This window comes from Streptomyces sp. NPDC028722 (assembly GCF_040637655.1).
Lineage (GTDB): Bacteria > Actinomycetota > Actinomycetes > Streptomycetales > Streptomycetaceae > Streptomyces.
The window spans coordinates 56,516-113,844 of the sequence record NZ_JBEZWU010000017.1 but is presented as its reverse complement, the minus strand read 5'-3'; the positions used below and the strand labels follow the sequence as shown (position 1 = coordinate 113,844).

Sequence of the window (57,329 nt, the reverse complement as noted above, 5' to 3'; positions counted from 1 at the left end):
GAACGCCTGGTGGAGCAGGCACGCGCGCGTGGCGGCAACGGCGTGCTGGCCTTCCGGTTCGACGTGACGGAGGCCGCGGACATGGGCACCGAGGTGTGCGCGTACGGCACGGCGGTGGTGCTGGCCCGGGAGTGAATCCCGGGCCGGCGTGTCAGGACGTGCGGTGCCGGGCCGTGTTCGCCACGATCGCGTCCCGCAGGTACCCGGCGAGGCCGGGCCGGATGTCCTCGTAGGTGGCGGTGAAGCGCTCGTCGGCGACGTACATCTCGCCGAGGCACGCGTGCATCGCGTGGCCGCAGTCGTAGTACGCGCGCGTGATGAACCGGCGGTGTTCCTCGGCGACGTCCATGGCCGCCTCCGAGTCCGCGGGCGTGCCCTCGGCTAGCAGGCCGGCCATCCGGCGGTGGATCGCGTCCATCTCCCCGTTGATCCGCTGCCAGTCCTCCTTGGTATACGAGGCGGTCCGGCGCTGTGACTGCCGGTAGGCCTCGGTGTCGCCCCAGCGCTCCTCCACCTCGCCGGCGTACCGGTCCGGGTCGAAGTCTCCGAAGACCTCGAACTTCTCCTCCGGTGTCAGGCTGATGCCCATACTGCGTGCCTCCATCGCGTGCTCCACGGCCGCGGCCATCCTCTGCAACGTCTCGATCCGGGCGGTCAGCAGGTCGTGCTGCCGGCGCAGGTGCGCGCGCGGGTCCGCGTCCGGGTCGTCGAGCAGGGCCGCGACCTCGTCGAGGGGAAAGCCCAGCTCCCGGTAGAACAGGATCTGCTGGAGCCGGTCGAGGTCGGCGTCGTCGTAACGCCGGTGGCCGGCGTACGTCCGGTCGCCGGGTACGAGCAGACCGATCTCGTCGTAGTGGTGCAGGGTGCGCACCGTGACCCCGGCGAACCCCGCGACCTGTCCCACGGAGTAGCTCACTTTCCGCTCCTTGTCGTCGGTACGCCATCACGTTGAGGCATCACGTCACGTGAGGTGCAAGCCGGTTCACGCTCGGGATGTTGGGTGCGTTTTGTCCGCTTATGGTGAGCGCGTGGCCCAGGAGACGACGCAGCAGGCGCCCTTGAGCGCCCCCACGGCCCCGGCACGGGCCCTGCTGCCGTTCATCCTGCCCGCCGCCGCCGTCGGCGTGGCCGCGAGCCTGGTCTTCGTCGGTGTGAGCACGGCGGCGGAGAAGCTCCAGCACGTGCTGTGGGGCCCCCTGCCGGACGCCCTCGGAGTGGGCCGCTATTCGGTGCTGTGGATGTTCGTCATGCTCGTGGCGTCCGGCATCGCCGTCGGGCTGGTGGTCTGGAAGGTGCCCGGGCACGCCGGACCCGACCCGGCCACCCTCGGCCTCGACGCCACCGTCATGCGGCCGGGGGTGCTGCCCGGACTGGTGCTGGCGACCGCGCTGATGCTGGCCGGCGGCCCCAGCCTCGGCCCGGAGAACCCGATCATCGCCGTGAACGTGGGTCTCGCGGCCTGGCTCGGCGGGCGCCTGCTGCCCCGGGCGCCGGACGCCCTGTGGCCGGTGCTCGCGGAGTCGGCGACGATCGGCGCGCTGTTCGGCACGCCCGTGGCGGCGGCGCTGGTGATCTCGGAAGCGCTGGCGGGGCGGCCGATGCGGGGGCGGCTGTGGGACAACCTGTTCGCGCCGCTGACGGCCGGCGCGTGCGGAGCCATGACGACCACCCTGGTGGCCCGGCCGACCTTCGATCTCGGGCTCCCGCCGATGGGCCACCCGCACGCCGGGGACCTGCTGGCGGCCCTCGTGATCGCGCCCGTGTCCGCACTGCTCGGCATGTGCGCCGTGTACGCCTTCCCGTACGTCCACGCGGGCTTCCGGCGGCTGCGGCACCCGATGCTGATGCTGCCGGCCGGCGGGGCCGTGCTCGGGGCGCTGGCGGCCGTGGGCGGCCATCTGACGCTGTTCAAGGGGCTGTCGGAGGTCGGGCAGCTGGCCCGTGACCCCGAGGGCTGGTCGGCCGGGCAGTTCGCGACGATGACCGTGGTCAAGCTGGCCGCGCTGCTGGTCGCCGCGTCCTGCGGCTTCCGTGGCGGCCGCATCTTCCCCGCCGTCTTCGTGGGCACCGCCCTGGGCCTGTGCGCCCACGCGCTCGTACCGGCCGTTCATCTCTCGCTGGGCGTGGCGACCGGTGTCCTCGGCATGCTGCTGGCCGTCACCCGGCAGGGCTGGGTGAGCCTGTTCACCGCCGCCGTCCTGGTCGCGTCGCCCGCGATCATCGCCCTGCTGACCATCGCCTCACTGCCGGCCTGGCTGCTGGTGACGGGCCGCCCGCAGATGCAGCTGCGCCAGGACGGCACCCCGCTCCGTTGACCCCCTTCCCTCTCCCATCCCCCCGGAGGCACACCCATGGCTCTGCACAAAGGTCCCCAGACACCTGAGGAACGGCCGATGTCGGTCAACCCGTTCTTCGGGGAGGCCAATCCGGTCGGCGGCATGACCGCGGCCCCGCCCACGCACCGGCTCCCGGACGCCCCCCTGCCGCCGGCGACGGCGTACCAGCTGGTGCACGACGAGCTGATGCTGGACGGCAACTCCCGGCTGAACCTGGCGACCTTCGTCACCACCTGGATGGAGCCGCAGGCCGGGGTGCTGATGGCGGAGTGCCGCGACAAGAACATGATCGACAAGGACGAGTACCCGCGCACGGCCGAGCTGGAGCGGCGCTGCGTGGCGATGCTCGCCGACCTGTGGCACGCCCCGGACCCGGCGGCCGTCATCGGGTGTTCGACGACCGGTTCCAGCGAGGCGTGCATGCTCGCCGGGATGGCGCTGAAGCGGCGCTGGATGAAGCGGAACGCCGACCGGTATCCGGGCGCGCGGCCCAATCTGGTGATGGGCGTCAACGTCCAGGTGTGCTGGGACAAGTTCTGCGCCTTCTGGGAGGTGGAGGCCCGGCAGGTGCCCATGGAGGGCGACCGGTTCCACCTGGACCCGCAGGCCGCCGCCGAGCTGTGCGACGAGAACACCATCGGGGTCGTCGGCATCCTCGGCTCGACCTTCGACGGCTCCTACGAGCCGATCGCCGAGCTGTGCGCCGCCCTGGACGCCCTCCAGGAGCGCACCGGGCTGGACGTGCCGGTGCACGTGGACGGGGCCTCGGGTGCCATGGTCGCGCCGTTCCTGGACGAGGACCTGGTGTGGGACTTCCGCCTCCCGCGCGTGGCCTCCGTCAACGCCTCGGGCCACAAGTACGGGCTGGTGTACCCCGGGGTCGGCTGGGCGCTGTGGCGGGACAAGGAGGCCCTGCCCGAGGAACTCGTCTTCCGGGTGAACTACCTGGGCGGCGAGATGCCGACCTTCGCACTGAACTTCTCCCGGCCCGGCGCCCAGGTGGCCGCGCAGTACTACACGTTCCTGCGGCTGGGCCGCGAGGGCTACCGCGTGGTGCAGCAGACGACGCGGGACGTGGCGCGGTCGCTCTCCGGTCGGATCGAGGCGCTGGGCGACTTCCGACTGCTCACGCGCGGGGACGAGTTGCCGGTGTTCGCGTTCACCACGACCGGCGACGTCACGGCGTACGACGTCTTCGACGTCTCCCGGCGGCTGCGCGAGAGCGGCTGGCTGGTGCCCGCGTACACCTTCCCGGCCAACCGGGAGGATCTGTCCGTGCTGCGGATCGTGTGCCGCAACGGCTTCTCCCACGACCTGGCCGACCTGTTCGTGGCCGACCTGACCCGCCTGCTCCCCGGACTCCGCGGGCAGCATGCTCCCCTGACCCGGGACAAGCAGGCGGCCACCGGGTTCCACCACTAGGGTCTTCCGTTCGGATCAGGGCGGATCAGGGAGCGGGCTCCGGTGCCGCTCCCTGATCGTTGCGGACCTGGTGACCGTGGGGCCGCCCGTGCCGGCGGACCGCACCCAGCAGGAGAAGACGGATCGCTGACACGCGGTCCAGGTTGTGGCCCTACGGCCGTGCGCCCGCCCGCGGGCCGCGGCGGTCAGGCCTCCTGTGCCAGGGCCACCAGCTCGAACGCGGTCTTCCCGTCCAGCGACTCGCGGATGACGTCGGCGTGGCCGGCGTGCCGGGCCGTCTCGCGGATCAGATGCAGGCACAGCCAGCGCAGCGAGACCCGGCCCTGAGGCGGGAACCAGGGGTCGGGCGGCAGCGGAAAGGTGTCGTCCAGGCTCGGCGCGGAGCGGATGAACGCCTCCGTCTCGGCGGCGACCCGTTCCCAGTACGCCAGCTGCGTGGCGACCGTCTCGTCCCCGACCAACCGGAAGGTCTCGTTCCAGTTGGACGCGTCGCGCCGCACCGCCGGCGGTTCCTGGCGGGCCAGGGCGATCCAGGACTGCTCGACCTCGACGACGTGCTTGAGCAGGCCGCCGAGGGACAGCTCGCTGGCGCTGGGGCGGGAGCGGGCCTGCTCCTCCGTCAGCCCCAGCAGGGACCGGCGGATGCCGCCACGCTGTTCCTCGACGAACGCGAGCAGTGCCCCGCGCTCGTCGCCCTTCGCCTCCGCCGCCACGTGCGTGACCATGACCGACCGCCTCTCATCGGGTCCTTCCGACTGACACCGCTGACGCTACGGGCGATTGAGGTCAGGTCCTGTCCTACAGGCCCCCCAGGCCGTGGAATCGAGTGGCCTAGAACGGGAAGCCGCTGCGCCCGTGCTGCACCGAGATCCACTTGACCGTGGTGAACGCCTCCAGCGTGGTCTCGCCGTTGAGGCGGCCGATGCCGGAGTGCTTCTCACCGCCGAAGGGCACGAGCGGCTCGTCGTGGACGGTGCCGTCGTTCACGTGGAACATGCCGGTGTCGATCCGCTTGGCGAAGGCCACGCCCCGCTCGATGTCACCCGTGTGCACGGCGCCGCTGAGGCCGTACGGGGTGTCGTTGACGATCCGGACCGCCTCCTCCTCGCCGTCGAAGGGGATGAGGAAGACGACCGGGCCGAAGACCTCCTGCTGGAGCAGGGCGGAGTCGGCGGGAACGCCGGTGAGCACACTGGGCTCGACCAGGTTGCCGGTCGTGGTGCCGTGCACCAGGGCGGTGGCACCCTCGGCGAGCGCCTGCTCGACGGTGCCCGAGAGGGCGCCCGCCTGAGCGGAGTTGATCACCGGGCCGATGACGGTCCGCGGGTCACGCGGGTCACCGACCTTGAGGGTCCTGACCTTGGCGACGAACTTCTCGGTGAACTCGTCGGCGACGGAACGGTCCACGAGCACCCGGTTGGCGGCCATGCAGACCTGGCCCTGGTGCACGAACCGGCTGAAGACCGCCGCGTCCACCGCGTAGTCGAGGTCGGCGTCGTCCAGCACCACCAGCGCGCTGTTGCCGCCCAGTTCCAGGACGGAGCGCTTGAAGTTCGCGGCGCAGACGGTGGCGACGTGCCGGCCGACCTTGTCCGAGCCGGTGAAGGAGATCACCTTCGGGACCGGGTGTTCGATGAACGCGTCACCGATCTCGGCGATGTCGGTGACGACCACGTTGAGCAGGCCACCGGGCAGCCCGGCCTCCTCGAAGATCTTCGCGAGGAGGGTGCCGCCGGCGATGGGAGTGTTCTGGTGCGGCTTGAGCACCACGCCGTTGCCGAGCGCGAGGGCCGGGGCGACCGACTTCAGCGACAGCAGGAAGGGGAAGTTGAACGGGCTGATCACACCGACGACGCCTACCGGCACGCGGTAGACGCGGTTCTCCTTGCCGTCGGCCGGCGAGGGCAGGATCTTGCCCTCGGGGCGCAGCGCGAGGTGGACCGACTCCCGCAGGAACTCCTTGGCGAGGTGCAGTTCGAAACCGGCCTTCACACGCGTGCCGCCCAGCTCCGCGATGATCAGGTCGGCTATCTCCTGCTCGCGGTCCTCTATCAGCCTCAGCGCCCGCTCGAACACCGAGCGCCGGGTGTAGGGGTTGGTCGCGGCCCACTCCTTCTGGGCGCGGGCGGCGGCCCGGTAGGCCTCGTCCACCTCGTCGACCGTGGCCACCGTGATCGAGGCCAGCTTCTCGTCGTCGTAGGGATTGAAGTCGATGACGTCCCAGGAGCCGGTACCCGGGCGCCACTCGCCGCCGATGTACTGCTGGGCCAGGTCGGTGAAGTAGGACGACATGTGATCCCTCAATCGCTAGCGGACACCAGATCAACGCCATGTCTGATCAGTCGTCATCGTACTGGCGATACAGGGGAGTTGGACCGAGTCAGGACAGCTGGAGGAGGCCACGGAGCAGGTCCCGGCTCTCGGCCGGTCCGGGGCTGTCCTGCTGTAGCTCCTTCAGCGCCTGCTCGTACTGGCCGACGTCCTCACGCTTGTCCAGGTAGAGGGCACTGGTCAGCTGCTCGAGGTACACCACGTCGGACAGGTCCGCGTCGGGGAAGCTGAGGATGGTGAAGGCACCGCTCTCGCCGGAGTGGCCGCCGAAGCCGAACGGCATGACCTGGAGCCGTACGTTGGGGCGTGCGGAGATGTCGATCAGGTGCTGGAGCTGGCCGCGCATCACCTCGCGGTCGCCGTAGGGACGGCGCAGGGCGGCCTCGTCCAGGACGATGTGGAACTCGGGGGCGTTGTCGGAGAGCAGGTACTTCTGCCGCTCCAGGCGCAGCGCGACCCGCCGCTCCACGTCGGCGGCGCTCGCGCCCTTCATGCCGCGCCGGACCACCGCGCGGGCGTACTCCTCGGTCTGGAGCAGGCCGTGCACGAACTGCACCTCGTAGACGCGGATCAGCGAGGCGGCACCCTCCAGGCCCACATAGGTGGGGAACCAGGTCGGCAGGACGTCGGTGTAACTGTGCCACCAGCCCGCCACGTTGGCCTCCCGGGCGAGGGAGAGCAGTGACTCGCGCTCCGACTCGTCCGTGATGCCGTAGAGCGTCAGCAGGTCCTCCACGTCCCGGGTCTTGAAGCTCACCCGGCCCAGCTCCATCCGGCTGATCTTCGACTCGGAGGCGCGGATCGAGTATCCCGCCGCCTCGCGCGTGATCCCCCGTGCTTCCCGCAGTCGCCTGAGTTGCGAGCCGAGCAGCATCCGCCGCACCACCGATCCGGGCTCTCCCGCGCTCACGTTCGCCAGCCTCCCCAACCGTCTCCAGGGGCCGAAGTCTGCCACTAAAACACTTCGAGCAGTACTCGTCCGGTTACGGAAACGGAAAGAGCTCGGCCGTCGTGGCGGGGTCCGGAGGGGGAGAGGTCGGGACCTCTGACGGAAACCGCAGGGAACCGTCGGGTAGATGGCAGAAAAAATGGCCAAGAAGCGGTACGGGAGGCCTCATTTCGGTCACGTGCACGTGCATCTGCCCTTGCATCTGCTCTACGCATCCGAAACCATGGGTGCCGCGCCACCGCTGCATCGCAACGACCGCGAACAACCGGGAGTGCCTCGCATGGGGACGAATGGATCGACCATGCTCAAGCCGTTACGGCAGGGCCTTCCGCCGTTGGACCCCGCGGCCGTGTCCGATGCCGCCTCCTGCGTCCTGCCCGCCCGGTACGAGGCGGTGCGCGAGGCCCGGCGTTTCACCCGTGACACCCTCGACCCGTGGGACGTCGGCGACCGCTTCGACGACATCTGCCTCGTCGTCTCCGAACTCGTCACCAACGCCCTGCGCCACGCGCTGCCGGCCGACCAGCGCCGCGGCGACGGGTGCGGCCCGTCCGTGCGGCTGCACCTGCTGCGCTGGACCGAGCGGCTCGTGTGCGCGGTGCGCGACCCCAGCCACGAGACGCCGGTCCCGCGCGACTCGGAGGACTTCTCCGCCGAGTCGGGCCGCGGGCTGTTCCTGGTCGACTCCTTCGCCGACAGCTGGGGCTGGCACCCGCTCGCGGGCACTCTCGACGGCAAGGTGGTCTGGGCGATGTTCCGCCTCGGAGCGGCCGGCTGATCCGGTACGGCACCGACGGACGCCCACTGTCTACGCGCGTCAGCGCATCAGCTGCGCGCGCCTGTACCTCCGACATCGTTGCCAACGGGCCGTCCCGCGGGGGCGGTGTCAACTGCCCACCAGATGGTCGAACTCGCCGTCCTTGACGCCGAGGAGCATCGCCTCGATCTCCGCACGCGTGTAGACGAGCGCCGGCCCGTCAGGGAAGCGCGAGTTACGGACGGCGACCTCGCCGCCCGGCAGTCTCGCGAACTCCACGCAGGAGCCCTGCGAATTACTGTGCCTGCTCTTCTGCCAGGCCACTCCGTCCAGCTGCGTGGCAGCCATGCCGTTGTACACGTCGTACCCCCCGTACACGTTGTCAACGTCGCGGTCCACAGGTCGCTCCCCGGTGGTGCACTGGCTGATGTGGCCATAGATGCTGTGGTCAACTGACCCGGATCATAACTCTGTTCACGTGCAAACGCATGAGCAGATGCACGTGCACGGGGAGTGGTCCCGCGATTACGGTTTTGACGCCTGCTTTACCGAAGCCGGCCCACCACCTGCCCAGGAGCAGGCAGGCCGGGTCCGGCCCTGTCATGATCGCGCGTGCCTCCTCCGGGCCGTGCCGTCCGGATCCGGCCCCCGTGCACTAGGAAGAGACGCGTAGTGAGCCCTTACTGTTCCAGGGTCCAGGTGACGGTCCGACCGGCGGGGTGCCGCTTACGGATCCCGGCGGTTGAGGAGGGTCGCGCGAACCGGGCCCGCGCTCAGGGGCCATGATGCAGAGGCACCGTCACCACCACGTGGACAGGGACCTGCTCATGCGCGTCATTCCGCTCACCGTCACCGCCCTCACCGCCGCCCTCCTGCTCACCGCCTGCGACGGCGGCGGCGGGAACGACACCGGGGGCAGCGCCGGTTCGGCCTGCGCGATCGGCGGGGTCTCCGTGCAGATCGGATCGGCGAGCGTGGCCCCCGCGGCCGGAGACAGCGGCGAGGTCCCCGTCAGCATCACCAACCACAGCGCCCCCTGCACGCTGGACCACTTCGCGGGTGCCGTGCTGAAAACCGGCACCGCGCAGGCCACCGTGCCCCCGCTCAAGGGCGCGAAGGCGCAGAAGCTGAAGCTCGCCAAGGGCGACTCCGCGTCCTTCTCGATCAGTTACGTGCGCGGCAAGGACGGCGACAAGAACACCCTGGCGGCCAGGACGGTGCGGATCAGCCTGCCCGGATCCGACACCGCCCGGTCCTTCCCCTGGTCGTACGGCCCCGTCGCCGGCCGGGGCAGCGGCGGCGGCCCGGACGCCTCCGTCAGCGCTTTCCAGCAGGTCGGCGACTGATGCTCAGCCGAGCCGGCGGCGGGCTCTGACCTGCGCCCGATCCGCCGCGCGGGCGCCCTCGGTCCAGCCCGCGGCGTCGTTCACCCCGCGCAGCCGGGTGGTCGTCGTCTGCGGGAACATGCGCTCCAGCCGGCCGGTGACGGCTATCTCGCGCGTGGCCAGCACCGGCAGCAGGTCCCGGGTCACCTGGGTCTCGGCCGCGGCCGCGAGCCGGTCGCCCACACGGTGCGCGTAGGCCGCGAGGAACGACTGCCGGAACGACTTGGTCCGCTTGCGGCCGCCGGCCCGCTGCGCCGCCTCGGCCTCGGTCATGGCGTGCGTGGCCTGCACCAGCAGCGAGGTGTGGAGCAGCTCGACCGCCTCCAGGTCCGCCTCGAAACCGACGACCGTGGAGAAGCCGAGTGGTTCGTTCCACACCGCGCGGCAGTGGTTCGCGGTGGCCACCGCGTCCAGCAGGATCGCCTTGGCCTGCTCGTACGGCGGGTCGACGCCGATGCGGCAGGCGCCGGGCGCGTCCGGGGCGGGCGCCTCGGCCGCGAGCAGCGCCTCGTCGACGCTGTGCCGGGCCATCAGCTCCTGCGCCTTGGCGCTGAGCGCCTCCGCCTCCTCCGGGAAGCCGGTCGCCTCGGCCTTGGCGAGGAGCGCGCGGATGCGGCTCAGCATGCGAGAGGCACCGGGACCGGGGGCCCGGCGGGAGTCGTCCTCCAGGGGCTCCAGCGAGGGCAGGCGCAGCAGCAGGCGGTACAGCTCCAGGACGGCGGTGGCCTGCGAGAACCGGTCGGCGCCGGACACGGAACCCTCGGGCAGGGCCTCCAGCTGGGCGGCCCAGCGGCGCCCGCGCCGCCGGTCCCGCCCGGCCTGGGCCCGGATCAGCGTCGCGGCCAGGCGCACATGTACGTCGTCCAGCTCGCGCCGCACCAGCCGTACGACGTCGGCGGGCTGCCAGCCGCGCTGCCAGGCCGCCGCCACGAAGTCCTCGCCGCGCCGCGCGACTTCGGCGTCCGCGGCGGGGTCGGCGGCGAGCAGGGAGGCGGCCGTGTCGAGTCCGGCGTCGGTGTCGTCGTAGAGGGCGGCACGGAAGGCCCGTTCGACGGTGCTGGCGGTGCTGGTCACACTGCCGATCGTGCCATGCGGCACCGACAGCCGGGGCCGACCGTCCACAGCCTGTGGACAACTTTCCGCGCGGACCGGCACGAGTGGCCGGCGCCGGAACCGGAGCGGGGGCCGGGACCGGAGCGGGGGCCAGCACCGGAGCGGGGGCCGGGATCATGGTGACCGTCGGCGTCCCACTCGGTGAACTTCCGCCACGCGCGCCACGCGGCACGTCGCAGGTGACTGTCAACCATCCGTTGACAACTTCAGGGTGACAACCTACGGTTGACACATGGCGACCAACCCGAAGTTCACGGCATCCGTGCGCCTCGACGACCTCATCGAGGCCATCAAGAAGGTGCACACCGAGCCCCTCGACCAGCTCCAGGACGCGATGCTCGCCGCCGATCACCTCGGTGACGTGGCCGACCATCTGATCGGGCATTTCGTCGACCAGGCCCGCCGCTCCGGAGCGTCCTGGGCCGACATCGGCCAGAGCATGGGTGTGACCCGGCAGGCGGCACAGAAGCGGTTCGTGTCGAAGGAGTCCGCCACCCTCGACCTCAGCCAGGGCTTCAGCCGCTACACCCCGCGCGCGCGGAACGTCGTCATGGCCGCCCACAGCGAGGCGGTGGCCGCACGCAACGCCGAGGGCCGCCCCGAACACCTCGTCCTGGGGCTGCTCGCCGAGCCGGAAGGCCTGGGCGCGAAGGCGATCACCGCACAGGGCGTCCAGCTGGACTCCGTACGCCGGGCCGCGACCGCCGCGCTGCCGCCCGCCGCGGACGACGTCCCGGACCTGATCCCCTACGGCCCCGAGGCCAAGAAGGCCCTGGAACTCACCTTCCGTGAGGCGCTGCGGCTCGGCCACAACTACATCGGCACCGAACACATCCTGCTGGCACTGCTGGAGCAGGAGAACGGCCGGGGCGTTCTCAGCGGCCTCGGCATCACCAAGGCCGGGACCGAGGAGCACGTCGGCGAGGTGCTGGCCCTGCTGCTGGAGCAGCGGGAGGAGGAGGGGAAGGGCGAGCGGGAGGAGTAGGCGACGGATGCGGAGGGTGCCACGGAGGCTGAACCCGCAGCTCAGGGCCATTGTCAGACCCTCCTGCCAGACTCGCAGTCATGACCGACCGGTGGGCGCTCGCACCGGCCGAGGACGGTGGCGTGGACGTCGCCCCCCTCGGCCCGGACGGGCTGCCCGCCGGGCCGGTGCGGCGGGAGAGCGATCTCGCCGGGGCGGTGCGGAGCCGCCCGGAGGTGACGCGCTGGGTGTGGCGGTCGACCGCCGAGGTCTACCCGCGTCTGCTCGCCACGGGGGTGCGAGTGGAGCGGTGCTACGACGTCGAGGACGCCGAGACACTCCTGCTGGGCCACGAGGGCCGGTCCGGCGAGCCACGCTCGGCCGCCGCCGCCCTGGCCCGCCTCCGCGGCGGACCCGTACCGCCCGATCCGCCGCAGCGCGCGGCCGTACCGGGCGCCCAGTCCCCCCTGTTCGAGCCCGCCGGCACCCGCCTGCCCCTGCCGGACCTGCTCGCCGTCCACGCCGAGCAGCTGCGGCGGCACGGCAGGACGGCCCACCCCGACCGGATGCTGCTGCTGACCGCCGCGGAATCGGCCGGGATGCTGGTGGCCGCCGAGATGAACCACGCCGGTCTGCCCTGGAGCGCCGACGTCCACCGCGAACTGCTGCACTCCCTGCTCGGCGAGCGGTACGCGGGCGGCGGCGAGCCGCGCCGCCTCGCCGAACTCGCCGACGAGGTGTCCGCCGCCTTCGGCCGCCGGGTACGGCCGGACCTGCCCGCCGACGTGGTCAAGGCCTTCGCGCAGGCCGGGATCAAGGTGAGGTCCACCCGCCGCTGGGAGATCCGGTCCGTCGACCACCCGGCCGTCGACCCCCTGCTGGAGTACAAGAAGCTGTACCGCATCTGGGTGGCGCACGGCTGGTCCTGGCTCCAGGACTGGGTGCGCGACGGCCGCTTCCGCCCAGAGTTCCTCGCCGGCGGCACGGTCACCGGACGCTGGGTGACCAACGGCGGGGGTGCCCTCCAGATCCCCAAGGTGATCCGCCGGGCCGTGGTCGCCGACCCCGGCTGGCGGCTGGTGGTGGCCGACGCCGACCAGATGGAGCCGCGCGTGCTGGCCGCGATCTCCCGCGATCCCGGCCTGATGGAGGTGGCCGGCCGGGCGAGCGACCTCTACCAGGCCGTCTCCGACCGCGCCTTCTCCGGCGACCGGAACCAGGCCAAGCTCGCCGTCCTCGGCGCGGTCTACGGCCAGACCTCCGGTGACGGACTGAAGAACCTGGCCGCGCTGCGCCGCCGCTTCCCGAAGGCCGTCGCCTACGTCGACGACGCCGCCCGCGCGGGCGAGGAGGGCCGGCTGGTGCGCACCTGGCTGGGCCGCACCTGCCCGCCGGCCGCCGGGTCGGGCGAGGACGCGGCGGAGGAGGCGGGCATCCCGGCGGGCGAGGACGACACCGAGGCGCAGCCCGACGGCCGTACCGGCTGGGCTCCCGGCCACGCCTCCGGCAACTCCCGCGCGCGGGGCCGCTTCGCGCGCAACTTCGTCGTCCAGGGCAGCGCCGCCGACTGGGCCCTGCTGCTGCTCGCCGCGCTGCGCCGCGCCTGCGCGCCGCTCCGGGCCGAGCTGGTCTTCTTCCAGCACGACGAGGTGATCGTGCACTGCCCCGCCGAGGAGGCCGACACCGTCGTCCGGGCCATCCGCGACTCCGCCGACCTCGCCGGCCGGCTGACCTTCGGCGAGACACCGGTGCGATTCCCGTTCACGACGGCGGTGGTGGAGTGCTATGCCGACGCCAAGTGAAAGGGGCCACGGAGCGGGGGGCTGTCACCGCGGGGCGGGTGGCCCGTCGTTCAGCAGGGCCGTCAGTTCGGCCAGGACCGCATGCTCGTCCGTGCCGTCCAGCGCGTCGAGTGCCGCGCGCCAGGCATCGCACGCCTCCGGCCGCCGCCCTTCCCCGCACAGCAGCAGCCCGTGCTGGTGCAGAGCCAGGCCGCCCGTGTAGCGGTCGGCGCGCGCGTCGGCGCGGCGCAGCAGCTCGGCGCACTCACCGGCCGCCCGCCCGGTCTCCCCCAGCTGCCGCAGCGCCCGGACCAGACCGAGCCGGGTCTGCGACTCCCCGTGCCAGTCGCCGTGACCGCCCAGGATACGCAGGCTCTCCTCGAAGTGCCGGGCGGCGGCGGCCGGTTCACCGAGAGTGAGGTGGGCGTAGCCGATGTTGCAGTGCGCCGAGTGCTGCACGATGACCGCGCCGATCGCGTCCCCGATGGCCAGCGAGCGCCGGTGCTGCTCGATGGCGGCGCGCGGGTCGGTGTGCTCGTAGAGGTTGCCCAGGTGGCTGTGGGTGACGGCCTCGCCGTAGGAGTCGTTCAGCAGCCGGGAGTACCCGAGGCTCTGCCGCAGCGCCTCCCCCGACTCCTCGAACCGGCCGAGCCCCTCCAGCAGCAGTCCGCGGTTGTTGAGGCAGCGCCGGATGCGGGAGGCGGTGCCGAGCCGCCGCCAGATCTCCAGGGCCTGGTCGGTGAGAGTAAGGGCGTCGTTCTGCCGGCCGATCAGGAAGTGCAGGCCCGCGAGGTCGCCGAGCGCGTACGCCTCGGCCGCCGGGTCCGCGAGCCGCCGCGCGGCGGCGAGCGCTGCCCGCCCCAGCACCTCCATCTCGGCGACCCGGCCGCTGCGCTGCACATAGGGGAAGAGCAGCCGTACGAGCACCGAGAGCGCGGCGGCCGTGGGCGCATCCTGCGTTGCGGCGTTCCGCTCCACCAGCGCGACGACGTTCTCCAGCTCCATCTCGCCCCAGGCGTAGGCCTCTTCGGCCGACTCGAAGGACGCCAGGGCCGCCACGTCCGCCGCGTGCCCCACCGGCTGCGCACCGGTCGGCCGCCGCCGGTCGTCCTGGTCGAGCCCCGGTTCCACGACGGCCGTCAGCACCCGCTCCGCCACGGCGGCGTACCACCGCAGTGCGGTGCGATCGGGACCGGCGGCGTCCTGAGGGGCGGCCCCGGCGAGCGCGGGGCGCGTACTGGCGCGCGGCCCGGCGGCGGGGACGCCTGGGCCGGCCCGGCCGGGGGCGGGTCGGGCCGGAGCCGGTCGGCCTGGACCGGGGGCCGTTCCCCCGTCGGTACCCGCGCCGCCGGTGCCGGCCGTATCCACAGGGGCCGCCATGTCGGCCGGGTCGGCCGGGTCGCGCACGGAGTCCTCGGACACCTCGGCACCTGCGGCGGCCGTATCGGGGGCGGAGTCCTCGGGCACGTCGGCAGCCGCGGCCGGGGCGGGATTCTCGGCCGCGTCCGGAGTCCCGGCAGGGCGAGCGGCCGGGGGCGGGGCGAGGCCGGCGGGTGTGGCCGCGTCGGCCAGTTCGCGGGCGAAGTCGCGGACCAGGTCGTGGGGGGTGTAGCGACCGTACGCCGTCTCCTCCAGGAGGGCGACGTCGACCAGGCGGTCCAGGGCCGCCTCGGCGCGGCGCTCGTCGGTACCGGTCAGACGGGCGACGAGCGGGGCGCCGTAGGTGGGCAGGTCGAGGGCACCGATGTGGCGCAGGGCGAGGGCCGCGTCCCGGTCGGCCTCGCGCTCGGCGGCGGCGAGCGCGTCGTGGGCGACGGCCAGGGAGCGCCGGACGCTCAGGTCGTCGTACTCCAGATGGTGCAATCGCCCGCCCGTGTCGGCCAGTTGGCTCGCCAGGACGTCGGGGGTGAGGGCGCGCCGGGCGGCGAGCCGGGCCGCGACCACGCGCAGCGCCAGCGGTAGCCGGCCGGTCAGTTCGACCAGGGCGTGCCCGGCGTCCAGCCCCTCCCGTCCGCTCACGGCGCGCAGCAGGGCCGCGCTGTCCTCGCCGGTCAGCGGGGTGAGCGGGAAGCGCCGGGCGCCGTCGAGCGCGGTCAGCGGCGAGCGGCTGGTGACGATCACCGCGCAGCCGGACCCGGCCGGGAGGAGGGGCCGGACCTGGGCCGCGTTGGCCGCGTCGTCCAGTACCAGCAGGAGGTGCGCCGGCGCGAGCAGCGAGCGGAGCAGGGCGGCTGCGGCGTCCGGGTGTTCGGGGATGTTCCGCGACTCAGCACCGAGGTCCCGCAGCAGCGCCGCGAGCGCCTGCGCGGTGGTCAACGGGGCCACCCCGGGGGTGGCGCCGTGCAGATTGACGTAGAGCTGACCGTCGGCGAAACGTTCCCTCAGCTCGTGGGCGACATGCAGCGCCAGCGCGCTCTTGCCGACGCCCGCCATACCGCTGATCACGGCGACGGCGGGTGCCGGGGCGGGCGGCTCGGTCAGCGCGTGGCGCAACGCGCGGCACACGTCGGCACGCCCGGTGAAATGCGCCGGAGGGGCCGGGAGCTGCGCCGGACGCGGGGTCTGCCGCGCATCCGGCTGGTCACCGTCGCACGGTGCGGCGGAAGCCGAAGGGGCCGCCTCCCCCTTGCCGACGGCGCTCACCCGGCCGTCTTCGCCCGGCCGGCGCCCGTCACCACCGTTCGGGCCGGGACCGCCGTGCTCGCCGTCCTGTCGCCGCCGCCCCTCGTCGCTTCCCCGCAGCACCTCGACATGCGCCTCGCGGACCGCCTGACCGGGTTCGATCCCGAGTTCCTCCACCAGGCGGGCGCGCAGGTCACGGTGGACGGCGAGGGCCTCCGCCTGCCGGCCGGTGCGGTGCAGGGCGAGCATCAGCTGACGGTGGTAGGCCTCGCGCAGCGGATGCTCCGCGACCAGGGCCGCCAACTCCGGCACGAGGGCCGCCAACCGCGTCCCGCCGACGGTGAGTTCGGCGTCGTACCGCCACTCCAGCAGGAACAGCCGGGCTTCTTCGAGGCGCTGCACGAGGGCGTAGCCGCCGAGGTCGGCGGGGAGTCCGCTGAGCGGCGTGCCGCGCCACAGCGCGAGCCCGGTGGTGCAGGCGCGGACGACGTCCGGCCAGTCACACCGGGCGTGCGCGGCCCGTGCCTCGGCGACCAGGGCGTCGAAGACGTGTACGTCCAGCTCGCCGTGATCGACCCGCAGCAGGTACCCCGGTGGTACGGCCCTGAGCCGCTCGGGGTCGTCCAGGAGGCGGCGCAGCCGGGTGACGTGGTTGTGCAGGGAGGCCTTCGCGGAGACGGGCGGCGCGCCGCCCCACAGCGCGTCCTTCAGCGACTGGACCGAGACGACCCGCCCGGGCTCCAGCAGCAACGCGGCGAGCAGGGCGCGGACTTTGGGACTGCCGATGGCGCGGACACCGTGGTCGGCGTCGTCGGGGAACGCCGGGTGCGCGGGCGCGTCCGCCGGGCCGGATTCCCGGAACCCCGAGGAGGCGGCGTCCGGCATCCCGTCCGGCGGCCGGTCGTAGAGGACCGGCGGCCCCAGCAGCCCGAAGCGCAGCTCGCACCGCCGCATCACGCCGCTTCACTGCCTTTCCGCGCGGTCGGGGCCGACCGTGCACCGCGGCGGACGTGTGCCCGCCGTTGTCTGGCGAATTTCCGCCCTGTCCACAACGGTTTCCCGCCGCCTTCCGTCCGCCGGTCCGGTTCCGGAACGCCCGTGGATGCGGGCCGCGTCCGTTGCCGCCGGGCGGCTTCCGGCCAGTTGGCTCGCCAACCCCCGACGAACCGTTGGCCACATGTTAGCGATCCGTTGGCGAATCCTGATGTGATCATTCCATCGGGTCCGGCCCGACGGCGCGCGCGTATGTCGCGTAACTCGGGGGAGTGTCGCCGCAGGCCGGGTCCGGGGACGAACAGGGCCCCGGCCGTCGGAGGTGAACGACCGGGGCCCCGTCCCGCCCTCTTCTTCCCCCCGGCCCGGTCCGCTTCCTGGTACCCGGTAACGGCTCCCGGCACCGGTGCCGGCGCGAATCACCGACGGGGCCCCGAGCCGACCGAGCCGCCACACGGCCCGCCGACGCCTCGCCCGCCACCCACCGGCCGGCCGGCCGGCCGCGCAATGCCTCCACGAGCACAAGCACGAGCCGACCGGACCGCAGTGCACCGCACCGGGCCCGGCCGTGCCCCCGTCGCACCGGCGCACGAGAAAACCCCAGCCCGGACATGATCCGAGCTGGGGTTCCAGTGGAGCCGCTTTCGGGATTCGAACCCGAGACCTACGCATTACGAGTTGTCCGATTTTGATCCGACGGAGTCCGTCGGTGTCCGTGAAACCGGCATCGTTTCTGGTCACCAGGGATGTCGGACTTCAGCGGACGATAACGAGCGCTCGTGGAACGAGCGGCGATCGAGACCCCAACTGAGACCGTCCCGACCTTCGGGCTCGGGGAATCGCGTGCACCTGATGAACGGGAGACCAAGTGTCATCATCGGCGAATGGAGTACTTCACTCTCACCGCGAAGCCAGCCGGCCATGCCCCCGCCACCATCGAAGCCGCCCTACGTCGAGCCTGGAACGCGTGCGCCGAGGCGGCTTGCTCTAAGTGTGGCGTCCCCCCTTGGCAGTACTGCCGCAACCGAACCGGCGGGACCTGGTACGTGACCCGGTTCCACCGACCCCGGCAGGATGCGGCAGGTGCACCCGGATTGCTGGCCCCGGTAGACATCAATGGTCTGAGCTGGGCGAAGGGTACAGGCCGATTCGTGTGGGATGACCGGCGCGTTCCCGCAGCGTGACTGGCCGCCTGATCCAGCGGCAAGCCCCGCTAGGTGCTCGACCGCGGACTGATGCTCCTGCGCGGGACGGTCCTGGCGCCCCCCAAACGGCAAGCAGCTTTACAGGGGGCTCAACTTTCTCTGAACTGCACCATCCCGTGAATCATCTACTGCCTGGGGGCGTCTGGGGGAAGGGGGAGCAGAGACAGGGAAGAAGTCCGGCGGGCGCGTGAGTTCACCCCCGCTCCACTCAGAGCCGGGAGTGAGCCCGAAGCCTATGGTGAGCACCGTCACACATGCGATCATCGTAGACACTGTCAGACGCATGGGGGGCGACATGAATGCCAAGTTGGCTCTCAGTCCTGCCGTTGGGATAGCAAGTAGTCTCGTGGCAGTCCTGCTGCTGGCGGGTTGCGCCGGGTCGAAGCAGGACGGCGATCAGTCGGTACCCAGACCATCACCATCCTCAGAGAGCAGGACAGCGCCACCGAGTGATGCAGCATCAGCACTACCCATCGACGCCGATCAGGTGCTGTGCAGTGACTGGAACACCTCCCTGAGCGACACACGGAGGTCTCAGGTTGCGACGGATCTATTGGTGGCCAGGCGCCGCGAAGACGGCATCGATGCGGAGCCTAAGCAAGCCCTCCTTGAGCGCATGACCACTGAGGTCACGGATGCCTGCGAACAGTTGCCGACGACCCTGGTCCGGGCGATTGCCCGGTTCCGCTATGCCGCCAGCAAAGACCTGTACGGGTTCCAGTGACTCGTAGGCGTCGAGCCGGCGGGGCGGCCCGCCATCTGAGACAGGTTTGAGTCCCATCCTTATCAGTGATCATGCAGTGCCTTCGGGGTTGCTTCATCCACTGGGTGCCTCGATCCGCGGTCGGCCGCTGCCCCTAGCTGACCGCCGCCGTTCACTGCTGCTGGGATCAGGCGTTGGTGTCAGCCTCAACCGGTGCCCTTGGCAGATGTCAGATCTCTGGGCTGAGGCGTAGCTCTACCAGCGTCACGCCCAATCGGATCACCTAGGTCGGCCTGAACAGCTGTCGTTGCGATGGCCGTCTGCCGTCGCCGACCGTCCACGGACGGCCCAGCCAATCGCACGGAGATCGCGCCAGGTGCTCGCATGCGCCCCCGGCTGGTGCCCTCGTGGCAGAGGCGCCCAGAACCTAGCTCTGCGCATAAGTATCACCTTCTGTTATGCCACCAACGCGCGCGGTAGGGTCGACGCCGCGCTAGGCATGGGAGGGGGGCTGATGGCCAAGAGGTGGGAGTTCTATCAGTCATCGTTGGACGCCGAGGTGGTCCAGAAGGAGATCACTAAGTGCCGCTTGAAGCGGGATGAGCTGGTCCGCCTACAGAAGATCATGGAGCGCACAGCCAGAGACGAGCTGCTGCCCAAAGATCGGAAGCCGCTCGGGGAGGGCCTGTGGGAGCTGCGACTCAACTGTGGTGAGCGCATCTTCCGGCTGTTCTACAGCGAGGTTGAAGGGGCAGGTCCCCTACTGCTCGCGCTCAAGTTCGTCAACAAGAAGTCGACGCAGGGCGTGAAAACCGACCCAGGCGATATTGAGACCGCGCGCAAACGGCTGTCTGAGTGGCAAACCAGGCAAAGCGGTGACGGCACTGCCACTGAGGCGTTGAAGTGATATCGGTCCTGAGCGATACTCGGCTCCAGGGGAAGGAGTGACTATGGACGAGCACCTGGCAGGGCTGCTTGGCCTCGACCTCAACGATGCACAGACGAGCGCTGCCGCCACTGACACTGACGCGGTCATGATGCTCGTAGAGACCCTGGTCAGGCATCGCAAGGCCTGTCGGATCACTCAGAAGCAGGTCGCGCAAGCAATGGAAACAACCCAGTCCGCCGTTTCCGACTTCGAGCGGCTGGGGGGGGACCCGCGGCTGTCCACGATCATGCGCTACGCCAGAGCGGTGGGGATGGCTGTTGCAACCAAGGCACACGTCGTTGACGAGCCAGTAGTGAGCACGCACTCCTGGGAACCATTGGCGCACAGTGCAGAGCCCGTTCCGGTGGCACGCAGGCAGCGTGGTGCCGCATGAGCGCAAGCCCGGCGCGTCAGGTCTCCTCGCTCGAGGAGCTACAACAGCTCGCTGAGCTTCTCGACATCGTGTATTACGAGGTGAGTGGGCGCAGGTCTGACGGCTTTGACCAGCTGAACGACGATGCTGAGGATGAGGTTGGCGGCGACCACGCAGACATCCAGCTCATGCAGCGGATGGAGGGAAACCGCTTGGCAGTCCGGACACGTGCCTTGGTTGTGACGTCGGAGGGGCGTTTGGTCGCCGACGTGGCTGCCGTCTTCCGCACACCGGAACCTGTCAGTATCCCAGCAGCCATTGCGAAGCGCTTTGCGGCAGTGATCGCGACACCTGTAACGCGGCCCTACCTGCGGGAAGCAATCCATCAGGCTGCCGTCAAGCTGGGCATCGCTGCCCCACTTCTCTCCGTGCTGGACCTTGAAGAGGTTGGTCTCTTGCCAGCAGTTGGTGAGGGTAAGCCTCTGCCTTGAGGCGTCCGATCCCACGCGGTTAGCCGTCTCGTCCGCCGTCGACGCACACACCGTTGAGCGGACATGGTTCGTGTGTCTCTGTGGAGCGTGCCACTGTACGAACAACCTGAACGCCAAGGGTCGCGCCTGTTCGGCTCTGCCTGGGTCGATGGCGTACGGGATGGGAGGCAGCCGAGAGGGACCCACGAGTGGGACTGGCGCTCCCTTCACCCCGGTATCAGCTGATATTCGTGCCCGTATCCCCGCCCTGCGTGTGAATCAGTATGGCCAACGCCGGGCGGGCTCAATGAGACGGAGCACGGCGCATGGTTCCTCACCGACCTGCCACTATGACCACTGGCAGAAGGCGACGGAAGCGTCGTCGCCCGGCTTGTAGCGAGGCCACCGACGGCCGGTCGGGTCGGTAGCTTCGACCTTCCGAACGTGGTGGATCAGCTCTCGCGGGCCGCCGGTCCGGAGCGTCGTGAAGACTTCGTGCCACGTGGCCATGCCGTACTCCGTGACGAGACGTGACGCGCCATCGGAGACCACCGCCGCGGCGCGTACTTCCTTGGTGGGGGTGCTGCCTACAAGTGCGTGATCTGCCGCTTCTGGACCAGCCGCCGCCACCCAGTAGCCGGTCGACGTGTTGCGGGTCTGTCGCTGAGCGGTCACGAATCGCCGCAAAGCCTCTTTGTGGTCCGCTGTGTGGGTTTCGTACTGCTCGACTTCGGCCCTCAGCTCGGGAAGCACCTCGTCCACCCGAAGATCAGTGACCACGGTGAACGCCTCGTGCCCTTCGAGGATGACCGGGGAGTCCGCCAACACCAGGTGGTCGAGGAACCCTCCCCGCTCTCGGACGACCGCGACGGTTGCCGACGGCGTTCCCGGGTTGCTCAGGTCGCATTCGGGATGCAGCGCCGCCACCCGTTCGAGCGCATCCGCCAAGCCGGCCGTAAGCGCGGTCTCCGGGTCTGCCAGTGCGGCGACAAGCTGAGTGCCGAGGTGAGCCACGTACCAGGGGACTCCATGACGGCACCCCGTGTCCAAGCCCGCGGTGCTGAGTCCGTCGAGCACGACGGCTAGAGTCGGTGTGCCAGCCACCCAATCTTCGTTCGGGGCGGCTCCACCGGGTTGGGTGTCAATGGCTACGCGCATGCTCAGCCTTCGTGTCGGTACAGCGGGGTGACGCGTCGACTCTCCAGTACTTCGAGCGTCTGCGGGTCGTAACGGCACGAAATCAGAGTCGAGAAGCGACGGGTGCGGACCTCTCGGTACAGCTCTGCCAGGTTGTTCTCAAGGTAGTGGACGACGCCGCTCGCCCCGATGGCGTGGATACCTGCGATGTAGAGGAACGTCCCCTTGCCGTCCAGGCGGGGGAGCCGCCCGAGATAACCGACATCACCAGCCGTCCCGTCTTCATCGAGGGGTGACCGGTACTCCTTCCCGGCAACCTGATCAACCACGTGCCACGCGGTGTCCTTCTGAAACCGCAGGTTGTCGTCCCCCTCCAGTACTTGCGCCACGATCGGAGACCGGCGAGGGCCGCAGATGACGACGTGGTTGTTCCGGTTGAGGTTGACGATCCCCGCCGGCGGAATCACTTCGTACTGCGCATCGAGCTTCATTCCGGTCACCAGCTTGCGCAGGTGCTCGAAGTTGTTGAGGTCTTCCCGGGTGACCACTTCGCTGGGGTTCTGCTCGGGACCCTTGCCTGCCTCATACATGCCGGCCACGGAGACCGTGACCAGGTCCGTACCGAAGAACGCCCGCTCCGGCGGGGGGCCGGCGGAGGCGAGCTGGCCCACCCGTCCTCGGCTGACTCCTAGGCGCGTCGCGATCTCGGCTTGGGTCATGCCCGCCGCCTGCGCTTCTTCGATCGCCTCGCGCCGGATGCGGGACAGCTCATTGACCCGGCTCTGATACCGCGCCATCAGGTCGATCGTCGCTTTGGCACGGTCAACGGGGTCCTTGATCCCAGAAACCTGCTCCATGTCGTCGTGCACGAGTCTCCCATCGCTGCCTAGGGGGGCTTTCAAAGCTTATCGCGAGGCGGGGTTGCACACAGCCCGGGTGTTGCCTACGGTACCTATCAGACGGACGGCAAGCCCCCCTAGGCAATGTGGGGCAGCTGAAACGCGACTGCTTGACCTGCACTGAAGCGCCTGGAGGAAAGCCCCACAGGGGTGAGTACGAAGTGAGCGCTAGCGCCTTGAGAACTCAACAGTGTGCAGTTGACGGGGCATGAGCCCTGTCCCCGCAACGGCCCGGGTGACGGCCGACGGCGGCCACTTTGAGCAGGAGAACCCGTCCTGCTCGCGTACCGGCTCTGGAGAACACCCTTCGGGATCATCCCTTCCTCACGGAAGGTCAGCTCCTCGGGTGCCACCCGTTGCGCGCCGCCCTGCTGGCGTCAGAGCAGTGAACGATGACGCACCCGATTTTCCCGGCTCGGGACCGATGCGCTGTGGCAACAGCGGATCGGTGAAGCCGTGTTCCTGCGATCTGCGGGAGGTCGGTGTGAGCCGACGACATACCAGGGCGCCGCCGGATGGACCGGACGGTGGTCGCCGCAGCATTTGTTCTGGTCCTTCCTGGCTTCGCAGCGCTGCCGCTGCGACCGGCTGCCTCTCTCACCCGTATCCGGCCCGCTTCATGCAGGCAGCCGGAGACGGGTGGGAGCGCGGGGAGTCGGAGACGCCCGACCCAACGGCGAGCGGCTCCCGGGGTGCCTCCCGGGAGCCGCGTTAGGGCCGTTCCGCCTGCAAGGGAGAACACGACCCAATGAGCCACATCGTCACTGTTCAGGACGCTGTTACCGCGTTCGCCGACTTCATGGAGCCGACGGACGCGGAGCTGGACGCGATCGAGGAGGAGATGCCGGCGATCCTCGCGGGCATCGAACTGCTCGACGCACAGATCACTCACCTGGACCGCACGCCGAACGAGCTGGACGCCCGCCGCGTCCGCCGGGCCCAGCACCGCGTGCTCTCCGTCCGCCGGGACCTGGCCAACCACGTGGCCGGCGCGAACCTGGCGGGGGATGCCGCGTGAGCGCCCCCGACGCGAACCTGGCCGCCGCGCACGCCGAGGTGAAAGCGGAGATCGCGCGGACGGACACCAAAACCGGGCTGCTGCTGGCCTTCGTCGGCGCGGTACTCGCCGGCGCGTGGTCGGTCGGCCGTGACCTGCCGCTGAACCCGCCCGCCGTCGTCTCGGGAGCTCTAGGGCTGGTCCTGCTGGTCGGCGCGGCCGGTCTGCTGCTGTGCTCGGTCCGCCCGAACCTGGGCGGCCGGCACGGTTTCCCGCTGTGGGCCACCCTCACCGCGGAGGAGATCACCGCCACCGTCTCCCGGGACCGGGCCGCTGACATCGCCGGCCTGTCCCGCCTCGCGGTCACCAAGTACACGGGCCTGCGCCGCGCGGTCGACCTGACCCTGACCGGTGGCGTCCTGCTCGTCCTGGCGGCCCTGCTCGCCCTCGGGGGTGCGGCATGAGTAGCGAGCAGGACGAGCCGCGGGAGTTCACGGCGCAGATGTCGGTCCGGCGGGGCCGCTGGCGTTTGTACGTGGTGTTGCTGAACACGACCGAGCAGTGGCCACAGCACGACTTCGGTGGCGCGTGGCCGGTGCCCACGTTCACGGAACGCACGCAGGCGCTCAACGCGCTGGGGTTCGAGCCGGTACCGGAAGCTAAGTGGACGTGGACGGAGGACACCGAGACGCACGGTGACCCGTCGTCCGCCGTGCTGCTGATCGCCGCGGCCCGGGTGCGTTCACGGGCGGGGGTGGGCGCGTGAACGCCGTTCATGTCCGTTCAGCCGAGCGTGCGCTGTCGGCCGGTACCTGGCTCATCGTGGCCGGCGCCATGCTCTATTCGATCCTCACCGTCACCCCCCTCGCCGCAGCCCACACCCCGCAGAAGTGGGGGTGGACGGCGCCGATCCTGCCACTGGTGGTGGACGCCGCGGTGGTCATCGTGGTCCGCCTGGACGCCGTCCTCGCCCGGCTCGGGGGGCACGGTGGCCGGTGGCCCATCGCGCTGCGGTGGATGACCGGCGGCATGACCCTCGCGCTCAACGTCGCCGACTCCGCGCTGCACAACGACCCCGTCGGGGTCGCCGTGCACGCGGTCGCGCCGCTCCTGCTCATCGTCACCGCGGAGACCGGGCTCGCCTACCGGCGCGCGATCACCGCCGCCGTGCTGGCGCTGGAGGCCACGCAGAAGGCCGAGCGGGAGGCGCGGGAGCAAGCCGCGGCCGAGCGGCGGGAAGCGGCGGACCGCCGGGCGCGTGAGGAGCGTGAGCACGCCGCGCAGTTGCTGCGTGAACAGCGTGAACATGAGGCCAGGCTCGCCCGCGAGCAGGCCGAACGTGAGGAAGCGGCCCGTCGTGCCGAGCGCGCGGAACGGCAAGCGCGGGAGCAGGCCGAGCGGGAGGCCCGTGAACGTCGTGAGCGTGAGCGTGAACAGCAGCAGCGCGAGCGTGAGCGCCTTGAACGCGAGGCGGCTAAGCGCCGTGAGCGGGAGCGGCTGGAGCGTGAGCAGGAAGCGCGTCGGCAGCAGCAGGAGCGGGCCGAGCGTGAACGCCGTGAACGCGTCGCGTTGCTGTCCGGTGGGCCGGTGAGCGAGAAGCTCGCCGAGGGCCGGGCCCGTGCGGTGGTGCACGCGGCGTTCGGTGAGGGCCTGCCCGTGCGGGCGGCCGCGGAGTTGTGCGGCTGGTCGGTCGGTTGGGTGTCCGCCCGCTACGCCGAACACCGCGACCCGGCCGCCGGCGCGGACGGGGCTGAGCTGGCCATCGCGAGCACCTGATGGCCACCCTCCCCACCTATCGGTGGCGCCTCGCGCCTGACGGTCTGGCTACCCGCCGCCAGCTGCGCGCCCTCGGGTTGCGGCCGGGCGGGCAGGACGTGGCGGCCCAGTTGGAGCGTCCGCGGCGCCGCCGCGGCCCGCTGGTCGCCTACCTGTACGAGGTGGACAAGGCCAAGCCGGTCCGGCCGATGACGCCCGCAAAGTGGGCGGCCTTGGCCAAGGCCAACACCGCCCGGCGCATCTGCCCGGAGTGCGGCCGGGATGCCGGCTACGTCATCCCCGCTGAGCTGGGGATGTGCACCCCCTGCTTCGACCCCGCCGAGGAACAGCGCGCCGCCTGACCACCCGACCCGAACCGAGGAGTCGAGAGTGAACCTCACACGTCAGCGCGTCGTCACCACGGGCGCCGTCGCCTTCAGCACGGTTCTGGCCCTGGCGATCGGGGTGCGGCTCTCCGGCTACGGCGTGCCTCTCACGCTGCTGCTGGCCTGCTGCCTGGCCTGCCTGGCCACGTTCTCCGGCCTGTTCTTCCGCCTGATCAGTGCCTGGGCGACGACCACCCACCGCTGCCCGCGGCCCGGCTGCGACTTCCGCGTGAGCCTCACCCCCACGGATAGCGCACAGGACCGGCGCTGGCAGGAGATCGCCGCACGCCACCCGCACCACACCTGATCCGGCAGGCCCGGCCATGCGCCTCCACAGCTCTGGCCGGGCCCTACTCCGCAAAGAGGAGTGCTCACAGCATGACGGAACTCAGCACTGAGCCGGTAGCCGTCGATCCGGCCCCGCCCCCACTGCCCTCCACCGTCCCCGCACCGAACGAGAAGACGCCGGCCCCGGCCGCGGCGGAGGTCGAGCACACGCCCGGTGGCTGGCCGGTCGTCCCCCTCGCCCTGTCGGGTGCGAACGGCACCGTGGGCATGGTCGCCACCGCGGCCCTGGCCGGCGGCCCCATCGCCGCCATGGTCGCCGCGACCGGCGCCGTCGTCCTCGGCACCGTGGCCGCCACCCGCAACTACAAGGCCAACCCGCGTAAGGAAGCCCGCCGGGCCGCCGCGCGCGCAGCCGGCCGGACCGCCGCCGCCCGCACCACCGGCCTGCGCCACGGCGGCACGTCCGTTGGCGCCGGTCGTGCCGGTGGCCGGTCGGGCAACGTGCCCGGCCAGCACCGCCGCGGAACCGGCGCCGCTAGCAAGAGCAACGCCAGCACCACGGCCGGTCCAGGCGGGAAGGCCCGCGGCAAGACCACTCCCGGCGCGCCCAAACGCGCGGCCGCCACCGTTGCGGGGAAGGCCGCAGGCCGGGTCGGGCAGGTCAAGGCCCTGCGGTCGGCTCAGCACGCGGCGGCCGGCTCCCGGGCCGGGCAGCGGGCGCAGACCACCGCCGCCCGCCGCGCGGTCGCCGACGCTCGCCGCAACGCCAAGGCCAGGCCCACTGCCGGCGGGGGCTCCCGGCCCGTCAACCGCGCCGGACACCGGGGCGGTCCGGCGGGCCGGATGCTCGGCAGTAGCAGGCAGAAGGCGCGGACCGCCCGGGACGCGGCGGTCGCCAAGCTGCGTGCCAAGCGCGACGCCGCCACGGCCGGCACGGTCGCCGCCAAGCGCGCGGCGGTCCGTAAGGCCCCCGCCCGCAAGGCTGCCCGGCACGCGCTGGTCAGGTCCGCGGCCCGCTTCCACGGTCGCCGGCTGCTGGCCGCGCTGCTCGCCGCGCCCCTGGGGTTGCTCGGGCTGGTCACCACCCCGCTCGGGCGCAAGCTCGGCATCCCGTGGCTGATGTACCCCGGCCGCCGCCTGTACGCCCGGATGGTCCGCGCGGCCACCGCCGAGCGCGCCGAACGGGACGCGGCCATCCGCAAGGAGCTGGCCGAGAAGGAAGCCGCCGCCGACGCCGAAGCCGCCGAAGACGCGGACGGCATCACGGACGGCGTCGAGCGGCCCGCCGGTCAGACCCCCACCACCGACACCACCGAAGGAGAGCACGTGTCCGGTTTCCGGTTCGAAGAGGCCGCCGCCGAGATGGAACAGGCCGCCAACTCCTACGACCCCGAGAACGCCATGGAGATCCTCGCCATGGTCGAGGGCCTCCCCGCCGCCCTCACCTCGGTGGCGAACGTCATGAAGATCCTCGCCGAACGCTCCGACTCCGAATTCCCGCTGGAGAAGGAAGTCGCGGACGGCTTCAACGACATCTTCGGCGCCCTGATGAGCGCCGTCGCCGTCGCCGAGGACATGGGCGCCCTCTTCCGCCAGGCCCACGAGCAGGACATCGCCCGCCACGAGGACCCCCGCAACGGTCCCGAAGCCGAGAAGGGCTGGAACGTCTGACATGACCAGCACCGCCACCGCCAAGAAGCAGCAGGTGAGCAGTGGCCCGGTGCTGGACTGGAGCGCCGGTCACGGACCCGTGACCGGCGCCCTGTCCGCGACCACCGGAGCCTTCGCCCTCGCCACAACCGGCGCCGCCACATCCATGCCCCCGGGTTGGGCGCTGGCCGTCGGTGCGGCCGGCGCCCTCGGACACACCATCGTCGGGCTGCGGGTGCGCAACGCCGGCCGCACCCTGGCCACCCGCGCCGCGTCCTGGCTCGTCGGCGCCGGCTGGACCACCTGGGCCATGACCACCGGCCCCCTCACCTGGGCCGCCCTCGGATCGTTGGCCACCCTCGGGGTAGGCATCGGCGCCGCCGCCCGGTCAACCGCCCTGTTCGAGGAAGCGCGGGAGGAGGAAGCCCTCGCCGCGGAACAGCGGCAGATCGCGCGGGAGCTGTCTGCGGACCGGCGGGCCATCGCCGCGGAGTGGGTGGATCGGATCCAGCGGGTCTGCTCGATCACCGTGCGCGTGGTCGGTGTCGAGCAATGGGCCACCGGCGCCGGGTACTCCATCGACGCCGAACTCCCGCCCGGCGGCGCCACCTGGAACAAGATCGCCGCCGAAGCCCCCCGCCTGTCCGCGGACGCGCAGTTGCCGCACGGCTGCACCGCCACCGCCTCCCCCGGCATCCACCAGGGCCGCGTCATCATCGACGTCAGCACCGTCAACGTGCTGGAACAGGAACGCACCTACCCGGCCAACTACGGGCCGCTGTCGGTGCACACCGGCATCCCCTGGGGATACCGCACCAACGCCGAGGAGATCCTCGTCTACCTGCGTGAGCAGTGCGCGCTCATCGTCGGACCCACCGGATCGGGCAAGACGAACATGGTCCACTCGATCCTGGCCGGGTTCTCCCGGGCTGACGACATGCTCACGTGGGTGATCGACCTGAACGCCGGCAGCGCCGGACTGCCCTGGGTCCTGCCGGCACTGAACGGTGAGGTGAAGTCCGCGGACGGCAAGCCGGTCCGCCCGGGTATCGACTGGCTCGCCGGGACGTTCGATGAGGCGATGACGATGCTGGACACCGCCGTGCGGGTGGCCAAGCACCGCAAGATGGGCTATCAGGACGTACTCGCCCGCGCGAACACCGATCTGCTGCCGATCAGCGCGAAGATCCCGCAGATCATGCTGGTCATCGATGAGGGCGCGGAGATCCTGGCCAGCCCCGACCGGCAGGTCCGCAAGCTCGGGGACAAGATCCTGGAGGTCATCCGGATCGCCCGCGCCATGGGCATCCGCACCGTCCTGACCGCTCTCGGGGCGACCGGGAGCGTGCTCAGCAACCTCATGATCCGGCGGGAAGCCAAGGTCCGTGTCGCCCTGACCGGTGGTGAGACCGAGGGCATGGACCTGTCCAAGATGTTCCCCGGCTCCCGCGGACTGCGCGTCGACCAGGCCCCCTACAAGGGCGCCGGATTCATGGGCACCCCCGAATCCCCGGCTGCACTGTTCAAAGCCTGGCGGATCCTCCCGAACCAGATCCGGGAGATCATCGCCGCCACCTCCGACCGGCATCCCACCCTCGACGCCGTGTCCGCCAAGGCCGCCGGGCCCGCCTACGCCCGACGCTGGGACGCCGAGCGCACCGCATGGATGCGCGACCACACCAACGACGACAAGAGCACCGCCGGCACGGCCGGTGCAGGGCTGAACCTGTCCGCTCTGAGCAACCAGGAGCAGGACCATGTCTCGCCGGAAGACGAGATGCTGCGGCAGTTCCGGGCGCAGATCGACGCCGAGTTCGGCACCGCACATGAACCGCAGTCCCCGGTGAACGGCGGGCCGCCAGCCGTGGGCGGGCTGAATCTGTCCGCGCTGCGGGGTGAGCAGGAGAGTCCCGCACAACAGGCTGCGCTCGCCGCGCTGCTCGCCGCCGGCCCCGATGGCACCGGGGCGTCTGCGATCGCCCGCGCGCTCTCTGAGCAGTACGGCACGACTCGTCAGACGGTCGTCGGCTGGCTGAAAACGTGGATGCAGGACGGCACCGCCGTCCGCGTCGGAGACGGCACCAAAGCCCGATACGTCCACCGCTCCCACGTATCCGACGACTGATCACTTATCGCTTGCGGCCCCCTCCCATGCACATGCCGCCTACCGGGGCGACGGGTCCCGGAAACGGCTTGTGACCTGGGAGACGACAAGCGACAAGACAAGACAAGCGACAAGCCAGACGACAAGCCGCACGACAAGAGAGATGACAAGCAACGCGACAAGCACACCACCCCCCCGCACGGGCCCGCGTCACCTGTTGGCGCGGACCCGCGCCACACCCCGAGGGAGCCTGAAATGAGCCAGCACACCCCGCCCGGCCACATGGCCCCGCACATCCCCGCCGACGCCTACCAGCGCGCGCAGGCCACCGGCCAGCCGGTCGTGTTCGTCCTCAACGACACCCCGGCCGGCATCCCGTGGCAGCGGCTGCTCATCCCGTTCGCGATCGCCGGCGCCGCCGCACTCGGAACCTGGGGTGTCGTCGCCGCCCTGTGCGTCCTGATGGACGCCGCCGCCCACACCGCCACCACCATCGCCGGCGCCGCCGGCCCCATCGGCGCCGGCGGCATCACCCTCAAACTCGCCCGCTCCAAGAACGCCTAGCTATGCCAAGGGCGGCCCCCTCGTCTCGCCAAAGCCGCGGGGCCGCCCTTGTCCACCTGCCACCAACTGACCTGTTGGAGGTCTCCCAGGATGACGCAACCCACCCGTATCCGGCGAGTGCCCGGCCGACGGCCCCGCTTACTGGATCTGTTCTGCTGCCAGGGCGGTGCTGCCAAGGGCTACACCGATGCCGGCTTCGACGTGACCGGCATCGACATCGCCCCGCAACCCCGCTACCCGTTCCGGTTCGTGCAGGCGGACGCGATCGCGTTCGTCCTGGACCACGGGGCGGAGTTCGACTTCATCCACGCCTCGCCGCCGTGCCAGCACGACACCGAATGCCAGCGCATTCAGAACAACACCCACCCTGACCTCATCGGACCCACGCGCGCGGCGCTGGAGATGACGGGGCGGCCGTGGGTGATGGAGAACGTCCGGGGCGCCGTGCCCAAGCTGCACGCCCCGGTGATGCTGTGCGGGCAGATGTTCCGCCTGGCCAACTACCGCCACCGCTACTTCGAGACCGGCGGCGGCTTCCACCTCGACCAGCCGGGCCACCCCGCGCACCTGGTGCCTCAGGCCAAGATGGGCCGCCCCGTCCCGGCCGGGCACTACGGGCAGTTCGTCGGCAACTTTTCCGGCGTGCCCCTGGCCCGTGAGGTGCTGGGGGTTCCGTGGATGAACCGCGACGGCATCCGCGAGTGCATCCCGCCCGCTTATACCAGGTGGCTCGGTAGCGCGTGGCTAGCCTGCGGAGCAGACGGGCTGGCGGCCTGACCGTGCGCGCGGTGCAGTTCCCAGTGTGTTCTTAGCCAGGGGCGGTGCTGGGGCCGGAGCTGAACGGTCGGCCGAGTGCCGTGCATCTGGGCATACAGCGGGTACTCCGCTAGCTGTCCTGCCACGTCCAACGTCATCTCGTCTGGGCGCACGGTGATCAGCCCGAGATCGAACAGACGGTGAATGTCCCGACGTAGCAACAAGCCGCCGCTGGTGTGATGTTCGCCTGTCGCGGCATAACTGTACAGGTGTGCCGCTTCCAGTGCCGCCGCTGGGGCGGGGCCGGTGAATGCGCAGCTCTCGCCCTGTGCTTTCAGCAGCCGCAAGCGGAAGGCCGTCTGTCCGACCCGTGCGCGCACACTGACCCGCTTGTGACCCCCGGCGATTGCTCGCTGGGCGCTGTCAGCGATGTCGACCGTGGTCGGGATCCCCGTGGCGGTAATGGCGTCACGGAGCCTCTCCCATCGCATCGAGCGGATGCTGTGCTGCGTCCTGGGCTTGTCGCACAGGGACCTAAGTTCGTCGCCCGACAGGACGCCGGGCATGTCGACCCAGGCCGCCCCGTGGCGCGACCTGTAGGTAACGACGGGCTTGGTACCCGATACGGGCGCATCGAATCGGTGCCCGCACTTCAAGCAGGCGTACTTGGGCGACACAGTCTTTCGCGGCTGGAAGTCGGACTTCCCGCAGGCCGGGTTCGGGCAGGCGTAAACGTCCTTGACACCTTCACCGGTGTCAATGGCCTCGATAACTGAGATGCCCAGCAGGCACTTCTTGTCCCAGACGGCTATCACATCGCCCGCAGCCGGTCGTCCGTGGTTAGGGACAGCACTGTCCCAGCTGTAGTGCTCGGACGGCAGGTCGTCGTAGCCGCCATTTCCTCCGTGCCTGCGGTTGTCGCCAGCGGCCATCACGAGCCAGGCAGTAGCCAACTCTCCCCCTCATCCCCAAATCCCCCCAGGGCGGCCCGCGTCTCGCCAAAGCCACGGCCGCCCTGGTCCTCCCGCCTCTACACAGAAGCAAGGAGACCATCAGCATGACCGAAACCACCGGCTTTTCGCGAGGCCGGGACCGACTCCGCGTCCTGGACACGTTCTGCTGCGCCGGCGGCATGGCCATGGGATTCCACCGGGCCGGGTTCGACGTCGTGGGCGTCGACATCGTCCCGCAGCCGGACTACCCCTTCACCTTCATCCAAGGTGACGCCGTCGACTACATCCGCGAGTACGGCGCGGGCTTCGATCTCATCCACGCCTCGCCGCCCTGCCAGGCATGGACCCCGCTCAACGCCTACAACCACAAGACCTACCCCGAACTCATCGCCCCCGCCCGCCAGGCGATCCAGACCACGGGCCGCCCCTACGTCATCGAGAACGTGGAGGCCGCACGTGGCGAACTGCTGGACCCGCTCATGCTATGCGGCCCCATGTTCGGCCTCCGCCTCTACCGCCACCGTCTGTTCGAGACGGGCGGCTTCACCCTGTCGCCACCGCCGCACCCCGCCCACCGACAAAGGTGCACCCGCAACGGGTACCTGCCCACACCGCAGCAACCGTTCATGACCATCACCGGCGGACGCCACTCGAAGGCTTGGCAGCGTGCAGCGGCAGGGACCATGGGCACCCCGTGGATCACCACGATCAAGGGAGTCTGCGAGGCCATTCCCCCGGCCTACGCCGAATGGATCGGCCGTGCCTTCCTCGGGGTCCTCGCCTCTGGGCTGAAGGCCGCGGCATGAGCGGCCTCCTGACCGCCAATTTGGCCTGCCTTCCCCTGCTCGCCTCCGCCCTGTCCTCGGCCGAGCGCGGCTGGCCCGTCATCCCCCTGCACCCGCGCGCCAAGTACCCCGCAGGGCACCCTGAACGGGACTGCCCCCGAGCGGGGCGGTGTGCGGGCGGGCACCGCAAGCCCGAGCAGCGCGCCACCACCAACCCCGACCTCATCCACGCCACCTGGGCCGCCCGCCCGTACAACGTCGGGATCGCGACCGGCCCGGCCCGACTGCTGGTCGTCGACCTGGACGTGCGCAAGCCCGAAGAACCAGCAGGAGCGCCTGACGGCGCCACTTCCTTGCAAGCGCTCTGCGAGCACGCCCGGCAGGCTGTCCCCGCGACCTACCGGGTGCGGACCGCACGCGGCGGGGAACATCTGTACTTCACCGCCCCCGCCGGAGTGCGGTTGAAGTGCAGCGTTGACCGTCTTGGACCGCACATCGACACCCGCGCGTGGGGTGGCTACGTCGTCGCCCCCGGCAGCACCACGCCCGACGGCGCCTACGAGGTGACCGACGATGCCCCCGTGGCGCCGTTGCCCGGCTGGCTGGCCGAACTGCTCACTGAGCCGGACCGGCCCGCCGTCGTGGACTTGGCGCCGCTGCGGGACGGGACCCGGGCCGCTCGCACGGCGCTGGAGCGGGAGTGTGCGGTCATAGCTGCCACGACCGACGGCGGGCGCAACAATGCCCTGCACAGGAGCGCCTGCAAGGTCGCCCGGTTCGTCGCGTGGGGCGACCTCCCCCGGGACGTGGCGGAGCAGGCAATCCAGGGGGCGGGGGAGTCGACCGGACTGCCGCCGGCCGAGTGCCGCACCACCATCCGCAGCGCCATGGACTGGGTCATCGCACACGCCACACCGCGGGTAGCCGCATGACCGGCCCCGACTCCCCCCGCCTGGATTGCCTCACCGGCACCCCCGACCAGCCGCCGGCCGCTCCCCCGCGTGCGGACGCGACGGCCGTGGGCGAGCCAAAAGGCGCCGCCCGTAAGGGCGTCGTCACTGCTCTTCCTCGCTCCGATCGACTTCCAACCGGCGGTGCACGGCCCGGCGCCGACCCGACGCCCAACACCCCCGGCATCCGCGTCTTCGCCCCGCCGGTCTACCGCCACCACTACGACGGCGCCCGTTGGTCCACCCGGCCCGGTGCCCTGCCCACCGCCGCCTACGCCTGCCACTGCGGACTGACCAGCACCGCCACCGGCCCCGAGAACGTGGCCGCGCTGGCCACCGAGTACGACGCCCACCGATCCGCCTGCACGGGAGCTCCCGCCGCAACCCCCGAAGGGAAGGCCGCCGCATGACCGCCATCGACGGCGCCGCACTGCTCAACGAGGTGGAAGCCTTCCACCGCCGCTTCAACGTCTTCCCCACCGAACACGCCTACGTCGCCGTCACCCTGTGGGACGCACACGCCCACCTCATCGACGCACTGGACGGCACCGCCCGCATCGCCTTCCTGAGCCCGGAACCCGGCTCCGGGAAGTCCCGCGCACTGGAGATCATCGAAACCCTCACCCCGCGCTCCGCGACCACCGTCAACGCCTCCGCCAACGCCCTGTTCCGGCTGGTAGCGGCAGACGCGGGAACACCGACGCTGCTGTTCGACGAGATCGACACCGTCTTCGGCCCCAAGGCCGGCGGGAACGAAGAGGTCCGCGGGTTCCTCAACTCCGGCTACCGGCGCGGCGCCAAGTCCCTGCGCTGCGTCGGAGAGGGCTCCGAGCAGAAGGCAGGCTTCTTCCCCTCGTTCTGCGCGGTCGCCATGGCCGGACTCGGTTCGCTCCCGGACACGATCCTGACCAGGTCGGTCATCATCCGCATGCGGAAAAAGGCGCCCAACGAGAAGTGCGAGCCCTACCGGCGCCGCATCCACGAGAAGCAGGGCCACGTGCTGCGGGACCGGCTCGCCGAGTGGACCGCCACCATCCACGACGAGATCGCGCAGGCCTGGCCGGAGATGCCCGAGGGCGTCACCGACCGCCCCGCGGACGTGTGGGAGCCGCTGCTCGCGGTCGCGGACGCGGCCGGCGGACGCTGGCCCGAGCGGGCCCGCGCCGCATGCGTCGCCCTGATCAAGGCCGCGTCCGAGGGCGACCAAGCCTCCCTGGGCGTCAAGCTGCTCACCGACCTGCGGGACCGCGTGTTCTGCGGCGTGGACCGCATGCCCACGGCCGCCATCCTGGAAGTCCTCCTCCAGCTCGATGACGCACCCTGGTCCGACATGAGCGAGGACGGACAGAACACCAAGCCGCTCACCGCCCGCGCACTGTCCAAGCTCCTGAGCCAGTACGTGCGCCCCGACAACACCCCGATCAAGCCCCGCGGTATCCGGGTCGGCAGCACCACGCCGAAGGGCTATTACGCGGAGGACCTCAGCGACGCCTGGGCCCGCTACTGCCCCCCGGACCCCGGAGAATCCGCAACATCCGCCACAGCCGCAACACCGCAGGTCAACGAGGGTGAATCTGTGGCGGAAGACGCTTTTGAGAACCGCCACATGCTCGCGGAAACCGACACACGCCAACTCCGCATCGCCGGCTGACCACCCGCACCCGACAGGGGCCGCCACGCGCACCACGTGGCGGCCCCTATCCGCAACACAACCGGCATCCGCCACAGATTCAAGCCGCTGACCAGCAATGTTGCGGCGTGGCGGATGTTGCGGATTCCCCAGAAGGGGCCCGGGGCCCCGATGCACTGCTGAGGAGAGGTCTACGTGAACAGCACCGCCGTCGCGCACCTCGACCGTCTGCTCTACACACCGGAGGAAGCCGCCGAAGTCCTCAGCTTCGGCCGCTCCACCGTCTACGAGCTGATGGCCGCCGGAGAGCTGAAGTTCATCAAGCGGGGACGGTCGCGCCGCATCAAGCGGTGCCACCTCGAAGAGTTCGTCAACGCCCTCGAACCGCAGTCCGCCTGACCTGACCGCGCGAGGTGGCCCCGGACCGTTCGTCCGGGGCCACCTCGCGTTCGGAGGAGTAGGGAAGTACATGAGCCCCCGCAAGGCCAACATGGAATCGTCCGTCTACCGCGGCGCCGACGGCTGGTGGCACGGCCGCGTCACGATGGGCGTCAAGAACGACGGAAGCCCCGACCGGCGCCACCGCCGGGCGAAGACCGAAGCCGAGGTGCGCCGCAAGGTCCGCGAGCTGGAAGCGCTGCGCGAGAAGGGCCGCGCGCCCAAGGCCGGCCGTAAGCCCACGGTGGCGCAGTGGATGGACACCTACCTGACCGAGATCGCGAGTCTCAAGCTCAAGCCGCGGTCACTGGACGACTACTGGTCGAAGACGCGCAACGACATCGTTCCGGGCGTGGGTCAGCACCGGCTCGACAAGCTGGCCCCGGAGCACCTGGAGCGGATGTACCGCGCCATGCTGGACGAGGGCCACGCGCCGTCGCACGTCCTCAAGGTGCACCGCATCCTGTCGCGCGCGTTGAAGATCGCCCACCGGCGCCGGATCATCGCTGAGAACGTGGCGACGCTGGTCGACCCGCCCACCGTGGACGAGACCGAGGCGAACCCTTTCACCACCGAGGAAGCCAAAGCGTTCCTGGAGGCCGCGGCCAAACGGACCACCTTCATGCGCTGGTGTGTCGGCGTTGGCATGGGTTTCCGGCAGGGCGAGACACTCGGTCTGCGGTGGCCGTACGTCGACCTGGAGAACGAGTTGTTCCACCCCCAGTGGCAACTCCAGCGGCTCACCTGGCGCCACGGCTGCCAAGACGCTCACTCCTGCGGTGCACGCCGTCACCGCTTCCAGCCGTGCCCGCCGAACTGTGCGGCCCACAAGGGCTACAAGCGCGGATGCCCGAAGCCGTGCCCGAAGGGCTGCACAGGGCACGCGAGCGTGTGCCCGGAGCGCAAGGGCGGTGGCCTCGTCTTCACCCGGCCCAAGACCAAGAAGAGCCGGAACCCCGTGCCGATCCCGCCCCCGTTCGTCCCCTACCTGGTCGAGCACAAGGAACGGCAGGACGCGATGCGCGCGGCGGCCGGCGACGAGTGGCAAGAGTGCGGCGCCGTCTTCACTCGGCCGGACGGCCGGCCTATCGACCCCCGCGCCGACTGGGAGGAATTCAAGGAGCTGCTCACGGAAGCGGGCATCGATGACCGGCGCCTGTACGACGGCAGCCGGCACACCGCCGGGACGATCCTGAACGAACTCGGCGTCGACATGCCCACGATCATGGAGATCCTGCGGCACACCCAGATCAGCCAGACCCGGCGATACGTGAAAGGCAGATCACACCTGTCGAAGGACGCCATGAGGCGCATGGGTGACGCCTTCATGCCGCGCCAGAAACCCCCGACTGAGACCGCAACTGAGACCGACGACCGGCGAGCGGAGCGGGCCCGGCGCCGCCGTCGCGTCCGCTGAACGCAAAATCCCAGCTCAGACAATGTCTGGGCTGGGATTTGGATGGAGCCGCTTTCGGGATTCGAACCCGAGACCTACGCATTACGAGTGCGTTGCTCTGGCCATCTGAGCTAAAGCGGCGCGCTGTCCGCACCATGGTGCGATCAGCAACGACGGTAAGTCTACACAGTTCCGCGGGGTGCTACGTACCCGCCCCGGAGCGGGTGGTTCCGGGGCGAGCGCGGCGGGCGGGGCGGGCTAGGTGCAGCGTTTGCCGGGGGGCGGCGGGGTGCCGTGGAGGAGATAGGTGTTGATCGCCGAGTCGATGCAGGCGCTGCCGCGGCCGTAGGCGGTGTGGCCGTCGCCGACGTAGGTGAGGAGGCGGCCGGAGGACAGCTGGCGGGCCAGGGACTGCGCCCAGCGGTACGGGGTGGCCGGGTCGCGGACCGTGCCGACCACCAGGATCGGCGCCGCGCCCTTCGCCTCGATGCGGTGCGGCCCGCCCGTCGCCTTCACCGGCCAGTACGCGCAGTTCAGCGACGCCCAGGCCAGGCCCGGGCCGAACACCGGGGACACCTTCCCGAACGCGGGCAGTGCCTTCTCCGCCTGCTCCGGGCCGGTGAAGGCCGGCGGCAGGTCGAGGCAGTTCACGGCGGCGTTGGCCATCATCAGGTTGCTGTAGTGGCCGTTCGCGTCCCGCTCGTAATAGCTGTCGGAGAGGGCGAGCAGGCCCGCGCCGTCGTTGTGCCGCATCGCCGAGGTCAGCGCCTCGCGCAGCTGCTCCCAGGACCCCTCGTCGTACATCGACGCGATCACCCCGATGGTGGCCAGCGCCTCTCCCAGCCTGCGGCCGTCCGCGTCGCCGGCGGGCACGGGGTGGGCGTCCAGCTTGCGGAAGAACGCCCGCAGGCGGTCGCCGGCCTGTGCGGGTGTCGTCCCCTTCCCGCCGAGCGGGCAGTCGGAACGCCGTACGCAGTCCTTCGCGAACGCCTGGAACGCCGTCTCGAAGCCCGCCGTCTGGTCCAGGTTCAGCCTGCGGGCGCCCAGGGACGGGTCCATGGCGCCGTCGAGCACCATCCGGCCGACCCGGGCCGGGAACAGCCCGGCGTACGTCGCCCCCAGGAACGTGCCGTACGACGCTCCTACGTAGTTCAGTTTCCGGTCGCCGAGCACCGCCCGCAGGATGTCCATGTCGCGGGCCGCCTCCACGGTGGAGACGTGCCGCAGCAGCTTCGCCGAGTGGGCCCCGCAGCTCTCGGCGAACTCGCGGTCCGCCGCGACCAGCGCGTTGCGCTCCCGCTGGTCGTCGGGGGTGATGTCGGTCTGCGTGTACGCGTCCATCCGCTGCCCGTCGAGGCAGCGGACGGGCTCGCTGCGGGCGACACCCCGGGGGTCCACCGCGACCATGTCGTAACGGGCCCGGATCCGGGCCGGGTAGCCGATGCCCGCGTACTGCTGGAGGTAGCCGACCGCCGAGCCGCCCGGACCACCCGGGTTGACCAGCAGCGACCCGAGCGGCTTGCCCTTCCCGGTGGCCTTCTTGCGCGCGACGGCGAGCCGGACGGAGCCCGCGCCGGGTGCGGCGTAGTCCAGCGGGGCCTTCATCGTGGCGCACTGGAAGCCCGGTGCTCCGCAGTCGCGCCATTGCAGCCGCTGGCTGTAGAACGACGTCAGCGCCGACGGCGTCGAACGCGGCAGCGCGGCCAGTGCCGCGTCCACCGTCGCCCCTCTCGCCGCACTGGAACTCCCCGGTGAGCAGGCGGTCATGAGCAGGGCGGCGGCCGTGACGAGGGTGGCCGTGAGACGGGCCGTCGTCCGGGTACGGATGCCACGGATCCGGTGAGGGGATGGCCTGGTGTGCATCAGCCGAGCGTAACCGTGCGCGACCGGCCGGGTGCATACTGTGCGAACTGTGGCTCGTACGAGGGACACCCTCCACCGTGTCTCCCTCGGCGGCCGGGCCGAACCGTCACCCCGCCCGTAGGGCCATGGTCATCGCCTCCACGGCCAGCAGCGGGGACACATTGCGGTCCAGGGCCTCCCTGCACGCGGCGATCGCCTCGATACGGCGCAGGGTGGACTCCGGCGCGCCGGCGCGGGCCAGCCGTTCCAGGGCGTCCCCGGCGTCGGCGTTGGCGATCGCCACACGGGTGCCGAGCTGGAGGGCGAGGACGTCGCGGTAGAAGGCGGTCAGGTCACCGAGGGCGACATCGAGGCTGTCACGCTGCGTACGCGTCCTGCGGCGCTTCTGCATGTCCTCCAGGTCCTTCATCACGCCCGCCGTGCCACGCGGCATCCGGCCGCCCTGGGCCGCGCCCAGCGCCGCCTTCAGCTCCTCGGTCTCCTTGCCGTCCATCTCCTCGGCGAGCTGCTTGGCGTCCTCGGCCGCCGCGTCGACCAGCTCCTGCGCGGCCCTGAGGCACGCGCCGACCTCGTCGACGCGCAGCGGCAGCTTCAGGACGGCCGCGCGGCGCTCGCGGGCCGCCGGGTCGGTGGCGAGGCGGCGGGCCCGGTCGACATGGCCCTGGGTGGCGCGGGCGGCGGCGACGGCGACCTCCGGGTCGATGCCGTCACGGCGTACCAGCATGTCGGCGACCGCGTCGACCGTCGGCGTCCGCAGATTCAGGTGCCGACAGCGGGAGCGGATGGTGGGCAGGACGTCCTCGACGGACGGGGCGCACAGCAGCCACACCGTGCGCGGGGCCGGCTCCTCCACGGCCTTCAGGACGGCGTTGGCCGACTTCTCGTTCAGCCGCTCGGCGTCCTCGACCAGGATGACCTGCCAGCGGCCGGTCGCGGGGGCGGTGAACGACTTGCGGACCGTGTCCCGCATGTCCCTGACCAGGATCTCCGAACCGACCGCGGCGACCGTCGTCACATCCGCGTGCGTGCCGAGCAGCGCGGTGTGACAGCCGTCGCAGAAACCGCAGCCGGGGGTTCCGCCGAGGGCGCGGTCGGGGCTCACGCACTGGAGAGCGGCGGCGAAGGCCCGCGCCGCCTGGTTGCGGCCCGCGCCGGGCGGCCCCGTGAACAGCCAGGCGTGCGTCATCTTCGACGCCTCCGGCGGCGGCTGGTCCGCCGCGGCGGCCGTGACCAGGGCATCGGCGTCCCGCGCGGCGGCATCCAGCGCCGCGCTCACCTTCTCCTGCCCGACGAGGTCGTCCCACACGGTCATGGGTCACGCCGCCCTTCCGTCACACTCCACGTTCCGGACTCCATTGTGCGGGCGAGGTCTGACAACGGGGGCCGGTGGTGGTCGGTGCGGTCGCCCCGGCGTCCCGCTTCGCGGTCGCCGGTACCGGGTGCGGACGCTTCCATGAGCGCCTCCCCCGCCGTTGTGCGGACGTACAGCACCGACCGGCCGGCCCGCTGCCGCTCCACCAGCCCCGCGTCCAGCAGGATCCGCAGATGCCGGCCCACCGATCCCAGCCCCTGACCGGTCACGGCGACCAGCTGGGTCGTGCTCATGGGGGTTGCGAGCAGCGCCAGCACCCGGGCGCGCGCGGTACCGATGAGCGCTCCGAGTCCGGCCGGGACAAGCCGCCGACGGTGGTCGTCGGCGAGCACCCCGAGACACGGGTAGACGACGGCGTACCGCTCCCGCCCCTCCCACGAGACCCAACCGGTCTCCGGCGTGACCGGCATGAACAGCAGCTCGGCCCCGGCCGCGATCTCCCGCGGCGGATACGCGTTCAGGTTGACCTGGAACCGGCTCTCCCCCAGCCACCGCGTCATCCCCGGCCGCAGCGAGTCCAGCACGGCCGCCCAGCCGCCCTGGCTCACCCGCGCGGTCCGCGCGACCACGTCGGCCTCCAGGACGCGCCGCCGGCGCTCCCAGTACGGGGCCGTACGGTCTCCTCCCAGACGTAGGTCAGGAGCGCGCCCGCCCGCTCGGGCAGGTCGTCCCGCTCCAGGACGGCGGGGAGCCGGCCCCGGAGGGACACGTGGAGGTCGGCCCGCGCCTCCCCGGCCCCGGCCGCCCGTACCCGGGCCACGGTCTCCTCGAAACTCTCCCCGGCGCACGAGGTGGGGCAGAAGAAGTCGGCGATCCAGGACGTGCCGAGTGCCGCCGGCACGAGCCGCGCGGTCACCGGGTCGGCCGCGAGGCGCGCGCGGTAACCGGGCAGATGGGCGCGCAGCCAGGCCTCCTCGCCCGGATGGGCGCCGCTCCCCGCGGACAGCAGTCTCAGGCTCGCGAAGGTCTCGGCGAACGGCGAGAGCACGAACCGGCTGCGGGCGAGGGTGTCGGTGCCGACCTGCCATGAGCCCATGCGTACGTACGACCTTTCACATGTCGGCGAAACAGTGCACACGGCCCCCGGGTCGCTCCGAGACTTCGGCGCATGCGCAGCTACCGGACCCTGTTCCGCACCCCGGAGTACACCCCGTTCCTGCTCTCCTTCGCCGCTTTCGCCGCGGCGCAGACGATCGGCGGCCTGGCTCTCGGCACGCTCGTGCTGCGGGCCACCGGCTCCCCGTTCCTGTCGGCGGTGAGCATGTTCGGCCCGCAACTGGCGCAGTTGGCGGGGGCCACCTTCCTGCTCTCGGGCGCCGACCGCCTGCCCCCGCGCGGCATCCTGTCCGGCATCGCCCTCGCCTTCGCGGCCGGCACGACGGTGCTGGCGCTGCCCGGCCTGCCCGTGCGGGCGGTCTTCGCCGTCCTGCTCCTCCAGGGCCTGGTCGCGTCGCTGGGCGGGGGAGTGCGCGGTGGGCTGCTGAACGAGATCCTCACCAAGGACGGTTACGTCCTCGGCCGTTCGGTGTACAACATGCTCTGGGGCCTGACGCAGACGGCCGGTTTCGCGACGGGCGGCACACTGCTCGCGCTGCTGTCCCCTCGGACCTGCCTGCTCCTCGCGGCCGGGCTGTACCTGCTGGCGGCCCTCGTCACCCGCCTGGGTCTCACGGCGCGCCCGCCCCGCTCGGCCGGCCGCCCGTCCGTCTCGGCGACCTGGCGCACCAACGCCCTCCTGTGGTCCTCACGCCCCCGCCGCCTGACGTATCTGGGGCTGTGGGTCCCCAACGGTCTGGTGGTCGGCAGCGATTCGCTCTACGTCGCCTACGCCCCCGGAGCCGCCGGCACGCTGTACGCGTGCGGGGCGCTGGGCATGTTCGTGGGCGACATGGCGGTGGGCCGCCTGGTACCGCCCTCGGTGCGCCGCCGTATCGCGACCCCGCTGCGTCTGCTGCTCGCGGTTCCCTATCTGTTCTTCGTCCTGCGGCCGGGAGTGGCGCTGTCGGCCGTGGCCGTCACCGTGGCCTCCGTCGGCTTCGCCGCGAGCCTGGTCCTTCAGGAACGCCTGATGTCGCTCACCCCGGACGACCTCGCGGGCCAGGCTCTCGGCCTGCACGCCACCGGCATGGCCGCCTTCCAGGGCGTCGGCGCCACCCTCGCGGGCACACTGGCCCAACTGACATCCCCGGCCACGGCGGTGACGCTGATGGCGGCCGGATCGGTCATCACCACCCTGACCCTCGCGGTGCTGGGCAGGTACGGGAAACGGCGGTCGGGCGCGCCCGGTCCGCACCCGGGAGCCCTGCCGGAGCCGGCCGCCACGGACTAGGACGGGAAAAGCTCGCGCTCCGCTCCCTCGACTCGCCGGCGTCCTGCCCTTCCGGTGCTTTTCGGCTTCGCGGTCGGCAACGATCCCCGCCTTCGACCGGTGCCGGCCGGGCAGGAACCGATGGCCGCCCTCAGCCGGTGCCGGGCAGCAGCCGATTCCGCCCTCGGCAGTAGCCGGGCAGCAACCGATCCGGCCGTCGTCCGGCGCCGAGCACGCACCGTCCCCGCCCCAACCGGTGCCGGGCGGGGGATCCCCGCCCCGCACCCGGCAGTCGTGCGCCCTCAGCCGCGGCGGCCCCGGCCGCGGCCCCCGCGGTTCCGGTCCTCGCCGGTGCCGCCCTGGTCGCCGTGCGGCTGTTCGTCGTAGGAACCCAGCAGCTCGTCCGCCAGGGTCGGCAGGTCGTCCAGCGGAGTTTCCTCGGCCCAGTCGGAGCGCGGGCGGCGGCGCGGTGTGCCGTCGGCGTCGATCTGGGGCATCTCGCGCGTGTGTGCCTCGGAACCGTCGGGGCCCACGCCCGGGCGCCGGCCGCCCGGGCGCTCGTCCCGGAAGAAGCCGGGCGGCACGCGGCCCGCCGGGGTGTCCTCCCGTACGGGCGGCAGTACGGCGGTCTCGTCGGCGGCACCGGGATCCGTCACCGGCGGCAGCTTGGCCGTGTCCTCCACGGACACCGGCGGCAGCTTGGCCGTGTCCTCCACGGACACCGGCGGCAGCACGGCCGTCTCGTCCGCCGCGCCCGGCGTCACCGGGGGCTGCGGCAGCTCGGCGGTCACCTCGGCGTCGGCGTGGGGGCGCCGCGCGCCCCCGGCGAGGCCGCCGCGTTCCGCGCGCACCGGCCGCAGCACCGTGGTGTCGTCCGTGTCCCGCCCATCCCTACGCCGGCCGTCCGCGTCCGGTGAGACCACCGGCGCGGGGGCTGTGACCGCCTCGTCCGCCACGCCGGGCGCGGCCGGTGCCGCCGGGGTGCCCGGCAGCGGTGCGCTGGGCCTGCGGGCCGCCGCGTCGGCCGCCGCCGCGGCCTCGGCGGCCTGCCGGCGGGCTTCCTCGGCCCGCAGCAACGCCTCCTCCGCCTTGCGCTGCGCCTCCAGACGGCGGGCCTCTTCCTCCGCGCGCAACCGGGCCTGGCGGGCCTCTTCCTCGGCGCGCCGCCGGGCCTCCTCCTCGGCCTGCTTGCGGCGCCGTTCCTCCTCGGCCCTGCGGCGGGCCTCGGCCTCGGCCCGCGCCTTCTCCTCGGCGAGGAGCCGCTGCCGCTCCTCCTCCGCACGCCGGGCGGCTTCCTCGGCCCGCTGCCGGGCCTCCTCCGCCTGCCGTTCGGCCTCGCGCCGCTGCGCCTCCTCCAGCTCGCGCCGCTTGCGCTCCTCCTCCTCGGCGCGCAGCCTGGCGAGCTGTTCCTGGCGCTCGCGCTCCAGACGCTCCTCCTCCGCCTTGCGCGCGGCCTCTTCCTCGGCCTTGCGGCGGGCCTCCTCCTCGGCCTTCCTGCGCGCTTCCTCGCGGGCCTTGATCTCGGCCTCGGAGAGCGGCAGCACGGTGTCCAGCCGGTGCCGGATCACCGTGGTGACGGCCTCGGGTTCCTGCCCGGCGTCCACGACCAGGTAGCGGCCGGGGTCGGAGGCGGCCAGCGTCAGGAAACCGGACCGTACGCGCGCGTGGAACTCCGCCGGCTCCGACTCCAGCCGGTCCGGCGCCTCGGTGAACCGCTCGCGGGCGGTCTCCGGGGAGACGTCCAGCAGGACGGTGAGGTGCGGGACGAGCCCGGCGGTGGCCCAGCGGTTGATGCGGGCGATCTCGGTCGGGGAGAGGTCGCGTCCGGCGCCCTGGTAGGCGACGGAGGAGTCGATGTAGCGGTCGGAGATGACCACCGCGCCGCGTTCCAGCGCGGGGCGTACGACCGTGTCGACGTGCTCCGCGCGGTCGGCGGCGTACAGCAGTGCCTCCGCGCGGTGCGAGAGGCCCGCCGAGGATACGTCCAGCAGGATCGAGCGCAACCGCTTGCCGACCGGGGTGGCGCCGGGCTCACGGGTGAGCACGACCTCGTGGCCCTTGGCGCGGATCCACTCGGCGAGGGACTCGGCCTGAGTGGACTTGCCGGCGCCGTCACCGCCCTCCAGGGCGATGAAGAAGCCGGTGACCGCCGGCGCCGTGACGGGGTCGTCACCGCCCAGCAGCGCGTCCTTGAGGTCCTGGCGCAGCGGTACGCCGGACCGGTCGTCGACCTTGGCGAGCACCAGCGCGGCCACCGGCAGCAGCAGCGCGCCGACCAGCATCAGGGTGAAGGCGGCCCCGCCGTGCGCGAAGACGAACTTGCCGTTCTCCAGCCGGTGCGGGCCGATCAGCGCCGCGACCAGGGGTGCGATCAGGGCGCCGAGCGCTACGAAGACCCGGACCACGGCGTGCAGGTGCTCGGTGGTGCGCGCCCGGCGGTACTCCTCGGTCTCCTGGTCGAGCAGGGTGTGCCCGGTGTTGGCGGCCACGCCCGCGCCGGCGCCGGCCAGCGTGACGAGCAGCAGCACCGTCGTGACGTCGGGGACCAGACCGGCGGCCAGCAGGGCGATGCCGGTGACGGCGATGGCGAGGGCCAGCAGGCGCCGGCGGGAGAGCGAGGGCAGCACCGCGGGGGCGGTACGGATGCCGACGCCGACCCCGCCGGTCAGGCCCAGCACCAGCAGGCCGTAGAGCACCGGGCCGCCGCCCAGGTCCTTGGCGTGCAGCACGCACACCGCGACGGCCGCCGCGATCGCGCCGGCGACCGCGGCACAGGCCGGGACGAGCAGGGGCGCCGCGCCCGTACGGCCCTTGTCGACGCCGGTGCCGGTGCGCGGGCGGCGCAGGCCCTCCAGCGGGGACCGCGCGCGCGGGGTGCGGATACCGGGCAGTTCCAGAGCGGTCAGCACGGACAGGGAGGCGGCGAACATGCCTGCCGCCACATACGACCCGAGGGCCGCCTGGTGCTGGTCGAACCAGGCCACACCGGTGCCCAGCAGGTTGTTCAGCAGGCCGGCGACGATCAGTGCGGCGGCGGCCAGCGGGACCGCCAGGAAGGTCGTCCGCAGCGCCAGGCGGCGCAGGGCGTCCAGGTGGTCCGGGAGCGGCCGTACGGTGGCGCCCTCCGGCGGCGGGGCCGGCAGCAGGGCGGGGGCGGCGCTCTCGCGGCACACCGTCCACAAGCGCTCGGCCACGCCGGCGACGAAGGCGGTGACGAGCAGGACGGCGAGCGCGTCGTCCGGGGCCCAGTCGATCCACAGGGGGGCGACGATCAGCAGCGCGGCGCGGACGCCGTCGGCGCCGACCATGGTCCAGCGCCGGTCGAGGGGGCCCTCCTGGGCGGTGAGCGCGGTCAGCGGGCCGAGGAGGACGGCACCGAAGAGGAGCGTAGCGAGGATGCGCGCCGCGAAGACCATCGCGACCGCGAAGGCCACTCCCCGGTAGCCGCCGCCGAAGGCGCCCTCGGTGATCGCCGCCTGGAGGACCAGGACGACCAGTACGAGAAGGGCGAGGGTGTCGCCGACCCCGCTCACCAGCTGTGCGCTCCACAGGCGCCTCAGCTGCGGTCGGCGCAGCAGGGAGCGGACGGCGCGTTCGCGGGAGTCCGCGACCAGGGCGTCGTCCGGTGCTGTGGGGTGGGCCGTTGGCTGCTCGGCTCGCGTCATGCGTTCAGCCTATCCGCAGCCACCGACACCACACCTCGCTGTCCTGGCATGCGCACGCCCCGACATCAAAGTGATGCCGGGGCGTGCGTGCACGAAGCCGGAGTGGAGGTTTCCGATCCGGTCCGGGTGTCAGTCGTCCGTGCCGGAAGCCGCCGCCCTGGAGGCGGTGGCCTTCTTGGCGGTCGTCTTCTTCGCGGCCGCCGTCGTCTTCTTCGCGGCCGTCTTCTTGGCCGCGGTCTTCTTCGCCGGGGCGGTCTTCTTCGCCGTCGCCTTCTTCACGGTCTTCTTGGCGGGCGCCTTCGCGCGCTTCTCGGCGAGCAGCTCGAAACCACGCTCAGGGGTGATGGCCTCGACGCTGTCGTCGGAGCGGAGGGTCGCGTTGGTCTCGCCGTCGGTGACGTACGGGCCGAACCGGCCGTCCTTGACCACGACCGGCTTACCGGAGACCGGGTCCTCGCCCAGCTCCTTCAGCGGCGGCTTGGCCGCGGCCCGGCCGCGCTGCTTGGGCTGGGCGTAGATCGCCTGCGCCTCTTCCAGCGTGATGGTGAAGAGCTGGTCCTCGGCCTGGAGCGAACGCGAGTCCGTGCCCTTCTTCAGGTACGGGCCGTAGCGTCCGTTCTGCGCGGTGATCTCCACGCCGTCGGCGTCGGTGCCGACGATCCGTGGCAGCGACATCAGCCGCAGCGCGTCCTCGAGCGTCACCGTGTCGAGCGCCATGGACTTGAAGAGGGACGCCGTGCGCGGCTTGACCGCGTTCTTGCCGGTCTTCGGGGTGCCCTCGGGGAGGACCTCCGTGACGTACGGGCCGTAGCGGCCGTCCTTGGCGACGATCGTGTGGCCGGTGGCCGGATCGGTGCCCAGCTCGAAGTCGCCGCTGGGCTTGGCCAGCAGTTCCTCGGCCAGCTCGACGGTCAGCTCGTCCGGCGCCAGGTCGTCCGGGATGTCGGCGCGCTGGTGCTGTTCGGTGTCCTTCTCGCCGCGCTCGATGTACGGGCCGTAGCGGCCGACGCGGAGCATGATGTCGTTGCCCACCGGGAACGACGACACCTCGCGCGCGTCGATCGCGCCCAGGTCGGTCACCAGTTCCTTGAGGCCGCCGAGGTGGTCGCCGTCGCCGTTGCCCGCGTCCGCGGCGGCAGCCGTGACGTTGCCCTCGCCGAAGTAGAAGCGCTTCAGCCACGGCACGGCCTGGGCCTCGCCGCGGGCGATGCGGTCGAGGTCGTCCTCCATCCTGGCGGTGAAGTCGTAGTCGACGAGCCGGCCGAAGTGCTTCTCCAGCAGGTTGACCACGGCGAAGGAGAGGAAGGACGGCACGAGGGCCGTGCCCTTCTTGAACACGTAGCCGCGGTCGAGGATCGTGCCGATGATCGACGCGTACGTCGACGGCCGGCCGATCTCGCGCTCTTCCAGCTCCTTGACCAGGGAGGCCTCGGTGTAACGGGCCGGGGCCTTGGTGGCGTGCCCGTCGACCGTGATCTCCTCGGCGGACAGCGCGTCGCCCTCGGTGACCTGGGGCAGCCGGCTCTCGCGGTCGTCCAGCTCGGCGTTCGGGTCGTCGGCGCCCTCGACGTAGGCCTTCAGGAAGCCGTGGAAGGTGATCGTCTTGCCGGAGGCGCTGAACTCGACGTCCCGGCCGTCGGCGGCGGCGCCGCCGATCTTGACGGTCACGCTGTTGCCGGTCGCGTCCTTCATCTGGGAGGCGACGGTCCGCTTCCAGATCAGTTCGTACAGCCGGAACTGGTCGCCGGTGAGGCCGGTCTCCGCAGGGGTGCGGAAACGGTCACCCGACGGACGGATGGCCTCGTGCGCCTCCTGCGCGTTCTTCACCTTCGCGGCGTAGGTGCGCGGCTGCGGGGGGAGGTAGTTCGCGCCGTACAGCTGCGTGACCTGCGCGCGGGCGGCGGTGATGGCCGTTTCGCTCAGCGTCGTGGAGTCCGTACGCATGTACGTGATGTAGCCGTTCTCGTACAGCTTCTGCGCGATCTGCATCGTCGCCTTCGCACCGAAGCCGAGCTTGCGGCTCGCCTCCTGCTGGAGCGTCGTCGTACGGAACGGGGCGTACGGCGAGCGGCGGTACGGCTTGGACTCGACGGACCGCACGGAGAAGCGGGTGTTCTCCAGGGCGGCGGCGAGGGCGCGGGCGTTCGCCTCGTCGAGGTGGAGGGTGTTCGCGCTCTTGATCTGTCCCAGGGAGTCGAAGTCGCGGCCCTGCGCGACCCGCCTGCCGTCGACGGTCTGGAGGCGCGCGACCAGCGAGGACGGGTCCGACGGATCGCCCGCGCGGCCGGTCCCGAAGGTGCCCGTCAGATCCCAGTACTCGGCGGAACGGAACGCGATGCGCTCGCGTTCCCGCTCGACCACGAGGCGGGTCGCGACGGACTGGACGCGGCCGGCCGACAGCCGCGGCATGACCTTCTTCCACAGGACCGGCGAGACCTCGTAGCCGTAGAGGCGGTCGAGGATGCGGCGGGTCTCCTGGGCGTCGACCAGCTTCTGGTTGAGCTGGCGCGGGTTGGCGACGGCCTCGCGGATCGCGTCCTTGGTGATCTCGTGGAAGACCATCCGCTTGACGGGGATCTTCGGCTTGAGGACCTCCTGGAGGTGCCAGGCGATCGCCTCGCCCTCCCGGTCCTCATCGGTGGCGAGGAACAGCTCGTCGGAGTCCTTCAGCAGGTCCTTGAGCTTCTTGACCTGCGCCTTCTTGTCGGCGTTGACGACATAGATCGGCTGGAAGTCATGGTCGACGTCCACACCGAGGCGGCGGACCTCACCGGTGTACTTGTCGGGCACCTCGGCGGCGCCGTTGGGGAGGTCGCGGATGTGCCCGACGCTCGCTTCGACGACGTAGCCGGGGCCGAGGTAGCCCTTGATCGTCTTCGCCTTGGCAGGCGACTCGACGATGACGAGTCGGCGGCCGCCCTGTGCGGTCTCGCTGGTCGGGGACAACTTCGCTCTTCTCTCCGGTCGACGCTGGGGCCTCCCCAGGCCTTGGTCCCGGGGGCACGGCGTACTGCTGGTCATGTGACGCTGCGGAGTGTGACGCTACATCCCGCCCCCGTGTCAAACGGGAAAAGCCCACAACGGCCACTCGAACGGTAACCCGACTACCGCCATTCCTGCCGCCCGGACTGCCTGGCAAATCCCGCCCCCCTGTCCGGAGCGTGATGCTCCCCTTACCCGGCGGACATGGTGCCGCCCGGTGTCAGAGACGGGCCAGGCAGTACACACCGAGGGCCAGAGCCACCGTCCCGGCCACGCTCGCCACGGTGGCCGATGCGACTCGGCTCACACCGTCGGCCACCGGCTCGCGGCGCCGCAGACGGGCCCCGGTCCAGGCCAGCAGACCCGCTCCGAACAGGGCGAACACCACTCCGGCGAAGATCGCCGGCCCGCTCTCCATGTCCCGCCCACCTCCTGTGCGCCACCCGGCCGTGCCCGGCGCCGGGAGGGTGGCACGCGCGGGCGACGGACAGGCGTCGCGGGGGTGAACGGACGACCGGCGAGCCACCGAATGTGTGTTCGGACACGTCGTCCCGAAATCCGGCACCCTATTTTTCCGACCTTTTTCCCGTCACGGGCCGGTTTCCCTCCCCGCGGCACCTCCGCCGGGCCTGTGCCACGGGCATACGACGATGGACGCGCCGACCTGAAGTCGCGCCGGCGGCGCCTACGACAGCGCGGACACCGGCCGTACGGCACCAGCTCGCCGGGGCCCCTTCGTCCCGCGTCACGCGCCCCCGCTCACGGCGCTCAAAGCCTCACGGTGCGCTGAGAGCGCGCCGCCCGGGCTCCCCGCGTGCGCCCGCTCAGCGCACCGGCTCCAGGAAGCCCTGCTCCACCAGCAGCCGGATCTGCGCCGGTGTCCGGTCGCGGAGCACCACCGGGTCCTCCCCGACGAGCTGCGCGATGGCGTCCAGGATGCGGCCGGCGCTCAGGGTGCCGTCGCACACGCCCGCGAACCCGGCACCGACCGTGTCCACCTTGGTCGCCCGGCGCATCCCGCGGTGCTGGCGCAGCACCACGTGCTCCGGGTCCTCGGCACCGGGCAGCCCGACCTGCTCCTGGACCACCTCCGCGGCGAGCCGGAAGCGGCTGTCCAGCAGCGCCGCGTCATCGTGCGCCCGGAGATAGTCGAGGCGCTCGAAGTGCGCCCGGATCGCCTCGCCGAGGGGTTGCTCGACCGGGTGCGGCCACTCCTCCACGGTGACCGAGGGCTCGGCGGCCCCGGTGCCGCGCAGGGTGATCCAGCCGAAGCCGACCGCCCTGACCTTGCGCGCCTCGAACTCGTCGAGCCAGGCGTCGTACCGCGCCTGGTACTCCACCGGGTCCGCGCGATGGTCACCGGCGTCGCGCAGCCACAGCTCGGCGTACTGCGTGATGTCCTGCACCTCGCGCTGCACGATCCAGGCGTCGCACCCACGCGGCACCCACGACCTGAGCCTGTCCTGCCAGTCCTCCCCCGCCACGTGCTGCCAGTTCGCGAGGAACTGCGCGAACCCGCCCTCGGTCAGGCGTTCCCCCGCCTGCTGAACGAGCGAGCGGCACAGATCGTCCCCGCCCATGCCGCCGTCCCGGTACGTCAGCCGGGCGCCGGGGGAGATCACGAACGGCGGGTTGGACACGATCAGGTCGAACTTCTCGTCGTCCCGGACCGGCGCGAACAGCGAACCCTCGCGCAGGTCGGCGGCGGGCGCCCCGGAGAGCGCCAGCGTGAGCGCCGTGGTGTGCAGCGCACGCGGGTTGAGGTCGGTCGCCGTCACGCGCGTGGCGTGCTGGGCGGCGTGCAGCGCCTGGATACCGGAGCCCGTGCCAAGGTCCAGGGCGGAGGCGACGGGCGTGCGGACGGTGATGCCGGCGAGGGTCGTGGAGGCGCCGCCGACGCCCAGGACGACCCCCTCGTCGCGCTGCCCGATGCCGCCGGCGCCGCCGACCGCGCACCCCAGGTCGGAGACGATGAACCAGTCCTCGCCACCGGGGCCGCCGTACGGCCGTACGTCCACCGTGGCGGCCACCTCGTCGCCGCCCACGCGGGTGAGCCACCCGGCTTCCAGCGCCTCTGCGGCCGGCAGGATCGCCGCCACGCGCGCGTGGGGCACCGGTTGCTGGAGCAGGAACAGCCGTACGAGCGTCTCCAGCGGCGTGTCGCCGCGGGTCGCCCTGAGCGCGGGCACGGTCTCGCTGCGGGCCAGCGCCGCGTAAGCGGGGGCGCCGAGCAGGTCGAGCAGCCCGTCGGCGGTGAAGGATGCGGCCAGCAGGGCGTCCCGCAGGCGCGCGGCGATGTCGGGCCGGTCGGAAGCGGGCAGGGGAGCGAGTCCGGAGTCAGTCACGTCCCCATTGTGGCCCGGGGCGGCTGTCCGGGCCGTCTGCGCGCGGGCCGGCCGCCGGCGTCAGCCGGCCGTCCCCTTCGGCGTCGCCTTGGCCGTCCCGGACGCCGCCGGGGCCTTGCAGCTGGGCTGCTGGGCCATCGCCGCCTTGACGTCGCCCTGTTCCAGCCGCTTCAGCGCCTGAGTGCCGCTGTTGCTCTGCTTGCCGACGTCTTCCGCCTGGGCGGCGGCGACGTCCTTGAGGCCCTTGGCGAACTTGCCCTGGTCCTTGGTGTCGAGCCCGTCGACCTTCTTCTTCAGGTCGACGTACGACGAGGAGAGGCCGGCCAGGTTCCTGGCGGCGTCCTGCTGCCGCTTAACGCCGTCGTCGATCCCGGGGGGCGCTCCCGCGTGACCGAGGGCGTCGGCGAGGGCCTTGTAGCCGTCGGCCAGGTCCTGGAAGGCCTGTGCGTAGGTTTTCTGGGCGCTCTTCGGCGGGAGGTTGCTGTCCGTGGCGATGGACGCGATCGACGCGTTGGCCGACCTGATCTTCGCGTCCTGCGGGGGTACCGCGTCGCACACCTTCTTGGCCCAGGCGACCAGCTTCGGATCGGGCCCCTTGTCACCGCCGCCGCTGCTGCTGCAACCCGACAGCGCCGCTACCAGTACCGCACCGCCGGACAGTGCGGCCGCGAGCTTCTTGTTCACCGGATCGGTCCCTTCCATGGCTCTCGGCCCCCGGAATCTACACGGCGGACGGCGGACCCCCCTCAACCGGACGGACCCTACGTAGGCTTTTGTGACTATTCGCACCAGGGGAGAGAAGGCTCACGGCGTACGCGGGCGCACCGGAGGAGGCGGCCGGCAACGCGTACGCGGGCGCACAGGAAAGCGGGCGGGCGGCGCGTCAGTACGCGCCGCCCGCCCGCCCGTTGACCGGGGCTTGCCCGCAGGGCTACGAAACCACCGCCGCGTCCGGTGAGTTGGTGGCCCGCCCGGTGTCCTCCTCGTCGCCGACGGCGATCCCGCGGCGCTTGGAGATGTACACCGCGACGACGATCACCAGCAGCGCGAGGACCGCGACCCCGATCCGCACGCCCAGGTTCCTGTCGTCACCGTAGGAGAACCTGATCACCGCCGGTGCGATGAGCAGCGACACCAGGTTCATGACCTTCAGCAGGGGGTTGATCGCCGGTCCGGCGGTGTCCTTGAAGGGGTCGCCGACCGTGTCGCCGATCACCGTGGCCGCGTGGGCGTCGCTGCCCTTGCCGCCGTGGTGGCCGTCCTCCACCAGTTTCTTGGCGTTGTCCCAGGCGCCGCCGGAGTTGGCGAGGAACACCGCCATCAGCGTGCCCGCGCCGATCGCGCCGGCGAGGTAGGAGCCGAGCGCCCCGACACCGAGCGTGAACCCGATGAAGATCGGCGCCATGACGGCGAGCAGACCGGGTGTGGCCAGCTCCCGCAGCGCGTCCTTGGTACAGATGTCGACGACCCGTCCGTACTCGGGTTTCTCGGTGTAGTCCATGATCCCGGGGTGCTCGCGGAACTGCCGCCGTACCTCGAACACCACCGAACCCGCCGACCGCGACACCGCGTTGATGGCCAGTCCGGAGAAGAGGAAGACGACCGCGGCGCCCGCGATGAGGCCGACGAGGTTGTTGGGCTGGGAGATGTCCATCGACAGGGTCAGCGGCGAGCCCGGACCGCTGAGCGTCGCGCCGACGTCCCGCACGTTGGTGGTGATCGCGTCACGGTACGACCCGAACAGCGCCGACGCGGCGAGGACGGCGGTGGCGATGGCGATGCCCTTGGTGATGGCCTTGGTGGTGTTGCCGACCGCGTCCAGGTTGGTGAGCACCTGCGCGCCCGCGCCCTGGACGTCACCGGACATCTCGGCGATGCCCTGCGCGTTGTCGGAGACCGGCCCGAACGTGTCCATGGCGACGATCACGCCGACCGTGGTGAGCAGTCCGGTGCCGGCCAGCGCCACCGCGAACAGCGCCAGCATGATCGACGTACCGCCGAGCAGGAACGCACCGTACACACTGAGGCCGATGAGCAGCGCGGTGTAGACGGCCGATTCCAGGCCCAGCGAGATACCGGACAGGATGACGGTGGCCGGCCCGGTGAGGGAAGTCTTGCCGATGTCCCGCACCGGGCGGCGGTTGGTTTCGGTGAAGTAGCCGGTCAGCTGCTGGATGACGGCGGCGAGCAGGATGCCGATGGCCACGGCGATCAGCGCGAGGATCCGTGGATCGCCGCTCTTGCCCCTGATCGCCGCGTCGGTGACGCCGTCCAGGTCGGCGTATCTCCCCGGCAGGTAGACGAAGACGGCGACCGCGACCAGCACGAGCGAGATCACCGCGGAGATGAAGAAGCCCCGGTTGATCGCCGTCATGCCGCTGCGGTCGGCGCGCCGCGGGGCGACCGCGAAGATGCCGACCATCGCCGTGAGCACCCCGATGGCCGGCACGAGCAGCGGGAAGGCCAGGCCGGAGTCGCCGAAGGCGGCCTTGCCGAGGATCAGCGCGGCCACCAGGGTGACGGCGTACGACTCGAACAGGTCGGCCGCCATGCCCGCGCAGTCGCCGACGTTGTCGCCCACGTTGTCGGCGATGGTCGCGGCATTGCGCGGATCGTCCTCCGGAATGCCCTGCTCGACCTTGCCGACCAGGTCGGCGCCGACGTCGGCGGCCTTGGTGAAGATGCCGCCGCCCACACGCATGAACATCGCGATCAGGGCGGCGCCGAGGCCGAAGCCCTCCAGCACCTTCGGCGCGTCGGCCGCGTACACCAGCACCACACAGGAGGCGCCCAGCAGGCCGAGGCCCACCGTGAACATGCCGACGACGCCGCCCGTGCGAAATGCGATCTTCATCGCGGTGTGCGAGACGGTGGTGAGATCCTTTTCCGGTTCCCCTTCCGCCGGGGTGGCTTCCCGGGCCGCCGCGGCGACCCGCACATTGCTGCGTACGGCGAGCCACATGCCGATATAGCCCGTGGTCGCCGAGAAAACCGCTCCGATCAGGAAGAACACCGAGCGTCCGGCCCGCTGATTCCAGTCGTCCGCGGGCAGCAGCATGAGCAGGAAGAAGACGACGACGGCGAATACGCCGAGCGTGCGCAACTGCCGGGCAAGATACGCCTTGGCACCTTCCTGGACCGCCTCGGCGATCCGTTTCATGCTGTCGGTGCCCTCGCCCGCCGCCAGCACCTGGCGCACCAGGATCCCTGCGACCGCCAGCGCGGCCAGGGCGACCGCCGCGATGACGGCCACGAGGATCCGGTTGTCGTCGGTCAGGACCGCAGCCGCGAGGGATGTCGGGTGACCCAACTGATGTGAGGTGGAAAGCCCCGCCATTCGTCCTCCTTGACGCTTGGGCTGAGCTCAAGATGTGGACGGATTGTAGGTACCCCCGAGTGAACTAGACAGGGGACGGTAAACGGAATCAGCCTCTTGCACCCTCAACAATGATCGAGCCCACGACCGATGGCACGTCGTGGTGGTCCGAAAGAGGTAATGGCTTGAACGCATTGACAGCTCGACGAGCGCTTGATCAAATCATCCGGCCATTGATCGTGAATTTCTTCACGCATTCCGGGCGGTGCCGGAAAAACGACAAGGGCCCTGCTCAGCAGGGCCCTTCTGAGGAGTGTGCGCCAGCTCGGAGGAGCACGGTGGCCGGCGGCGTGGTCGGCGTCGGCTCAGAGGAGCACGGTGGCCGGCGGCGTGGTCGGCCAGGTCATCCGGATCAGGCCGCCGTTGTGCCCGGTGGAGACCTCCACGTCGTCGACGAGGCCGCTGATGACCGCGAGGCCCATCTCGTCCTCCTCGACATCCGCGTCGCCGTCCGGCGTGTCGCCGGGCGTGTCGCCGCCTGGCACGGCGTGCGGGGCTTCGTCGCCGACCTCGATGGAGAACTGTTTCTCGTCCTCGATCAGGGCCACCTTCACCGGTGCCGTGACGCCACTGTTCTGATGCAGCCCGACGGCGCGGGAGCACGCCTCGCCTACGGCGAGCCGGACCTCGTCCAGGACGGCCTCGTCCACTCCGGCCCTGCGCGCCACCGCTGCCGCCACCAGCCGGGCGGTCCGGACGTGCTCGGGCAGCGCGCTGAAGCGGAGTTCGACGGTGGCCATACATCCCCCTCGCGACGACGGGCGTGCGGTGGGGGGCGGGACCGCCCGGGGCCCGCACCCCCTGGTGTACTTCTGTGCGCCGGACCGTTTCACCGGCCCGGAAACCGGACGGCTCATGACCCGGAGCCGGACGTGTCACAGGACGCGACACAGCCCGGAGCCCGACGGTCATGACCCTGGGCCGACGGGTCACGGCCCCGGGCCGGAAACCGGAACCACGACGCTGACCCGGACGGGTCACAGCCCGCGACCCGGGACGGGTCGCAGCCCGCCGACCGGGACGGATCGCAACCCGTGATCCGGGGCGGGACAGGACCGACGACCGGGACGGGTCACGGCCCGGAGAACCGGACCGCTCACCGGCCGGCCGCGGACAGGTCACGGCTCGGACGGGACCGGCCGACGGCAGACCCCGGCAGGGGTCCGGCGCCGACGGCCGGCCCGACTTCAGTCGGTGGCCGACACCGCTTCATCGACCGAGGTGTGAATCGGGAACACCTTGGTGAGGCCGGTGATACGGAAGATCTTCAGAATGCGCTCCTGGTTGCAGACCAGGCGCAGCGAGCCCTCATGGGCCCTTACCCGCTTCAGGCCGCCGACCAGCACGCCGAGCCCGGTGGAGTCGAGGAAGTCCACGCCCTCCATGTCGACGACGAGGTGGAAATTCCCGTCGTTCACCAGCTCGACCAACTGCTCGCGCAGCTTGGGCGCGGTATATACGTCGATTTCGCCACCGACCTCGACGACCGTACGATCGCCGACGGTACGGGTCGACAGGGACAGGTCCACGGATCCTCCAGCACCTTGCTATCGAGCGCTCGCCCCTCGGGCATCTCGGCTTGCGGCCCCCGGGGCGTTTCGCCAGCCGCGATGGCATTCAATCACTTACCGGCAGGCGTGCACGACGCCTTGGCTCCATTGTCCGTCACTCCAGTGACACACTCGGTGCCGATGGCCAAGAATCACCGATCCGATCAGTCCCCGGCGACTCCGGCTTCCGGCCTGTCTCCGGGCACGGTCCTGGACCGGCTCGCCTCCGGGCCGAACCGGTCTGCGCGCATCACTCATACGGAGCACTTGCCCCCGCGTGCGGGCCGCCATGCCGTCTGGCCTGACCGGATTCGGTCCGAGGTGATCGCGGCCGTCCAGGCGTGCGGCATCGAGCACCCCTGGGCGCACCAGGCACTGGCCGCCGAGCACGCCCTGGACGGTGAGTCGGTGGTCGTCGCCACCGGCACCGCCTCCGGCAAGTCCCTCGCCTACCTCGTCCCGGTCCTGTCCAGCCTTCTGGACGGCGCCGAAGCCACGAACGGCCGCGGCGCCACCGCGCTGTACCTGGCCCCCACCAAGGCCCTCGCGGCCGACCAGTGCCGGGCGGTGAAGGAACTTTCACAACCTCTCGGCACGGCCGTACGCCCAGCCGTGTACGACGGCGACACACCGTTCGAGGAACGCGAGTGGATCCGCCAGTACGGCAACTACGTCCTCACCAACCCGGACATGCTGCACCGCGGCATACTCCCGTCCCACCCGCGCTGGTCCTCCTTCCTGAAGTCGCTCAGGTACGTCGTCATCGACGAGTGCCACACCTACCGGGGCGTCTTCGGCTCGCACGTCGCCCAGGTGCTGCGCCGCCTGCGCCGCCTGTGCGCCCGCTA

49 protein-coding genes, 1 tRNA gene and 2 pseudogenes (2 of these 52 running past the window's edge) are annotated in these 57,329 nt (G+C 71.3%); 29 read left to right on the top strand and 23 right to left on the bottom strand.

The genetic code is table 11. The features are described from left to right. On the top strand, nt 1-135 hold the end of the coding sequence (locus tag AB0F03_RS24585) for a YbjQ family protein (RefSeq protein WP_361995573.1). It extends 231 nt beyond the left edge of the window; the window shows 135 of its 366 coding nt (coding positions 232-366); its start codon lies beyond the left edge, outside the window; the stop codon is at nt 133-135. A 16-nt stretch (nt 136-151) separates the two neighbouring features. Here the strand turns inward: AB0F03_RS24585 and AB0F03_RS24580 are convergent, their stop codons facing one another. Further along, on the bottom strand, nt 152-916 hold the full coding sequence (locus tag AB0F03_RS24580) for a MerR family transcriptional regulator (protein ID WP_361995571.1): 765 nt from the start codon (nt 914-916) through the stop codon (nt 152-154). Nucleotides 917-1,028: 112 nt separating this feature from the next. Between AB0F03_RS24580 and AB0F03_RS24575 the strand changes: the two genes are divergently transcribed. Continuing rightward, entirely contained in the window at nt 1,029-2,315 is a 1,287-nt protein-coding gene (locus tag AB0F03_RS24575) for an ion channel protein (protein WP_361995569.1), read from the top strand. 36 nt (nt 2,316-2,351) lie between these two features. Beyond that, nucleotides 2,352-3,758 carry a glutamate decarboxylase gene (locus AB0F03_RS24570; protein ID WP_361995567.1) on the top strand — a complete coding sequence of 469 codons (1,407 nt, stop codon included), beginning with the start codon at nt 2,352-2,354 and terminating at the stop codon, nt 3,756-3,758. A 55-nt stretch (nt 3,759-3,813) separates the two neighbouring features. Here the strand turns inward: AB0F03_RS24570 and AB0F03_RS24565 are convergent. The 4 genes and pseudogenes from AB0F03_RS24565 to AB0F03_RS24550 all read right to left on the bottom strand — a co-directional run. Beyond that, nucleotides 3,814-3,891 (bottom strand): annotated as a pseudogene (locus AB0F03_RS24565) (PadR family transcriptional regulator); the annotation flags it as partial. A gap of 52 nt (nt 3,892-3,943) precedes the next feature. Further along, complete coding sequence (locus tag AB0F03_RS24560; protein WP_361995565.1) at nt 3,944-4,483, bottom strand: DinB family protein; 540 nt, start codon at nt 4,481-4,483, stop codon at nt 3,944-3,946. A gap of 106 nt (nt 4,484-4,589) precedes the next feature. Continuing rightward, on the bottom strand, nt 4,590-6,050 hold the full coding sequence (locus AB0F03_RS24555; RefSeq protein ID WP_361995563.1) for an aldehyde dehydrogenase family protein: 1,461 nt from the start codon (nt 6,048-6,050) through the stop codon (nt 4,590-4,592). Nucleotides 6,051-6,138: 88 nt separating this feature from the next. Continuing rightward, nucleotides 6,139-6,963: a helix-turn-helix transcriptional regulator gene (locus AB0F03_RS24550; RefSeq protein ID WP_361995692.1), complete on the bottom strand. Its 825-nt coding sequence runs from the start codon at nt 6,961-6,963 to the stop codon at nt 6,139-6,141. 355 nt (nt 6,964-7,318) lie between these two features. On the opposite strand from AB0F03_RS24550, the gene AB0F03_RS24545 reads away from it, so the two are divergent. Next, nucleotides 7,319-7,816: an ATP-binding protein gene (locus tag AB0F03_RS24545; RefSeq protein WP_361995561.1), complete on the top strand. Its 498-nt coding sequence runs from the start codon at nt 7,319-7,321 to the stop codon at nt 7,814-7,816. Between the two features lie 108 nt (nt 7,817-7,924). Here the strand turns inward: AB0F03_RS24545 and AB0F03_RS24540 are convergent, their stop codons facing one another. Next, complete coding sequence (locus tag AB0F03_RS24540) at nt 7,925-8,143, bottom strand: DUF397 domain-containing protein (RefSeq protein WP_121791093.1); 219 nt, start codon at nt 8,141-8,143, stop codon at nt 7,925-7,927. Between the two features lie 479 nt (nt 8,144-8,622). Here AB0F03_RS24540 and AB0F03_RS24535 point away from each other — a divergent pair, with 479 nt between their 5' ends. Next, nucleotides 8,623-9,141: a DUF4232 domain-containing protein gene (locus AB0F03_RS24535; protein WP_361995559.1), complete on the top strand. Its 519-nt coding sequence runs from the start codon at nt 8,623-8,625 to the stop codon at nt 9,139-9,141. Between the two features lie 3 nt (nt 9,142-9,144). On the opposite strand, the gene AB0F03_RS24530 is transcribed toward AB0F03_RS24535, so the two are convergent. Next, the gene (locus tag AB0F03_RS24530) at nt 9,145-10,254 is read right to left on the bottom strand and encodes a DUF2786 domain-containing protein (RefSeq protein WP_361995557.1); all 1,110 of its coding nucleotides are present in this window, start codon (nt 10,252-10,254) and stop codon (nt 9,145-9,147) included. A gap of 271 nt (nt 10,255-10,525) precedes the next feature. Here AB0F03_RS24530 and AB0F03_RS24525 point away from each other — a divergent pair, with 271 nt between their 5' ends. Together AB0F03_RS24525 and AB0F03_RS24520 are read left to right on the top strand one after the other, a co-directional pair. Continuing rightward, entirely contained in the window at nt 10,526-11,278 is a 753-nt protein-coding gene (locus tag AB0F03_RS24525) for a Clp protease N-terminal domain-containing protein (RefSeq protein ID WP_361995556.1), read from the top strand. Nucleotides 11,279-11,358: 80 nt separating this feature from the next. After that, nucleotides 11,359-13,059: a bifunctional 3'-5' exonuclease/DNA polymerase gene (locus AB0F03_RS24520; RefSeq protein ID WP_361995554.1), complete on the top strand. Its 1,701-nt coding sequence runs from the start codon at nt 11,359-11,361 to the stop codon at nt 13,057-13,059. A gap of 24 nt (nt 13,060-13,083) precedes the next feature. Here AB0F03_RS24520 and AB0F03_RS24515 read toward each other — a convergent pair whose 3' ends face one another. After that, nucleotides 13,084-16,614 carry a BTAD domain-containing putative transcriptional regulator gene (locus tag AB0F03_RS24515; protein ID WP_361995552.1) on the bottom strand — a complete coding sequence of 1,177 codons (3,531 nt, stop codon included), beginning with the start codon at nt 16,612-16,614 and terminating at the stop codon, nt 13,084-13,086. Nucleotides 16,615-18,204: 1,590 nt separating this feature from the next. Between AB0F03_RS24515 and AB0F03_RS24510 the strand changes: the two genes are divergently transcribed. The 4 genes from AB0F03_RS24510 (at nt 18,205) to AB0F03_RS24495 (ending at nt 20,353) form a co-directional block, all read left to right on the top strand. Beyond that, nucleotides 18,205-18,582 (top strand): hypothetical protein, encoded by a 378-nt coding sequence (locus tag AB0F03_RS24510; RefSeq protein WP_361995550.1) that lies wholly within the window; start codon nt 18,205-18,207, stop codon nt 18,580-18,582. Nucleotides 18,583-19,075: 493 nt separating this feature from the next. Beyond that, complete coding sequence (locus AB0F03_RS24505; RefSeq protein WP_361995548.1) at nt 19,076-19,468, top strand: type II toxin-antitoxin system RelE/ParE family toxin; 393 nt, start codon at nt 19,076-19,078, stop codon at nt 19,466-19,468. Nucleotides 19,469-19,511: 43 nt separating this feature from the next. Then, entirely contained in the window at nt 19,512-19,883 is a 372-nt protein-coding gene (locus AB0F03_RS24500) for a helix-turn-helix transcriptional regulator (protein WP_361995546.1), read from the top strand. Further along, nucleotides 19,880-20,353 (top strand): hypothetical protein, encoded by a 474-nt coding sequence (locus tag AB0F03_RS24495; protein ID WP_361995544.1) that lies wholly within the window; start codon nt 19,880-19,882, stop codon nt 20,351-20,353. Before AB0F03_RS24500 ends, AB0F03_RS24495 begins: the two co-directional genes overlap by 4 nt. A gap of 327 nt (nt 20,354-20,680) precedes the next feature. Here the strand turns inward: AB0F03_RS24495 and AB0F03_RS24490 are convergent, their stop codons facing one another. Continuing rightward, a complete protein-coding gene (locus AB0F03_RS24490) occupies nt 20,681-21,490 on the bottom strand; it encodes a protein phosphatase 2C domain-containing protein (RefSeq protein WP_361995542.1) in 810 nt (269 codons plus the stop codon). A gap of 2 nt (nt 21,491-21,492) precedes the next feature. Beyond that, entirely contained in the window at nt 21,493-22,338 is an 846-nt protein-coding gene (locus tag AB0F03_RS24485) for a sigma-70 region 4 domain-containing protein (protein ID WP_361995540.1), read from the bottom strand. A gap of 778 nt (nt 22,339-23,116) precedes the next feature. On the opposite strand from AB0F03_RS24485, the gene AB0F03_RS24480 reads away from it, so the two are divergent. The 10 genes from AB0F03_RS24480 (at nt 23,117) to AB0F03_RS24435 (ending at nt 30,889) form a co-directional block, all read left to right on the top strand. Then, nucleotides 23,117-23,386, top strand: a complete 270-nt coding sequence (locus AB0F03_RS24480) for a DUF6284 family protein (protein WP_361995538.1) — start codon at nt 23,117-23,119, stop codon at nt 23,384-23,386. Next, on the top strand, nt 23,383-23,829 hold the full coding sequence (locus AB0F03_RS24475; RefSeq protein WP_361995536.1) for a Pycsar system effector family protein: 447 nt from the start codon (nt 23,383-23,385) through the stop codon (nt 23,827-23,829). Before AB0F03_RS24480 ends, AB0F03_RS24475 begins: the two co-directional genes overlap by 4 nt. Next, nucleotides 23,826-24,131 (top strand): DUF6303 family protein, encoded by a 306-nt coding sequence (locus AB0F03_RS24470; protein ID WP_361995534.1) that lies wholly within the window; start codon nt 23,826-23,828, stop codon nt 24,129-24,131. The genes AB0F03_RS24475 and AB0F03_RS24470 overlap by 4 nt, the downstream gene beginning before the upstream one ends. After that, nucleotides 24,128-25,141 carry a DUF2637 domain-containing protein gene (locus AB0F03_RS24465; protein WP_361995532.1) on the top strand — a complete coding sequence of 338 codons (1,014 nt, stop codon included), beginning with the start codon at nt 24,128-24,130 and terminating at the stop codon, nt 25,139-25,141. The genes AB0F03_RS24470 and AB0F03_RS24465 overlap by 4 nt, the downstream gene beginning before the upstream one ends. Next, nucleotides 25,141-25,482: an RRQRL motif-containing zinc-binding protein gene (locus AB0F03_RS24460; protein WP_361995530.1), complete on the top strand. Its 342-nt coding sequence runs from the start codon at nt 25,141-25,143 to the stop codon at nt 25,480-25,482. Before AB0F03_RS24465 ends, AB0F03_RS24460 begins: the two co-directional genes overlap by 1 nt. A gap of 28 nt (nt 25,483-25,510) precedes the next feature. Further along, nucleotides 25,511-25,813, top strand: coding sequence for a hypothetical protein (locus tag AB0F03_RS24455; RefSeq protein WP_361995528.1), 303 nt, complete (start codon nt 25,511-25,513; stop codon nt 25,811-25,813). Between the two features lie 71 nt (nt 25,814-25,884). Then, nucleotides 25,885-27,465 carry a hypothetical protein gene (locus tag AB0F03_RS24450; protein WP_361995526.1) on the top strand — a complete coding sequence of 527 codons (1,581 nt, stop codon included), beginning with the start codon at nt 25,885-25,887 and terminating at the stop codon, nt 27,463-27,465. Between the two features lies 1 nt (nt 27,466). Beyond that, nucleotides 27,467-29,569, top strand: a complete 2,103-nt coding sequence (locus tag AB0F03_RS24445; RefSeq protein WP_361995524.1) for a hypothetical protein — start codon at nt 27,467-27,469, stop codon at nt 29,567-29,569. Nucleotides 29,570-29,803: 234 nt separating this feature from the next. Beyond that, on the top strand, nt 29,804-30,112 hold the full coding sequence (locus AB0F03_RS24440) for a hypothetical protein (RefSeq protein WP_361995522.1): 309 nt from the start codon (nt 29,804-29,806) through the stop codon (nt 30,110-30,112). A gap of 90 nt (nt 30,113-30,202) precedes the next feature. Further along, nucleotides 30,203-30,889, top strand: a complete 687-nt coding sequence (locus AB0F03_RS24435) for an SAM-dependent methyltransferase (protein ID WP_361995520.1) — start codon at nt 30,203-30,205, stop codon at nt 30,887-30,889. Here the strand turns inward: AB0F03_RS24435 and AB0F03_RS24430 are convergent. Beyond that, nucleotides 30,829-31,821: an HNH endonuclease signature motif containing protein gene (locus AB0F03_RS24430; RefSeq protein WP_361995518.1), complete on the bottom strand. Its 993-nt coding sequence runs from the start codon at nt 31,819-31,821 to the stop codon at nt 30,829-30,831. The two genes, AB0F03_RS24435 and AB0F03_RS24430, sit on opposite strands and share 61 nt — an antisense overlap. Before the next feature lie 104 nt (nt 31,822-31,925). Here AB0F03_RS24430 and AB0F03_RS24425 point away from each other — a divergent pair, with 104 nt between their 5' ends. From AB0F03_RS24425 to AB0F03_RS24400, 6 genes are all read left to right on the top strand, one after another. After that, nucleotides 31,926-32,627, top strand: coding sequence for an SAM-dependent methyltransferase (locus tag AB0F03_RS24425; RefSeq protein ID WP_361995516.1), 702 nt, complete (start codon nt 31,926-31,928; stop codon nt 32,625-32,627). Then, entirely contained in the window at nt 32,624-33,538 is a 915-nt protein-coding gene (locus AB0F03_RS24420) for a bifunctional DNA primase/polymerase (protein WP_361995514.1), read from the top strand. The genes AB0F03_RS24425 and AB0F03_RS24420 overlap by 4 nt, the downstream gene beginning before the upstream one ends. Beyond that, the gene (locus tag AB0F03_RS24415; protein WP_361995512.1) at nt 33,535-33,966 is read left to right on the top strand and encodes a hypothetical protein; all 432 of its coding nucleotides are present in this window, start codon (nt 33,535-33,537) and stop codon (nt 33,964-33,966) included. Before AB0F03_RS24420 ends, AB0F03_RS24415 begins: the two co-directional genes overlap by 4 nt. Next, nucleotides 33,963-35,207, top strand: coding sequence for a DUF3631 domain-containing protein (locus tag AB0F03_RS24410; protein WP_361995510.1), 1,245 nt, complete (start codon nt 33,963-33,965; stop codon nt 35,205-35,207). The genes AB0F03_RS24415 and AB0F03_RS24410 overlap by 4 nt, the downstream gene beginning before the upstream one ends. A gap of 174 nt (nt 35,208-35,381) precedes the next feature. After that, nucleotides 35,382-35,585, top strand: coding sequence for a helix-turn-helix domain-containing protein (locus tag AB0F03_RS24405; RefSeq protein WP_361995508.1), 204 nt, complete (start codon nt 35,382-35,384; stop codon nt 35,583-35,585). Nucleotides 35,586-35,655: 70 nt separating this feature from the next. Beyond that, nucleotides 35,656-37,041: a tyrosine-type recombinase/integrase gene (locus tag AB0F03_RS24400; RefSeq protein WP_361995506.1), complete on the top strand. Its 1,386-nt coding sequence runs from the start codon at nt 35,656-35,658 to the stop codon at nt 37,039-37,041. 43 nt (nt 37,042-37,084) lie between these two features. Here AB0F03_RS24400 and AB0F03_RS24395 read toward each other — a convergent pair. From AB0F03_RS24395 to AB0F03_RS24380, 4 genes and pseudogenes are all read right to left on the bottom strand, one after another. Beyond that, a tRNA-Thr gene (locus tag AB0F03_RS24395) sits at nt 37,085-37,161 on the bottom strand. A 117-nt stretch (nt 37,162-37,278) separates the two neighbouring features. Then, the gene (locus AB0F03_RS24390) at nt 37,279-38,883 is read right to left on the bottom strand and encodes an alpha/beta hydrolase (protein ID WP_361995504.1); all 1,605 of its coding nucleotides are present in this window, start codon (nt 38,881-38,883) and stop codon (nt 37,279-37,281) included. A gap of 106 nt (nt 38,884-38,989) precedes the next feature. Beyond that, a complete protein-coding gene (locus AB0F03_RS24385) occupies nt 38,990-40,195 on the bottom strand; it encodes a DNA polymerase III subunit delta' (protein ID WP_361995503.1) in 1,206 nt (401 codons plus the stop codon). Further along, a pseudogene (locus tag AB0F03_RS24380) lies at nt 40,192-41,291 on the bottom strand (winged helix-turn-helix domain-containing protein). Before AB0F03_RS24380 ends, AB0F03_RS24385 begins: the two are co-directional and overlap by 4 nt. Before the next feature lie 72 nt (nt 41,292-41,363). Between AB0F03_RS24380 and AB0F03_RS24375 the strand changes: the two are divergent. Continuing rightward, nucleotides 41,364-42,584, top strand: a complete 1,221-nt coding sequence (locus AB0F03_RS24375) for an MFS transporter (protein ID WP_361995502.1) — start codon at nt 41,364-41,366, stop codon at nt 42,582-42,584. 281 nt (nt 42,585-42,865) lie between these two features. Here the strand turns inward: AB0F03_RS24375 and tmk are convergent, their stop codons facing one another. From tmk to bldG, 8 genes are all read right to left on the bottom strand, one after another. Further along, nucleotides 42,866-46,228, bottom strand: coding sequence for a dTMP kinase (gene tmk / locus AB0F03_RS24370; RefSeq protein WP_361995500.1), 3,363 nt, complete (start codon nt 46,226-46,228; stop codon nt 42,866-42,868). A 129-nt stretch (nt 46,229-46,357) separates the two neighbouring features. After that, nucleotides 46,358-49,174, bottom strand: a complete 2,817-nt coding sequence (gene topA / locus AB0F03_RS24365) for a type I DNA topoisomerase (RefSeq protein WP_361995498.1) — start codon at nt 49,172-49,174, stop codon at nt 46,358-46,360. 256 nt (nt 49,175-49,430) lie between these two features. Next, entirely contained in the window at nt 49,431-49,628 is a 198-nt protein-coding gene (locus AB0F03_RS24360; RefSeq protein ID WP_361995496.1) for a hypothetical protein, read from the bottom strand. A 406-nt stretch (nt 49,629-50,034) separates the two neighbouring features. Continuing rightward, a complete protein-coding gene (locus AB0F03_RS24355) occupies nt 50,035-51,555 on the bottom strand; it encodes a class I SAM-dependent methyltransferase (protein ID WP_361995494.1) in 1,521 nt (506 codons plus the stop codon). Nucleotides 51,556-51,615: 60 nt separating this feature from the next. Continuing rightward, entirely contained in the window at nt 51,616-52,239 is a 624-nt protein-coding gene (locus AB0F03_RS24350) for a small secreted protein (RefSeq protein WP_361995493.1), read from the bottom strand. Nucleotides 52,240-52,486: 247 nt separating this feature from the next. Continuing rightward, the gene (locus AB0F03_RS24345; protein ID WP_361995491.1) at nt 52,487-54,892 is read right to left on the bottom strand and encodes a sodium-translocating pyrophosphatase; all 2,406 of its coding nucleotides are present in this window, start codon (nt 54,890-54,892) and stop codon (nt 52,487-52,489) included. Nucleotides 54,893-55,236: 344 nt separating this feature from the next. Next, nucleotides 55,237-55,671 (bottom strand): ATP-binding protein, encoded by a 435-nt coding sequence (locus AB0F03_RS24340; protein WP_361995489.1) that lies wholly within the window; start codon nt 55,669-55,671, stop codon nt 55,237-55,239. A gap of 447 nt (nt 55,672-56,118) precedes the next feature. Further along, entirely contained in the window at nt 56,119-56,460 is a 342-nt protein-coding gene (gene bldG / locus AB0F03_RS24335) for an anti-sigma factor antagonist BldG (protein ID WP_121787637.1), read from the bottom strand. Nucleotides 56,461-56,541: 81 nt separating this feature from the next. On the opposite strand from bldG, the gene AB0F03_RS24330 reads away from it, so the two are divergent. After that, a protein-coding gene (locus AB0F03_RS24330) for a DEAD/DEAH box helicase (RefSeq protein WP_361995487.1) crosses the window boundary here: on the top strand, nt 56,542-57,329 show its start. Its footprint extends 1,702 nt past the window's final position; only the first 788 of its 2,490 coding nucleotides appear in the window; it begins with the start codon at nt 56,542-56,544; its stop codon lies off the right edge, out of view.

Coding starts and splice junctions, on each gene's coding strand:
- AB0F03_RS24555 (WP_361995563.1), bottom strand. CDS start 6,050: ATGTCGTCCTACTTCACCGACCTGGCCCAGCAGTACATCGGCGGCGAG.
- AB0F03_RS24415 (WP_361995512.1), top strand. CDS start 33,535: ATGACCGGCCCCGACTCCCCCCGCCTGGATTGCCTCACCGGCACCCCC.
- AB0F03_RS24345 (WP_361995491.1), bottom strand. CDS start 54,892: ATGGCGGGGCTTTCCACCTCACATCAGTTGGGTCACCCGACATCCCTC.
- AB0F03_RS24375 (WP_361995502.1), top strand. CDS start 41,364: ATGCGCAGCTACCGGACCCTGTTCCGCACCCCGGAGTACACCCCGTTC.
- AB0F03_RS24525 (WP_361995556.1), top strand. CDS start 10,526: ATGGCGACCAACCCGAAGTTCACGGCATCCGTGCGCCTCGACGACCTC.
- AB0F03_RS24340 (WP_361995489.1), bottom strand. CDS start 55,671: ATGGCCACCGTCGAACTCCGCTTCAGCGCGCTGCCCGAGCACGTCCGG.
- AB0F03_RS24505 (WP_361995548.1), top strand. CDS start 19,076: ATGGCCAAGAGGTGGGAGTTCTATCAGTCATCGTTGGACGCCGAGGTG.
- AB0F03_RS24425 (WP_361995516.1), top strand. CDS start 31,926: ATGACCGAAACCACCGGCTTTTCGCGAGGCCGGGACCGACTCCGCGTC.
- AB0F03_RS24450 (WP_361995526.1), top strand. CDS start 25,885: ATGACGGAACTCAGCACTGAGCCGGTAGCCGTCGATCCGGCCCCGCCC.
- AB0F03_RS24460 (WP_361995530.1), top strand. CDS start 25,141: ATGGCCACCCTCCCCACCTATCGGTGGCGCCTCGCGCCTGACGGTCTG.
- AB0F03_RS24390 (WP_361995504.1), bottom strand. CDS start 38,883: ATGCACACCAGGCCATCCCCTCACCGGATCCGTGGCATCCGTACCCGG.
- AB0F03_RS24500 (WP_361995546.1), top strand. CDS start 19,512: ATGGACGAGCACCTGGCAGGGCTGCTTGGCCTCGACCTCAACGATGCA.
- AB0F03_RS24535 (WP_361995559.1), top strand. CDS start 8,623: ATGCGCGTCATTCCGCTCACCGTCACCGCCCTCACCGCCGCCCTCCTG.
- AB0F03_RS24400 (WP_361995506.1), top strand. CDS start 35,656: ATGAGCCCCCGCAAGGCCAACATGGAATCGTCCGTCTACCGCGGCGCC.
- AB0F03_RS24490 (WP_361995542.1), bottom strand. CDS start 21,490: ATGCGCGTAGCCATTGACACCCAACCCGGTGGAGCCGCCCCGAACGAA.
- AB0F03_RS24540 (WP_121791093.1), bottom strand. CDS start 8,143: ATGGCTGCCACGCAGCTGGACGGAGTGGCCTGGCAGAAGAGCAGGCAC.
- AB0F03_RS24480 (WP_361995538.1), top strand. CDS start 23,117: ATGAGCCACATCGTCACTGTTCAGGACGCTGTTACCGCGTTCGCCGAC.
- AB0F03_RS24360 (WP_361995496.1), bottom strand. CDS start 49,628: ATGGAGAGCGGGCCGGCGATCTTCGCCGGAGTGGTGTTCGCCCTGTTC.
- AB0F03_RS24570 (WP_361995567.1), top strand. CDS start 2,352: ATGGCTCTGCACAAAGGTCCCCAGACACCTGAGGAACGGCCGATGTCG.
- AB0F03_RS24560 (WP_361995565.1), bottom strand. CDS start 4,483: ATGGTCACGCACGTGGCGGCGGAGGCGAAGGGCGACGAGCGCGGGGCA.
- AB0F03_RS24435 (WP_361995520.1), top strand. CDS start 30,203: ATGACGCAACCCACCCGTATCCGGCGAGTGCCCGGCCGACGGCCCCGC.
- AB0F03_RS24550 (WP_361995692.1), bottom strand. CDS start 6,963: ATGCTGCTCGGCTCGCAACTCAGGCGACTGCGGGAAGCACGGGGGATC.
- AB0F03_RS24410 (WP_361995510.1), top strand. CDS start 33,963: ATGACCGCCATCGACGGCGCCGCACTGCTCAACGAGGTGGAAGCCTTC.
- AB0F03_RS24440 (WP_361995522.1), top strand. CDS start 29,804: ATGAGCCAGCACACCCCGCCCGGCCACATGGCCCCGCACATCCCCGCC.
- AB0F03_RS24515 (WP_361995552.1), bottom strand. CDS start 16,614: ATGCGGCGGTGCGAGCTGCGCTTCGGGCTGCTGGGGCCGCCGGTCCTC.
- AB0F03_RS24385 (WP_361995503.1), bottom strand. CDS start 40,195: ATGACCGTGTGGGACGACCTCGTCGGGCAGGAGAAGGTGAGCGCGGCG.
- AB0F03_RS24445 (WP_361995524.1), top strand. CDS start 27,467: ATGACCAGCACCGCCACCGCCAAGAAGCAGCAGGTGAGCAGTGGCCCG.
- AB0F03_RS24545 (WP_361995561.1), top strand. CDS start 7,319: ATGGGGACGAATGGATCGACCATGCTCAAGCCGTTACGGCAGGGCCTT.
- AB0F03_RS24495 (WP_361995544.1), top strand. CDS start 19,880: ATGAGCGCAAGCCCGGCGCGTCAGGTCTCCTCGCTCGAGGAGCTACAA.
- AB0F03_RS24470 (WP_361995534.1), top strand. CDS start 23,826: ATGAGTAGCGAGCAGGACGAGCCGCGGGAGTTCACGGCGCAGATGTCG.
- AB0F03_RS24420 (WP_361995514.1), top strand. CDS start 32,624: ATGAGCGGCCTCCTGACCGCCAATTTGGCCTGCCTTCCCCTGCTCGCC.
- tmk (WP_361995500.1), bottom strand. CDS start 46,228: ATGACGCGAGCCGAGCAGCCAACGGCCCACCCCACAGCACCGGACGAC.
- AB0F03_RS24520 (WP_361995554.1), top strand. CDS start 11,359: ATGACCGACCGGTGGGCGCTCGCACCGGCCGAGGACGGTGGCGTGGAC.